Raw genomic sequence first — 57671 nt, 5'->3', positions numbered from 1 at the left:
ATGCAGCGTTGGCGCACGGTTCAGCATGACCGGGTGTTCGCGAATGACATCTTCCAATATATCCCAGACTACTGGGCTTTCATTTTCAACCTCGCGCTTAGCAGCTTTTATAGTGCTTGCAATTCCCATTATCTCCAGTTTATTGAAAATAAATGGTTTAAACAGCTCGAGGGCCATCTTTTTCGGTAATCCGCATTGATGCAGCTTAAGCTGTGGTCCAACCACAATCACTGAACGTCCGGAATAATCCACACGTTTGCCCAACAGATTCTGACGGAAGCGCCCGCCTTTACCCTTGATCATATCGGCCAAGGACTTGAGCGCACGTTTATTCGCACCCGTCATCGCTTTACCGCGGCGGCCATTATCCAGTAACGAATCAACCGCTTCTTGCAGCATCCGCTTTTCGTTACGAACGATAATCTCCGGAGCTTTCAGTTCCAGCAAACGCTTTAAGCGGTTATTACGATTGATGACACGCCGGTACAGATCATTCAAATCAGAGGTTGCAAAACGTCCGCCATCTAACGGCACCAACGGACGAAGATCCGGCGGCAATACCGGTAGCACCGTCAATATCATCCATTGCGGTTTAATACCGGACTTATTGAATGCTTCGAGTAGTTTGAGGCGCTTAGAGATTTTCTTGATTTTTGTTTCGGATCCCGTACTTTCCATTTCACGCCGCAGAATTTCTATCTCTGCGGTGATGTCCAGGTTACCCAATAAATCGCGAATACCTTCCGCACCCATACTGGCACTAAAATCATCGCCATACTCTTCTGTTTTGATTAAATAATCATCTTCAGTCAACAGCTGGCAACGCGTTAGTGGCGTCATCCCGGGATCGGTAACCACGTAAGCTTCAAAATAAAGCACCCGCTCAATATCACGTAAGGTCATGTCCAGTACCATGCCCAGACGAGACGGTAGCGATTTGAGAAACCAGATATGCGAAACTGGAGAAGCAAGTTCGATATGCCCCATCCTTTCACGACGCACTTTGGATAAAGTAACTTCAACACCACACTTTTCACAAATAACGCCACGGTGCTTCAGACGTTTGTACTTGCCGCACAAGCACTCGTAATCCTTTACTGGCCCAAAAATTTTAGCGCAGAACAAACCGTCTCTTTCTGGTTTGAAAGTACGGTAATTAATCGTTTCCGGTTTTTTTACTTCACCATACGACCATGAGCGTATTTTCTCAGGAGATGCAAGGCCAATCTTGATGGCATCGAACTCTTCTTTATGAGTAACTTGTTTAAATAAATCTAGCAGTGCTTTCATTTGTCACTCCTGTCAATCAGGGGGCAATAAAAAATTGTATAAATCTAAAGTATGAATGGCAGAATAGAATCGCGTTCTATCATTCAAGCCCATGAATATCAATTTTGTTCTAAATCGATATCCATTCCCAATGAACGTATTTCTTTTACCAGTACATTAAATGATTCCGGCATGCCAGCATCAATCTTATGATCACCCTTCACAATACTTTCATATACTTTAGTACGCCCGGTCACGTCATCGGATTTCACAGTCAACATTTCCTGTAAGGTGTAGGCTGCGCCATACGCCTCCAGCGCCCAGACCTCCATCTCACCAAAACGTTGTCCGCCAAATTGCGCTTTACCGCCCAATGGTTGCTGTGTCACCAAACTATAAGGACCAGTTGAACGTGCATGCATCTTATCATCCACCAAGTGATGCAGTTTCAGAACATGCATATAGCCAACCGTGACTGGCCGGTCGAAAGCTTCTCCCGTCCGTCCATCGTATAAGGTAATTTGTCCTGATTGCGGTAAACCAGCAAGTTCTAGCATATCTTTAATTTCATGCTCGGTTGCTCCGTCAAATACTGGCGTTGCAAATGGAACCCCTTCGATTAAATTTTCGGCTAACGATAAGATTTCACTTTCCGATAACGAAGCAATATCTTCTTTTTTACCGCTTCCGTTGTAAATCTTATTCAGAAACTCCCTGATCTCATTCGCATTCTGTTGAGCTTGCAACATCTCGTCGATTTTTCTGCCAAGTCCTTTTGCTGCCCAACCCAAATGAACTTCAAGAATCTGCCCCACGTTCATCCGGGAAGGCACACCTAACGGATTCAATACGACGTCGACTGGCGTTCCATCCGCCATATAAGGCATGTCTTCCAACGGTACTATTTTCGAAATCACGCCTTTATTACCATGCCGCCCTGCCATCTTATCGCCTGGTTGCAATCGCCGTTTAATCGCGATATAAATCTTAACCATTTTTTGCACACCGGGGGCCAGTTCATCTCCCTGTGTGAGTTTTTTCTTTTTCTCATCGAATGCCGCATCGAACGCTTTGCGCTTTTGCGCCATACTTTCGCGCACTTGCTCCAGCTGTATGCTCGCATCTTCATCGGCCAGACGGATATCAAACCAATAATGCGGATCAAAGCTATGCAAATATTCAGCCGTGATCTCTTTCCCTTTGACCAGCTTATGAGGACCGCCAGTTGCGATCTTACCAATCAACAAGCGTTCAATACGTTGAAATGCATCTTCTTCCACGATACGCAACTGATCGGCCAGATCTTTTTTATAACGGTCCAACTCATCATCAATAATTTTTTGCGCGCGTTTGTCACGTTCAATTCCTTCTCGCGTAAACACTTGCACGTCGATGACGGTTCCGGATATACCCGATGGCACCCGCAACGAAGTATCTTTTACGTCTGATGCTTTTTCACCGAATATTGCACGCAATAATTTTTCTTCCGGTGTCAGCTGCGTTTCACCTTTAGGTGTAACTTTCCCAACCAATACATCACCGGCTTCTACTTCTGCGCCAATATAAACAATGCCCGATTCATCGAGACGGCCCAGTTGGTGCTCCGATAAATTGGGAATATCAGCCGTTATCTCTTCCGTACCCAGCTTGGTGTCCCGGCTCACAACGGAAAGTTCTTCAATGTGTATCGAGGTAAAACGATCTTCCGCAACGATCCGTTCGGATATCAGAATGGAGTCTTCAAAGTTATAACCATTCCATGGCATAAAAGCGACCAGCATATTCTGTCCGAGCGCGAGCTCTCCCATATCGGTCGAAGCGCCGTCGGCAATCACGTCGTCTTTACTGATATTGTCCCCAACTTTAACCAGAGGCCTCTGATTAATGTTGGTATTTTGGTTTGAACGGGTGTATTTGATCAGATTATAAATATCCACACCCACTTCACCCATACGCGTTTCCGCGTCATGCACCCGTACGACTATCCGGCTGGCATCAACATAATCTACAATACCGCCGCGCTTGGCTCTCACAGTAGTTCCTGAATGCACAGCCACGACGCGTTCAATACCTGTACCGACAAATGGTTTTTCAGCTCGTAAGCATGGAACGGCTTGACGCTGCATGTTCGATCCCATCAACGCACGGTTCGCATCATCATGCTCTAAAAATGGTATGAGCGAAGCAGCCACGGAAACAATCTGCGCCGGCGCCACATCCACGTATTCAATACGTTCCGGTGACGATAATGCAAACTCATTTTTGTAGCGACAGGAAACGATATCGCTGATCAGCTGATGATTTTCATCAAGCTCAGCATTTGCCTGCGCAATCATATAATTACCTTCTTCAATTGCGGACAGGTAATCTATCTCTTCCGTCACCCGGCAATCTTTCACTTTGCTATAGGGTGTTTCGATAAAACCATACTCATTGGTGCGCGCGTACAATGCCAGCGAATTGATCAGGCCGATATTCGGACCTTCCGGTGTTTCAATCGGGCATACCCGGCCATAATGCGTCGGATGCACGTCACGCACTTCGAAACCCGCTCTTTCCCGCGTTAATCCACCTGGCCCCAAAGCCGAGATACGACGTTTATGGGTAATTTCAGATAGCGGATTGGTTTGATCCATGAACTGCGATAATTGGCTGGAGCCAAAGAACTCACGAGCCGCAGCTGAAACCGGTTTCGCATTAATCAAATCGTGCGGCATCAAGTTCTCTGATTCTGCCTGACTCAAACGCTCTTTCACCGCACGTTCAACACGCACCAATCCCGACCGGAATTGATTTTCCGCCAGTTCACCGACCGCACGTACACGGCGATTACCAAGATGATCGATATCATCGATCTCGCCGCGGCCATTGCGCAGCTCGACCAGAATTTTAATAACCGCGATAATATCTTCATTCGATAGTGTCTGCGCACCGGTCAACTCGGTTCTGCCCACTCTGCGATTAAATTTCATTCGACCGACAACGGATAAATCATAGCGTTCGGGCGAATAGAATAAACCGGCGAATAATGCCTTAACAGCTTCCTCGGTCGGCGGCTCACCCGGGCGCATCATGCGGTAGATCGCAACCTGCGCATTCATTTCATCGGTCGTTTCATCGATCTTCAGCGTTTGTGAGATATAAGCGCCATAATTAAGATCGTTTACATACAGTGTGTGAATTTTTTTGATGTTGGCTTTACGAATTTTAGCCAATGTATCTTCGGTAATCTCGTCGTTGGCAAGGACGACAACCTCGCCTGTTTCCTTATCAACAATATTCTGCGCCAGTATCCGTCCCAGCAAGAAATCTTCCGGCACATCCAATTGATCGATTTTGGCCTCATGCATTTCGCGTATGTGTTTAGCGGTAATGCGCTTATCCTTTTGAACAATGACTTTTTTGCCTTTAGTCGTAATATCGAAACTCGCTACCTCGCCACGCATGCGTTCCGGCACGAGTTCAAATTGAATACCTTTATCTGAGAAATGAAAGCAATCAAAAATGAAAAACTCTTGCAGTATCTGTTCGGAAGTGCAACCGATTGCCTTTAACAAAGTTGTCACAGGCATCTTGCGGCGGCGATCAATCCTGAAAAACAGACAATCCTTCGGATCAAACTCAAAATCCAGCCACGATCCGCGATAAGGAATAATTCGTGCAGAAAATAATAATTTTCCTGAAGAATGGGTTTTGCCGCGATCATGCTCGAAAAACACGCCAGGTGAACGATGCAGCTGTGACACAATCACCCGCTCAGTGCCATTGATGACAAAAGAACCGGTATCGGTCATTAGGGGTATTTCACCCATATAGACTTCTTGTTCCTTCACTTCCTTGACAGTCGGTTTGGATATTTCCTTATCCATAATCGTCAGTCTTACTCTGGCACGTAGTGGCGATGCATAGGTTAGCCCGCGTTGCTGACACTCCTTAACATCGAATACCGGCGCTCCGAGTTCATAGCTGATAAAATCAAGACGCGCATTTTTAGTATGACTCTCGATTGGGAATATTGAATTAAAGGCAGCTTGTAATCCCTGGTTTTGACGCTTATTAGGCGCGACATTTTCCTGTAAAAAAGCTGCGTATGATTCGAGCTGAGTAGCAAGAAGAAACGGTATAGGCAATACGCTCGCACGTTTGGCAAAACTTTTGCGGATACGTTTTTTCTCTGTGAACGAATAGCTCATGAATTTTCTCCGAGAGAAGAAGACAGAGGATTGAAGGACTGAGGCCAGATAACTATCAATTGTTCAGATGCCCAAAATGACACATCAAATGGTCAAAATATCAAAGGCTGGCGGCTACAATAGCCTACCAGCCTGGAAAATTTATAATTTTTATTACTTAACTTCGCATGTAGCGCCAGCTTCTACCAGCTGTTTCTGAATTGCAGCAGCATCTTCTTTGGATACACCTTCTTTAACTGGTTTTGGTGCACCATCAACCAAGTCTTTTGCTTCTTTCAAACCGAGTCCGGTTACTGCTCTTACCACTTTGATCACATTGACTTTGCTTTCGCCAGCAGATGAGAGAATAACGGTGAACTCAGTTTGCTCCGCAGCAGCAGGAGCAGCACCTCCACCACCCGGTGCGGCAACAGCAACAGCAGCGGTTGCAACTGCAGATACGCCGAATTTTTCTTCCATTTCTTTAATCAATTGCGATAATTCTAGTACGGTCATGCTCGCAATTGCTTCTAATATTTCATCTTTTGTTACAGCCATTATTTTCTCCTGGTTATTTTCTGTTTACGTATTAAGGAAGCTTGAAGAACGCTATTTGCTATCTCGTACCATGGCTAAGCCACGTACAAAACGAGCAGGTACTTCATTCAATGTTTGTACAAACTTGGCAATAGGTGCCTGCATTGTTCCCAACAATTTTGCCAGCAATTCATCACGACTTGGCAATACTGCGAGTGCAGTAATCTCATCACGCGATATCACTTGTGAGCCGATTGCACCAACTTTGATTACGAATTTTTCATTGTCTCTAGAAAACTCATGCAGCACTTTCGCGGCTGCTACCGGATCGGTACTGATGCCATAAGCAAGCGGACCAACCATATGCTTGGCTAACTCTGCATAAGGCGTATCTACGACAGCACGGCGAACCAATGAATTTTTTATGACATGAAAATAAACTCCTGACTCGCGAGTTTTCGCTCTCAGTTGCGTCATTTGACCAACTTCCATCCCTCGATACTCTGCAATAATAATCGCTTGAGCGTTAGCTACTTGAGCGCTCACTTCAGCTACTATTGCTTTTTTCTCATCAAGATTAAGACTCAAGGTTCACTCTCCATCAGTTAAAAATAGCATTCGACTCATGAATAAATTTCCCATCATCGAACACTACACACTGGTGACCTTAAACCAGGAAAAAAAACTCCTGTCTGGGTTCACCATCTACGCTGGGTTCTCAAGATATCGCAGAAAAGAAACTAAAAATTTCAATAATCTTTCTTCTGCATAGTCGAGTGTTTAAGTGTTATCCAGTCAGTATTTCACTCACTTTCAGCACACCCCAACGGTCTTTGATAATCCTCAAATACAAATTGTATTCGATGGCCCAAAGTTCTTTTGTTACGTTATGCTTGTTTGATCTACCCGTATACCAATGCCCATAGTACTTGAAACGGACACTTTTCTCAGATAAATGCCTTTTGACGAAGCCGGTTTGGATTTATTCAGCGCTTCAATCAATGCTTTCAAATTTTGTTTTAATGCATCCACACCAAACGACGCACGGCCAATTGTGCAATGAATGATGCCTGTTTTGTCTGCTCTAAATTGTACTTGCCCAGCTTTCGCATTCTTAACCGCACCGGCAATATCCGCAGTCACAGTACCTACCTTTGGATTTGGCATTAAACTGCGTGGCCCCAGAATTTGACCCAATTGACCCACGACGCGCATCGCATCCGGACTTGCAATAGCAACATCAAAGTTGATATTTCCAGCTTTAATTTCAGCAGCCAAGTCATCAAAACCAACAATGTCTGCTCCTGCTTCTTGCGCTTCTTTTGCTTTATCGCCTTGCGCAAATACAGCAACGCGCACTGTTTTTCCTGTACCTGCGGGCAAAACTACCGAGCCGCGCACAGCTTGATCGGATTTCTTCGCATCAATACCCAAGTTCACTGCAATATCAATAGATTCATCAAATTTTGCTGTTGCAGCTTCTTTAACGAGCCCCAACGCTTCGTCAATTTGATATGTCTTATTTCGATCTACTTTACCTGCAATAGCATTGTAGCGCTTCGATGAACGTGCCATCTTATATACCCTCCACTTCTATGCCCATACTTCTTGCACTTCCAGCAATCGTACGTACAGCAGCATCCAAATCTGCCGCTGTCAAATCCGGCATTTTTGTTTTGGCAATCTCTTCGGCTTGACTACGGCTTAATTTCCCTACTTTGTCTAAATGCGGCCTAGGACTTCCTTTTCCAACACCTGCAGCCTTTTTGATTAAGACCGATGCAGGAGTTGTTTTCATTACAAACGTAAAACTTTTATCAGCATACGCAGTAATAATTACGGGAACAGGCAAACCCGGCTCCAATTTCTGGGTAGCCGCGTTAAACGCTTTACAGAACTCCATAATATTTAACTGCCGCTGACCGAGCGCCGGTCCAATAGGTGGGCTTGGATTAGCTTTTCCGGCAGGCACCTGCAACTTAATATAGCCAATAATCTTCTTTGCCACTACATTCTCCTGATGGGTACGTTCGAACGACTATGCGTTCTCCCCGTTTATAAACAATAAAAACAACTAAAAAACTTTAATTAACTATCCTACTAGGATTTCTCTACTTGATTGAAGTCCAACTCAACTGGTGTTGGACGTCCGAATATGGAAACCGAGACTCTGAGTTTACTTTTGTCATAATTGACATCTTCCACATTGCCATGGAAATCTGTAAACGGTCCTTCCTTAACGCGGACTGCTTCACCAATTTCAAATAGAATTTTTGGTTTTGGCTTCTCAACACCCTCTTGAATTTGATGGAGTATATTATCGACTTCCTTCTGACTTATCGGTGTAGGCTTCATAGCGGAACCACCGACAAAACCCGTCACTTTCTCGGTATTCTTAACCAGATGCCATGAATCATCAGACATCTCCATTTCTACGAGCACATAGCCCGGAAAAAATTTACGCTCACTGATATTTTTTTGGCCGCTTTTCATTTCTATCACCTCTTCAACCGGCACTAGAATTTGACCAAATTTATCTTGCATGCCAGCTCGCTCAATACGATCCTTTAATGCGCGCTGTACACTTTTCTCATAACCCGAATAAGCGTGAACCACATACCATTTCATACCCATTCTTTCCTCTGAGAGATGTGATCAAGCATCCGGATTCATCATAACTTTTACAAGTGACATCAACCCAGCATCAATCAACCATAAAAACAGTGCCATGGCAATGACAAAAGCAAACACCACACCGGATGTTTGCAGTGTTTCCTTGCGGCTAGGCCAAACTACTTTCTTCGCTTCTTCAGAAGATTCTCTGCAAAACACATAAAATTCCTGACCTTGAGTTGTAAATCTTGCAGTGACCGCCGCTAGCAAAAATCCTGCCAGGATAGACAATATGCGCACAACCATGGCGCTCTCACTTAAATAAATGAAACCTGCCACACCAGCAATAACAAATACAAATACAAGTCCAAGCTTCAATTTATTCACGTCTATTGAATCCTTTTATTCCTTTGCGATTGTGTAAAAACATTCGATTGCACTATAAAGCTGAATTAGCTCATTTTATTGCCACAATCAAAACCGCTATTTACTAGCTAAAAGTCTCTTAATTATTATCAAAGCAATCCAGTTAATGGCAGGCCAGGAGGGCATCGAACCCCCAACCTTCGGTTTTGGAGACCGACGCTCTGCCAATTGAGCTACTGGCCTTTTAACTGAAATAATCTGAAGCTAAAACCACAAAAAAAAAACAATTACTATTCTGCTTTTATTATCACAACAATCTACTCAATAATTTTTGCGACGACGCCTGCGCCAACCGTACGCCCGCCTTCCCGTATCGCAAATCGCAATCCATCTTCCATCGCAATCGGTGCTATCAGATTGACCGTTACCGATACGTTATCCCCGGGCATTACCATTTCCGTACCCGCCGGTAATTCAATCGCCCCCGTAACATCCGTCGTTCTGAAATAAAACTGTGGGCGATAACCAGGGAAAAATGGGGTATGTCTTCCGCCCTCTTCCTTGCTTAATACATATATTTCCGCTGTAAATTTGGTATGCGGCGATATGCTGCCCGGTTTTGCCAGCACTTGTCCGCGTTCTACTTCTTCACGTTTCGTGCCACGTAGCAGTATTCCCACATTATCACCGGCTTGACCTTGATCCAATAGTTTACGGAACATTTCAACGCCCGTGCATACTGTCTTCAGTGTGGGTTTAAGACCTACGATCTCTATCTCTTCACCTACTTTGATGATGCCTCTTTCAACCCGTCCCGTTACAACCGTTCCACGGCCCGAAATCGAGAAAACATCTTCTACCGGCATGATAAATGCGCCGTCGATTGCGCGTTCCGGTTGTGGTATGTAACTATCCAGCGCTTCCGCCAATTTTAATATAGAAGGCTCTCCGATATCGCTTTGATCGCCTTCCAGCGCTTTCAGCGCCGAGCCTACAATAATCGGAGTGTCATCACCCGGAAAGTCATATTTGGATAATAGTTCGCGTATTTCCATTTCCACCAGCTCTATGAGCTCGGCGTCATCCACCATATCTGCTTTATTCATATACACAATGATGTAAGGAACGCCTACTTGGCGCGCCAGCAGGATATGTTCTCGTGTTTGCGGCATTGGACCATCGGCAGCCGACACTACCAATATGGCTCCATCCATTTGTGCCGCACCCGTGATCATGTTTTTCACATAATCCGCGTGCCCAGGACAGTCCACATGCGCATAATGACGATTCGACGTTTCGTATTCCACGTGTGCCGTATTAATGGTAATCCCACGCGCACGCTCTTCGGGTGCTGAGTCAATCTGATCGTAGCTCTTCGCTTCTCCGCCAAATTTCTTCGTCAATATCGTCGTAATCGCCGCCGTCAGCGTCGTCTTACCATGATCCACGTGCCCTATCGTACCAACATTTACGTGTGGCTTCGACCGCTCAAATTTACTCTTTGCCATGTCTTGTTTCCCCTTTGCGTGCTTTAACCATACAATTTTACATACAACCTATGGAGCCCATGGCCAGGATTGAACTGGCGACCTCTCCCTTACCAAGGGAGTGCTCTACCACTGAGCTACATGGGCAAGCATAAACAACTCTACTTTACCGTTTTACTTGCTAATTCCCATTTGGAGCGGGTGAAGGGAATCGAACCCTCATCGTAAGCTTGGAAGGCTTCTGCTCTACCATTGAGCTACACCCGCACTAGTTCGCTACTTGCAAGAAGCACAACTTAAACCCATATTAGCAGGAGCTATCGCCCTGCTCTTCTACTGCATTTCCAAAATTGGTGGAGGGGGAAGGATTCGAACCTTCGAAGGCAGAGCCGTCAGATTTACAGTCTGATCCCTTTGACCGCTCGGGAACCCCTCCGAACGAAACTGGCGATTATGAATATATTGCACGCATAAGTCAATCTAGTTTTAACGGGCAATTGTAGATAGATAGGGATTAATACCATCCACAGTTTTTGACAAGAACACATTACAGAGGTTAGTGCATGTTTCGATGCCACAAAACTTCATAATTTGAAAACAAATAGTGAATTTCATTCTTAACTCATTAGGCCAAGCGAATTCTTGGATCGACCAATGTGTACGATATATCAGTCAGAACCAAACCTACGATATATAAAAGAGAACCTAGAAAAACCATTGCCCTTACAATCGCAAAATCCTGCGAATTAATCGCATCAATGGTGTAGCTGCCCAATCCAGGGATACCAAAAAACGATTCAACCAGCAGACTGCCGAGAAATAATAAAGGCACCACAACAACCGCACCGGTTAAAATTGGAATCAACGCATTCCCAAGCACATGCCGGAATAGCACAATGCGTTCGGATAGTCCCTTGGCTCTGGCTGTACGCACATATTCTTTGTTCATCTCTTCCAGAAATATAGTGCGATACCAGCGTATATTGGATCCCGCGCTACTGATCACGCCAATGATAACCGGTAAAAATAAAAATTTCGCAGCATCCAGTCCGGTTTCGTAACCGGATATTGGCACCCAATGCCAAAGTTTACTGATCAAGAATTGTCCGACGATGATATAAAATAAGCTGGAAATTGACATCAATGCCACGCATAAAACCACACCCAGGAAATCGATGTAAGTGGCACGAAAAAAAACCATCAGCAACGCAAAAGTAATATACACAAGCAAACCCAACACAAAAACCGGCAAAGCAATTGCCAGACTTGGCAGCATGCGCGACTTGATTTCCTGAGCAATATCCCGGCCATCATCCGCTTTGCCGAAATCAAAAATAAACATGGATGCCGATTTCTCAAAAAAAACCGTATTGGTCAATTTATTCAGATTTTCCGCTTCTTGATTGAATAACAGCGGCTTATCATAACCTCGCTCCGCCTTCCATTTTTCAATCGCTTCAGGTGTTACATACTTAATGCCAAGCTGCATCCGCGCCATGTCATCGGGTGTATTCACGACAAAGAACAACACGAATGTAATGAGATTAACTCCGATCAAGATCGGAATCGCATAAAAAATGCGCCTGATGATATAACTCAGCATTTAACTTATCCTGTAACGTCAGAAGAAGCTGCACGCACTGCGGTACTGCTCTCGTGACGGCGAAAAGCATTCACAGCGGGAACAAAGCTGACTGCCAGCACAGCCAAAATCAACACGACAGGCCATATAACCGGTTCATTCCATTCAGCGCGCTTGCTCGTTCTCAAAGCAGTATCGATTTTGAAATATTTCAGATTATTATTTGATATCCGGTTGGATTTTACATTCTGATACCAATCGTGGTACAAGCCATAATCCTTCGGATGATACCCCCATAACCACGGCGCATCGAAGCGTAGAATCTCAACCATGCGGTCAATAATCAGTTGCCGCTGCGGCCCATCCTCCATATTTTTCATGTGCTCAAATAGGCGATCATATTCCGCGTTGTGATAATTTGCTGCATTCTCGCCACTATTTCCTACTTTACGTTGCGGGCCATACAATAAGAATAAAAAATTTTCCGCATCCGGATAGTCGGCATTCCAGCCCCATTCAAAAATCTGTGCATTCCCTTTGCGGATCTTGTCTTGAAAGCGATTGTAATCAGTACTTCTCACGACCAGCTGGATATTTAATTTCTGAAATTGCTTACGCATCCAATCCAATCTGGATCTATCTTCAGCGCTACGCGCAGTGACATCAAAATATAAAATGAGCGGCGCGCCGGTTCGTTGATCTATTCCATCCGGATAACCCGCCTCAGCCAGCAATGCTTTTGCAGCTTGAATTGACTTACGCTGCGGCTCACCGTTTACCCAATCGTACACCACCGGATTGATGCCTTCCTCACCCTCTCGGTAACCTGCAATGCCTGGCGAAATAGGGCTTTGGGCCGGCATTCCACGGCCATTGGCAAAAATCGAAATAAACTCTTCGTAATCCACGGCGATCGAAATCGCTTGGCGCAGCTTTCTGGCCGATTCGCGCTCTCGTGCATTTCTGCCACCGACGACCGGATCGAGCATATTAAATCCCATGTAGTATGTCGATGCCGCCACCGCCGTCTCCAACCGTATCCCCTGTTCAGCCATCGCCTCGGTCACCGTCGCCTCACCCTGCCCTACCAGCTGCACAGCTTGATCAAAACTATCCGAGCCAATACCACTAGCATCGTAATAACCTTGCAGGAATTTATTCCATCTCGGAATACTTTCCTTTTCCCGGGTGAAAATAATTTTATCAATGAACGGTAATTTCTTTCCGGCATCCATGAGAAGTCCATTTTCCTCATCTCCCGGCATACCTTGTTCTGGATAGTATTCATCATGAAAATTGGGATTCTTTTCCAATACCATTCGTGAATTTGGATTGTTCTCGGTCAGCATATAGGGGCCAGTGCCAACTGGATACCAATCCAATGTAATGTTTTTTTGTTTTAATCCTGGCTGCGAATAAAAACGATCAGCCTCCCACGGAATCGGAGCAAAAAAAGGCATCGCCAGCCAATACACAAATTGCGGATACTTGCCTTTTATTGTGATACGGTAAGTATATCTATCTACAACTTGCACGCCTTCCAATTGATAATCTCTTAAATCCAGGAATGTTTTTTCTTCCGGCCGATCCTTATCGGCTTGCTTTAATACATCGGCATATTCCCTGAGTCCGGCAATATAATCAGCCATCAGTCCGTAAATCGGCGAATGCAATTTTGGATGTGCTAAACGCTTGATCTGATATACATAATCTTCCGCCACCAATTCCCTGGTACCGGTTTGCGAAAAATCCGCAAGTTTCCGCACGGACGCCATTTCCTGCCGGTTTAGATCATGATACAACCAGTGACTTTGCGCATCGCGGGCAAATGCCGGGTGTGGTTGAAAATGTATTCCCGCTTTGATTGTAATTTCATACACGCTATAGGCAATATCATCCGGTAGCGCATCACCCGGCAGTTGATTACCATGAACATCCCAATACTGCACCACGGGCATTTCTTCCGCTGTTGCTGGAATCAACACGAATGGCCGTTTTAAATAATGATATTGCAGTGGAGGCTCATAGATTTGCGCAGTGAATTGAATTTCGTTTGAACTATAGGATTGCACCGGATCCAGATGTTTAGGCCGTTCTGTGAATACTGTATAGAGAATGTTTTTTCCCGCATCCTCCGCTGCATAGGGATTATTCCATTGATGCCCGCTGCATGCGGTAAGCCAAGCCAAAAGTATCAGCAATCCAGGTAAGAGAATCCGTTTATCCATTGCAATTTTGATTCGATGGAATCCATGTTTTAAGTAAAAATGACGCAACCATCTTATATATCTTCCTTCACACAATTCCATCTTATGCCACCCATCGGCTATAATTTGACAATTGACTCAATTCTACAAGGAAATTATATGGGGTTTCTGGCAAATAAACGCATTCTCATCACCGGGCTGCTCAGCAACCGCTCCATTGCTTACGGTATTGCAAAAGCTATGAAACGAGAAGGCGCGTCACTGGCTTTCACTTATCAGGGCGAAGAAGTTCGTGGCCGGGTGGAAAAGCTGGCGGCAGAATTTGATAGTAATCTGTTATTTCCTTGCGATGTCGCCAATGACAATGAAATCGCTGCATGTTTCGAGAACTTACAGAAGCACTGGGATTCACTCGATTGTATTGTGCATTCCATTGCTTTCGCGCCGCGCGAAGCATTAACCGGCGATTACCTGGACAGCGTCAATCGGGAGGCTTTCCGTATCGCGCATGACATCAGCGCCTATAGTTTTTCTGCACTTGCCAAAGCCGCACTACCGTTAATGCAAAACCGCAACGGCGCTTTTCTGACATTGAGTTACTTGGGTGCTGTCCGGGTCATGCCGAACTATAACGTCATGGGCCTGGCTAAAGCCAGTCTTGAAGCAAATGTCCGTTTTATGGCTTCCAGCCTGGGCCCGAAAGGTATCCGCGTCAACGCTATCTCCGCCGGTCCAATCAAGACATTAGCCGCAGCAGGTATTGGAAATTTTGGAAAGTTGTTAGGTTATACTGAGAAGGTCTCACCATTACGCCGCAATGTAACCACGGATGAGGTCGGCAACGTTGCCGCTTTCTTATGCAGCGATCTTGCTAGTGGCGTTACCGGGGAAATAACTTATGTCGATGCAGGATTCAACACCGTTGCGTTTAATCTCAACGATTAGCTATTAAACACAGGAGGGGGCAACAAATTCAGGAAACTAGAAGCTGTCTTGTTTAACTTTTACATCGTAGCGCTGCCTGAGTGCAGCTAAGTATGACGAGACTTCTTCTTGTGTGATCATTTGCTGGAGTTGTTTGGTAAAGCCATCCAGTTTAGTCTTATCGGCAGATTCGGATTCAACGATCTTATTGATTCGCACTAAATTAAATCCGCCTTTTGGATTGACTGCTCCCGTATACACTGGCAGAGCACTAGTCTTCGCTCTAAAAACAACTCTTAATGTTTCATGATCCAGTCCTTGCGGCTGCATATAAGAGATCTGCTTGGCTTCGTCCCAGATGACATCACTTACCTCTTCTCCAGCTTGTAAGCGCACGAGCTTTGCTTGTCCTTCTTCCACCGCTTTCGCTTCAGCCATTTGCTTTCTAAGCCTTCCCACGATCTGCTCTCTAACAACCTCAAGCGATTGCGTCGTGGCTGGCTTATGCTCAAGAATGCGGGCTGACACAAATGTGTCGGGTTTCACTTCAATTGCTTCAGTATTACGGTGGTTTGAAATCACATCCGCTGAGAAAATTGCTGACAACAGTTTCTCATTTGCAAGAATGGATGGCTCTGCCTTATCTCTTGTTATCCAATCACTCTCTTGTGTGGATAGTTCAAACTTTTCTGCCGCAGCTTGCAGACTATCGCCTTGTTCATAAACGATATTACTGAAGTCTTCAGCAATTTCCCCAAAAATACTGCTCACCATCTCTAATTTAAGCTTATTTGCAATCTGCTCCCGCACTTCTTCCAGATCAGGACGTTTCTCTTCCTTGATAGCGGTTAACTTGATTACATGGAAGCCAAAATTCGTTTCCACGATATCGCTCACTTCGTCCAGTTGCATTGAAAAAATTTTATCTTCAAAGGCTTTAACCATGACACCACGACCAAAAAAACCGAGGTCTCCACCACGCATTGCCGAACCTGGATCATCTGAATCTTGCTTGGCAATTTCTGCGAACTGCTCCGGATTTTGCTTAATTTTCTCCAGAATGCTTTCAGCTTTTTCTTTTGCTGCGCGTTTCTCGTCATCTGTGGCATCAGCCGCAATACTGATCAAAACATGACTGGCTTTGCGTTCTTCGGCTTTACCAAACTCATTATGATGCTCGGAAAAATAAGTATGAATCGCTTCGTCACTCACTGTTTCATTTTTTGCTACTGCATCCAGCGATAACACCAAATATTCAACTCGCGCACGTTCCGGCAAATCAAAGTCAGCTCTATGCTTGTCATAATAACTGGTAATGTCGGATTCTTCCGGTGTCACTTGCGATAGGAATTGTTCAGGAGCGATCTGCGATTGACTGATCTCGCGCTTAACTTCAGTGAGGTAGTGCACTTTCTCAGCAACTGCTTTGGGAGCAAATGCATTATCGCTGTAACCGTCCAACAATTGCTGAAGCAGAAGCTCCTGACGCACACGCGACTCAAATACTGCCGGAGTTAGCCCTTGATTGCGCAGCAATTCTTCGTATTGCTGCTTGGAAAAATTACCATCTTTTTGAAATGCGGGGGCTTCCCGGAGAGTTTTGATTAGCTGTGAATCGAGTACGGTAAAACCATTGCTAACAGCTTCCCGATGTAATAGTCTCTGCTGAATGAGTTTTTCCAGCACCGAGTTTCTTACCTCAAAAGTATCCAGCATCGCACTATCGAAATTTGCACCCAACATCGCGCGCATTCTTTCATGATGATCACGTAATGCTTGCTCATATTCACGCCGTGGAATTTCTTCACCATCCACTACCGCAACATAACCTTCGCCACCCATCGTACGATACGATTCAACACCCCAAAATAAGAAAGGTAATATTAACAAGCCCATAAAGACTTGCACGACACGTTTTTTACGGTTGACGAAATCAAACACAATTAGAACCTGAGAATGCTAGAAAGTGAAATGACGATCAAATAACTTTTTACTTATCGTAAGCTGATAAACCTAATTTGGCGGAGTGGACGGGACTCGAACCCGCGACCCCCGGCGTGACAGGCCGGTATTCTAACCAACTGAACTACCACTCCTAGAACTAGCAAATTTGACTGGTGGGTGCTGACGGGATCGAACCGCCGACATTCGCCTTGTAAGGGCGACGCTCTACCAGCTGAGCTAAGCACCCGGTCAAGAAAGTGCGCTAGTTTACTGCATCTTTAAGCGCTTTACCAGCACTGAATTTAGGAACCTTCGCTGCTTTGATTTTAATTGCAGCACCCGTACGGGGATTACGGCCTGTACGCGCAGCCCTTGTGCCTACTTTAAAAGTCCCAAATCCGACCAAAGTAACACTTTCATTTTTTTTGAGTGCCCCTTTTATTGCTGCTAATGCGCCATCCAATGCGCTGCCCGCAGAAGCTTTAGAAATTTTAGCCGATTTTGCGATAGCTTCGATGAGTTCGGATTTGTTCATATAATTCCCCTTCTTGGTTAATGGTAATTAAATCACAAGCAAGTACTGCAGACGCTCTTATATCAAGCTGTTAACGGCTGGTCAAGCGAATTAGCGTGCTCTCACCACACCATTTATCAAGCAAATCAACCGTTTCAGAGGAGGGTGACCAACTGCATCAGTTATAAAATTTCATAAAAACAAATAACTAGTCACCAGAAGCAGAATCAACTTGAAGTTCTCTGGATAAATTCTACGCTAATAAATTTCCGACTTCTGTTCGCGATTTAACAACACTTCGACTGCTTTCTTGGCGGATACTACGCCATGCAGAATATCGCAAACCGCTTGAGTAATGGGCATCTCAATCTTCAATTGCCTGCCTAATTGCAAAACCGATTTCGCCGTGTGCACACCTTCGGCGACATGCCCTAATGCATTTAAAATATCCGCCAGCGATTTTCCTTCAGCCAGCATCAATCCGACTTGTCTGTTTCTGGATAAATCTCCCGTACTAGTCAGAATCAAGTCACCAACTCCAGCCAGTCCCATGAAGGTTTTCATATCCCCTCCCAAGCCAAGCCCCAATCGCATAGTTTCTGACAATCCTCGTGTAATCAGTGCTGCCCTAGCATTATGTCCAAAACCGATGCCATCAGAAATGCCTGCTGCGATGGTGATCACATTTTTTACCGCCCCCCCGGTTTCCACTCCGACAACATCCTCACTGGTATAAATACGCAGCCTTGCACTGTGCAACTCAGCGGCCATTTTACTGGCGAAATCAATATCATCAGATGCCAGTGTCAAAGCTGTTGGGAGACCTTGAGCCACTTCTTCCGCGAAACTTGGTCCGGATAATACACCGCAAGGCGGTAATCGACCGGAAAATTCTTCAGTAGCAATTTGATGCGGCAGATAAGTAGTTTCCGATTCAAACCCTTTGCATCCCCAAATGACCGGTACCTTGATCTTACTGGCAACGATGGCCCGCAATGTGTCACGCAAACCGGCAACAGGCACAACTATTAGCGCCAGATTGGCACCTTCCAACGCCTCATCCAGCGTTGCAGTAATCTTCAGGGATTCAGGCAATGAGTGACCCGGTAGGAAAGCTTGATTAATTCGTTGACGATCCATCTCAGTTGCATGATCCGGATCCTTTGTCCATAGATGAATCTGATGGCGCGTTGATAGGTTAATCGCTAAGGCGGATCCCCATGCACCCGCGCCCAGTACCGCAATTTTCATGACCCCCAGACCTGATTGACTTTGACATAGCCCGTCTGACCGCCAGAGTGCCGCACTTTGACCCAGCCTTTGCTATCGGAGTCCAACCATTCCAAGACAAGATTCTCCTCAGCCTGAAACACTAGTTCCGAGTTTGCATCGGCTGATTTGTGGATACTGGCTAACGGCACCGTCACCACCACAAAGCGCTGCTGACTCAGCGCTTTCTTTTCAACCCAAGCAAGACTTCCACTACTGTCGCGAACTTTTGCCCAGCCATCGACATCCACCACGACTTCAACGGGAAGATGACGATCCGCCACGAACAGTTTATCGGCTCTCAGCGATGGCGCGTCATACATGACAACGGCACTGTCGGCGATTGAAAAAAATTCCATTTCAGCGACTGCATAACCGGGAGACTGCAAAAAAATACCGGTCAGAAAAATTCCTACTTTATTTTTTAACCAGCATGAATCAATCAGTGAGCTTTTTTTCATGCGATTTTCATCTCCATGCACGCGGTTACTTTTAATTCAGTTTTGTTTCCGCGTTTTTCTGCTGATAAATGGCCTCAAAATTAACCGGATTGAGAATTACCGGTGGAAATCCGGCGCGCGTCACAACGTCCGACACCACTTCCCGCAAATAAGGAAAGAGAATATTGGGACAACCAATTCCCAACACCGGATCTATTTCTCCAGCCGGTATATTCCGGATACGGAAAATTCCCGCTTGCTGGGCTTCCACCAAAAACATGTTCTTGTCTTTTATCTTAGCCGTCACCGTTGCAGTTAATAATACTTCATATAATCCTTCACCGATTCCTTGACTCTTGGTTCCCAGCTGCAAGTTAATTTCCGGCGTATCTCTTTCCAGAAAGATATTCGGTGCATTGGGAATTTCCAGGGATAAATCCTTCACATAGATTTTTTCTATGGCAAAAACCGGTTGCTGTTGCTCGCTCATATTGATCTTGTCCAATATAGTGAATTAATAAAATAAACCTAAAATACAAATTGCTATCGCGTCAATCAACGCGGCTGAAATCAACTCGCCAGCAGAGCCGACAGCTCACCCGCGCGATCCAATTGCGCCAAGTCATCATATCCACCCACATGCTTTTCACCAATGTAGATTTGCGGGACCGTGCGACGCCCTGTTTTTCCCATCATTTCGATACGTTGCTCTGGCTCCAGATCAACGCGGATTTTCTCAATTTCCTGAACTCCTTTTGCGCGCAACAAGCTTTCCGCCATCTTGCAATAGGGGCAAAAACCAGTGGTATACATGATAACCCGGGGCATTTACGTTCACTTCCTTTATCGTTTAACCATGGGTAAACCGGCGCGCTTCCAAGAATCAATCCCCCCCATCAGATTAACTACTTGGGAAAAACCGTTTTTCTTCAAAACAAGACTGGCATTATTGGATCGAATACCACCCCGGTATACCACCACAACGGGCTTTTCCTTGAATTTTTGTAATTCCGTCCAACGTTCCTCAATTTTCTCCGCCGGAATATGCTTGGCATTCGGCAAATGCCCTGCGGCAAATTCGCTATCATCACGCACATCCAATACCAACGCATCCTGGTAATTGATGAACTGTACCGCAGTGCGTGTATCGATTTCTTTGATGCCGCCTTGCGTTACCATCGACCATACCAATAATGAACCGCTGATAACCGCGGTGATAACGAACAATAAATTCTCTAACCTGAGAAGAAAATGATCTTGTAATAATGACAATTCCATATAAGCTTTATTTTATTAGATTTTTTAAACTCTGAATTTTATCAGAAACTGAAAAGTTAAGGGATTCTCTGCTGCCAGACATTTGACTTCGCACATCATAGCATCATGCTCACCGACTTATCGCATTCAAATCCACGAATACTTCACCTATTCCATCTTTAATTAACTTAACAAGAAATACAAAAATCTGTCATCATTTTTCATGAAAAAAAAGCATTCTTATTTTTTTCATGCCAAAGAATCAGTCTAATGCTGTGTTTACAATAAAAAGTATAATAAAATAGCTGCGTTTTTTAATCTGCTTGACGATACTCATTTCCTTTTTATCAAAAGGCCAATATGAAGAAAATTGTTCTCCTGCGGCATGGAGAAAGTACCTGGAATCAAGAAAATCGATTTACTGGCTGGACAGATGTTGATTTAACGCCTCAAGGCATACAGGAAGCTCAAAGTGCCGGCAGGTTATTACGCGAACACGGGTTTGCATTTGATATTGCTTATACATCCGTCCTCAAACGGGCTATCCGCACTTTATGGATCGTACTGGATGAAATGGATCAAATGTGGATTCCTATCCAACACACCTGGCGCCTGAATGAACGGCACTATGGCGCACTACAAGGACTGAACAAAGCGGAAACTGCGGCGCAATATGGTGACGAACAAGTCCTCATTTGGCGGCGCAGCTATGATGTCAGACCGCCCGCATTAACCGTTGATGATATCCGCTATGGAGGTAACGATCCGCGTTATAAAAATCTGGCGCGGAACGATATCCCTGTAACAGAATGCCTTAAAGATACGGTTGCTCGATTCCTGCCTTACTGGAACGCAACCATCGCACCGCAAGTTCAAGCGGGTCAGAGCGTCATCATAGCCGCACACGGTAACTCCTTGCGTGCACTTGTTAAATATCTGGATAACATTTCCGACGAAGCTATTCTAAACTGCAATATACCGACCGGCGTTCCATTAGTTTACGAATTAGACGATAATCTGAAACCGATTAAAAATTATTATCTTGGTAACTTAGCTGAAATCCAGGAAGCAATGCAAACCGTCGCTAACCAAGGTAAATCGAGTGCTTAAAACATAATCCATTCTTTAGTGTAACCGGGCGCGCGATTCGAATAAATCTTATCAATCTGGAAATCATACGTTTAATTCAATTCACACAAAACATTACCGGTCAATCCTGGCGATTTGGGCGCTTATCTTATTTTGCCCGTCATCCGCATTCTCAAGCAATCAGGAAAATCTAAAACTGTTGCGTGAACGCATCCAATCATTACAAAAAGATTTAGCCAACAAAGAAGCGCTAAAACAGAGCGCAGCGGATGCATTACAAGGAACTGAGCGGGCAATCAGTGCCATCACGCAAAAAATGACCAAACTGATTGAGCACGACCGGCAAGCCATAGAAGAATACAAGCAGCTGCAAGCACAGCACAAAAAACTCAGCGATGAAATCGGCATCGTACGAAATCAACTGGAAAAATTGCTTTATCAACAATATATCGGGGGACAACAAGATTATTTGCGGTTGGTGTTGAATCAGCAAAATCCGCATCAGATCGCGCGCGATATTTATTATTACCGGCAACTCTCACTCGCCCGTTCGGATAGCATCAAGAATCTCCAGTACAATCAACATGAAATCGAGACTCTGACACAAACCAGCCGTCAAAAGAAAGACGAAATTGCCGCTATCCAAGCGGAATATTTCGATCAACGAAAAAAACTTCAACAAGAAAAAACCAAGCAGCAAACATTGCTTACGCAAGTATCCAGTCAAATTTCTCAGCAGCAACAGGAAATCAGTAAACTCGAACAGGATGAAAAACGCTTAACGAATCTAGTGAACGAAATTAATCAATTGCTTGCGCAAGAAAAATCCAACACGACAATAATTAACAACAAACTTCCGGATGCTTCGACTACGAGCGCGGCATTCTCAACGTTAAAGGGTAAATTAAATTTGCCGGTGCGCGGGAAACTTGTAAACACTTTTGGTGGTCAACGTTCAGGTAAACATGTGACATGGAAAGGTTTATTCATACAATCACCTGATGGCAGTGAAGTCAAAGCAATCTCCGCAGGCCGGGTCGTATTTGCGGATTGGTTAAGAGGTTTTGGTAATTTGATAATTTTGGATCACGGAAACAACTACATGAGCTTATATGGCAATAATGCAACACTTCACAAACAAGTTGGCGAGCCGGCTCGCGGCGGCGAAACGATTGCAACCGTTGGAAATAGCGGCGGTAATGCCGATTCAGGTTTATATTTCGAGCTTCGTCACGGAGGAAAGCCGTTTGACCCGTTGACGTGGATAAAAATAGAATGAACGCAACAGCCATTTACATAAATTTGATCAGTGCGGAGATAGCTTAAATGAGTAACGTAATCAAAAAAACAGGTTTAATTCTGATTGGCGCAATTGCTGGAATGATGCTCAGTTTGAATTTCTCTGCTATTGCCAAAAAAGAAAGTATCGAGGCGATTCATCCGCTGCCGATCGAAGAATTGCGAACCTTTGCCCAAGTGTTCGGCCGGATCAAAAGCGATTATGTTGAGTCTGTGGAAGACAAGAAACTGATTACCGAGGCGATCAATGGCATGCTGATCGGACTGGATCCGCACTCGTCATACCTCGATAAAGACGAATACAAAGAGCTGCAAATCGGCACACAAGGCGAATTCGGCGGTTTGGGAATTCAGGTTACGATGGAAGACGGTGTCGTAAAAGTCATATCGCCAATTGAAGACACACCGGCGTTTCGCGCTGGCATTAAAACCGGCGATCTTATCGTCAAATTGGATGATACCGTCGTCAAGGGTATGACACTGAATGATGCGATCAAGCTGATGCGCGGCAAGCCCAACACTTCGATCAAGATCACGATTGTGCGGGAAGGAGAAACCGAACCGCTGGTCTTTAATCTGGTGCGCGATATCATCAAAATCCAAAGCGTTAAATCGAAAATGATCGAACCGGGTTATGCGTATATCCGTATCACGCAGTTCCAAGAACAAACCGGTGAAAATCTGGCGCAAGCTATCAAAACGCTTTTTGCCGAAAACAGCGGCGCAATGAAAGGATTAATCCTGGACTTACGCAATGATCCGGGTGGATTACTCAATGGCGCTGTCGCCGTATCGGCTGCCTTTCTGCCAGAAAATGCTCTAGTCGTTTATACCGAAGGCCGTAGTCCGGATGCAAAAATGAAATTGCACGCCAACCCGGAATACTATCTGCGCGGGCCGGATGAAGATTATTTGAAAGGATTGCCATCCGCGGTTAAAACGGTACCAATGATCACCCTGGTTAATGGCGGTTCCGCTTCCGCATCGGAAATTGTTGCGGGAGCGTTGCAAGACCATAAACGCTCCATCGTGATGGGATCGCAAACGTTTGGTAAAGGATCGGTGCAAACAATTCTGCCGTTAGGTAACAATACCGCGATCAAACTGACTACCGCGCGCTATTACACACCGAATGGCCAATCTATTCAGGCGCAAGGAATCACACCCGATGTACTGGATGAAACCGACAGCGGCGATGAGCAACGTTTGCGGGAAGCGGACCTAAACCGGCATTTGTCCAATGGCAAAAAAACGGAGAAAAAAGCTGCTTCCGAAGCTGAAAAAGCCGCTTTGAAACCCGCTAGCGACAAAAAAGAGAAGAAAGAAAAGAAAAACAAAGACAAAAATAAAGCCCCTATGGAATTCGGCTCCGAGGAAGATCTCCTGTTGAAACAAGCTATGAATTACTTCAAGGGCATTACCCCATCACCCGAGAAAAAAAGCGACGAAACCAAGAGCTGATCTCAGGAATCGTGGATGACCAGCAGTTACTTCGCTACAGCCGTCATATCCTGCTCCCGCAAATCGACATTGCGGGGCAGGAAAAACTCAATCAATCGCATGTATTAATTATCGGTGCAGGCGGCCTGGGTTCTCCCGCCGCCTTGTATCTCGCCGCCAGCGGAATTGGCCATCTGACCATTTGTGATGGCGATCAAGTTGATTTAACCAATTTGCAGCGTCAGATCATCCATGATAGCGGCGCCATCGGTTTAGCCAAAACACAGTCGGCAAAACAAACGCTGCACAGAATCAATCCCGCAACCCATATCACTACAATTCAAGCGCATGTCGATGCAGAAGAATTGTCGCAGCTGGTCCCGCAAGCCGATGCGGTCATTGACGCCAGTGATAACTTCAGTACCCGCCATCATGTGAACCGGGCCTGTGTCACTCATAAGAAACCGCTAATTTCCGGTGCCGCGGTGCAATTCTCCGGTCAAATCAGTGTGTTCGATTTACGCCATGACAGCAGTCCTTGCTATCATTGTTTATATCCGCTTGCTGGAGACCAGGAGGATATGCCGTGCGCAATTATGGGTGTATTCTCGCCTGTGGTTGGTATCATCGGCAGCATGCAAGCCGCGGAAACGCTAAAAATTCTATTGAATATCGGCCAGAGTCTGAACGGCCGTCTGCTGCTACTGGATGGTCTCGCAATGAACTGGCGCTCGGTCAGATTAAATAAGGACCCGCTCTGCCCGGTATGCCGGCGCAATGACCGGTAAAAAATAATGCATCAGAAACTGATGGTTATTGCACTTTAAAGTAGTTCCTTCGGCAACAAAATCAATCGTTGCGTTTCCCAATTGGCCAGCGGATCACGCCTGAATCCGCTGTTAACAAACTGATACCAGCGGCCAATCACGAAGCACATGAATAAATTGGCTTGCGCTGCAATATCCACGTCCGCTTTCAGCCGTTGCTCGCTAACGGCGAACCGTAATGCCTGTTTTAAAGTCGTTTCCAGCCGGTCGTGCAGCTGATGAATGCGCAATTGCAAATGATCGTTCTCATTGACCAGCGCATCGCCAATCAGAATCCGCGTCATGCCCGGATTTTTTTGTGAAAAACCTAGCAGTAGCAGTAACAAGTTTTCAATCTGCTTGGCATTCGGCTGTTCTTCTTGCAGAATTTTATTGATCAGCACAAATAATGTTTTCTCAATGAATTCAATTAAAGCCGCAAACATGTGCGATTTATTGGAAAAACAGCGATAGATCGCCGATTCCGAAATGCCCGATTGCTTAGCCAACGCAGCCGTGGTGATCTTAACTCGCTGCGGATACTCCAGCATCCCAGCCAGCGCTTGCAGGATCCGGTCTTCTCTTTCGCTTGATTTGATTGAATGATTTGAATGCTTCAATTATTTGGCCGCAACATAACAAAAACGATTGCAGGAATATAACCAAATTAATAAATCAACGCGAGTATTAATCTATCCTACCGTCAATTTTCCCTGCTTCGCTCCTTCCAGTAAGTATCTATAATTATTTGAGTTCAATATGCGCGGCAGCGCAGTGCAAGCTAGACCTGTTCACCTTAAACACGCTAGAATTGCTAATTTTTTGGGTTCGAGCGCATGCATACATGGCGAAAAGTGCCATCCGGTGCCAAAACACCGGTTGCACTGACCATAGGCAATTTCGACGGGGTCCATTTAGGCCACCAGGCCATGCTTTCCCGGTTGAAAGACACCGCCAGCCGGCTAGGGCTTCCGGCCTGTGTCATGACTTTTGAACCGCATCCGCGTGAATTTTTCGCGCCGGATCAAGCACCTGTCCGGCTCTCCAGTTTACGGGAAAAATTAACCTGCTTGATTCAGACAGAAGTCGACTGTATCCACATTTGCCGTTTCAATTACGATTTTGCCAGAATCGGCGCGGAACAATTTATCGCGGACATCCTGAATAAAGAACTTGCAGTGCGCTGGCTGCTGGTCGGCGATGATTTCCGTTTTGGCGCGCGGCGCACCGGTGACTTCGCCATGTTGCAAGCATTGTCAGCAGAAAATAACTTTTCTGTCGAAGCCATGCCCAGTGTTACCATCGACGGGCAGCGCGTTTCTAGTACCGCAACCCGGCAGGCGCTTGCCAACGGCGATCTCGACACCGCCAGGAAATTGCTCGGCAGACCTTACAGCATCAGCGGACGGGTCGTAGATGGGGATAAATTAGGCAAGCAACTTGGATTTCCCACCGCGAACATTCAATTGCAGCATAACCGCCCGCCGCTTTCGGGTATTTTTGTCGTATCCGTGTACGGTGCCATACCATCCTCACCCGCTACTCCGCTGCGAGGTGTTGCCAGTCTGGGTGTGCGGCCGACGACCCATGATAATGGCAGGCCTGTGCTGGAGGTTCATTTGTTCGATTTTCATCAGAAAATTTACGGACAGCAATTACAGGTTAACTTCTTGCACAAATTACGCGACGAAGAAAAATATGTGGATATCAACACACTCATCCGGCAAATCGAGAAAGATGTCGCGCAAGCCAAAAGCTTTTTTATGACTACCCCGATTCATTCCAATAGCATGCGCAACGCCCTTTAACCCATCCATTGAACTTTCATGACTGATTATAAGAAAACGCTCAATTTACTCGACACACCGTTTCCGATGCGCGGCAATCTGGCCAGCCGAGAACCGGGTATGCTGAAAGCCTGGCAAGACAAAAACCTGTATCAAAAAATCCGCGCCGTCAGCAAAGGACGTCCCAAATTCATTCTGCATGACGGCCCGCCTTATGCCAACGGTGACATTCACATCGGTCATGCCGTCAACAAAATCCTCAAGGACATCATCATCAAGAGCAAGACACTATCCGGTTTTGATGCGCCGTACGTTCCCGGCTGGGATTGCCATGGCTTGCCGATTGAGCATCAGATCGAAAAGAAACACGGCAAACATTTGCCTGCCGACAAAGTACGAGAACTCTGCCGCGCCTTTGCGCAAGAGCAAGTGGAGCGTCAAAAAGCCGATTTCATTCGCCTGGGTGTCCTAGGTGACTGGGATAATCCATATCTCACGATGAATTTCAAAACCGAAGCCGGTATTATCCGCGCACTGGGAAAAATTTATCAAAGCGGCTATCTGTATCAGGGACAAAAACCGGTCAATTGGTGTATCGATTGTGGCTCTGCCTTGGCTGAAGCGGAAGTAGAATACGAAGACAAAACTTCACCGGCGATTGATGTGGGATTTGCCGTTCAGTCCGCGCGCTCATCGCTGAGCAGCATCTTCGGCGTCGTCATTCCTGAAAATGCGCAAGCTTACGCCATCATCTGGACCACCACACCGTGGACATTACCGGCTAACCAAGCGGTCAGCGTGCATCCCGATTTCGACTACGCGCTGGTGCAAACTGCACGCGGTCTGGTGATTCTTGCCAATGAATTACAGCAAGCTTGTCTAGCACGCTATGATTTAACCGGTGAAACGCTCGGCACCTGCAAAGGCCAGGCATTAGAACATCTGGCCCTGCAACATCCATTTGAGCCGCGCACGGTAAAAATCATTTGTGGCAAGCATGTCACCCTGGAAGCTGGTACCGGACTGGTGCACACCGCGCCCGCGCACGGTTTGGATGACTATTTTGCCGGTCAGAATTACGGCCTGCCGAGTGACAGCCCGGTGGATGGCAACGGCAAGTTTATTGCCAGTACACCTTTGGTGGGCGGGCTTTCGGTATGGAAAGCCAACGATATTGTCATCGATACGCTCAAAACCAGCGGGCATCTGTTTTGCCTGAAAAAAATCGACCACAGCTACCCGCACTGCTGGCGGCACAAAACCCCCATCATTTTCCGCGCAACCCCGCAATGGTTCATCGGTATGAATCTGCACAGCACAACTGCGAGTGCTGGAGATAAAACATTACGCGATCTGGCCATGCAAGCCGTCGATTCCACCGCATTCTATCCGGCATGGGGCAGAGCGCGCCTGGAAGCGATGATCAAAAACCGCCCGGACTGGTGTGTATCCCGCCAGCGTAATTGGGGCGTGCCGATGACCTTCTTTGTGCATAAAGATACCCATACATTGCATCCACGCTCACTTGAGCTGCTTGAGCAAGTCGCGCAAAAAGTCGAGCAACAAGGTATCGAAGCCTGGTTTGCCCTCGATGCCGCCGAATTGCTCGGCGGCGAAGCGCAAACGTATAAAAAGCTGACCGACACGCTGGACGTCTGGTTCGATTCCGGCACCACGCATGACACCGTTGTCAAAGCGGATGCGCAACTCAAATTCCCGGTGGATCTGTATCTGGAAGGCTCGGATCAGCATCGCGGCTGGTTTCAGTCTTCATTGCTGACCGGTTGCGCCATTGATGGCCGTGCACCCTATGATGCATTGCTCACGCATGGATTTGTGGTCGATGGCAGCGGTCACAAAATGAGTAAATCCAAGGGTAATGTCATCGCCCCGCAAAAAGTGATGGATACTTCCGGCGCCGATATTTTACGGTTGTGGGTCGCTTCCACCGATTACTCAGGCGAACTTTCCATTTCCGAGGAAATTCTGAAACGGGTGGTGGAAAGCTACCGGCGGATCCGCAATACGCTACGCTTCTTACTGGCAAATTTGATGGACTTTAATCCACAGACAGACACCGTTGCCGTGGCAGATTGTCTGGAAATCGACCGCTATATGCTGGCATTGACCCAAGCCTTTCAGGAAGATTTAACGCGCAGCTATCAACGCTATGAATTCCATCAGGTTGTGCATAAACTGCACAATTTCTGCTCTGAAGACCTGGGAGGATTTTATCTGGACATCCTCAAGGATCGCCTGTACACGGCAGCAGCCAAAGGTCTTCCGCGCCGTTCGGCACAAACTGCGCTACACCATATCGCGCATAGTTTGGTGCGGCTGTTTGCGCCGATTTTGAGTTTTACCTCGGAGGAGGTCTGGGAGCATTTGACGGGCGATACTCAGGATAGTGTGTTGTTTCATACGTGGCACGACCTCCCAGCACAACCGGATACCGAATCATTGCAGCAACGGTGGGCAAAAATCCGTTTGCTGCGTTCGCACGTGCTGAAAAAACTGGAAGATTCCCGCACACAAGGAGAAATCGGTTCCTCATTAGCAGCTGCGGTAGAAATACGCGCCAATCAGGAAGATTTCGCCTTACTAAGTGCACTGGGCGACGACTTGCGTTTCGTATTGATCGTCTCCGAAGTCCGCCTGATTCCAGTCAATGACCCGCAGCAGGAAGGCATGACCGTGACATCCAGTGCGCATACGAAATGCGAGCGGTGCTGGCACTATCGCCAGGATACCGGCCAGCATGCGGAACATTCAACGCTGTGCAAACGTTGCGTCAGCAATCTTTATGGTCGTGGCGAAGAGCGGCACTATGCGTAACGCTCAGTTTATGCTCTATAAATGAGCATTTTTAGCCTGTATTTAACACCACAGCGGCAACGCAGATAGTTTTTCAGCGGCTGTTAGATCTTATCGGCAAATACTGGATGAATACCAATTAAGGTTGAATTGGGCCGCGTTACCATTCTCATTAATGGGACAGCAGTCGCCTGATTCAGTGATTTTTTAGCAGGTAGCGATGTCGTATTCATTTGCATGAATCGTCCATTTACTCTAAACTGAATTTACTCTAAACTGCATGAATATTAACAGTTAGATAGATTATTCTTGTAACCTAGAATGAGACACTTCGGATTGATGTACATCCAGCATACTCACGACACTCGATCAAATTCCAACACTGACAAAGAGCCTACTCATGCGATTTAACACGATCTCCGCTGCAATCACCGTCTGCTTGTTTTTCAGCGCTTGCTCTACCAACTCAGCGCGTACTGAAACCCCTAGTCCACAGGAACTCGCGCCTGCCGCGTCGACCAGCGGCGAAACCCGCACGGTGAAGTCGCGCGATGGTTCGTACACCGGCGAAATCATTGGCACCCCTGCAGCGGGTAGCAAATTCTCTCAATTGCAAATCGGCATGCAGGCGATGGAAATCCAGAAGATGATTGGTTTTCCTGATAAATCTCATAGCTACGAATCTGGCAAGCGCTGGATTCCCTTCTACTTTGGCAACGACGCTAGACGCATGCAGGTTCTCTACAAGGACGAGGGCTGCCTAATCTTCACCGATGGCGGTCACTTCAATTCTGGTGGCGACCTCATTCAGATTCAAGTCGACCCATCGGGAGCTTGTTACGAACCGTAATCCAGGCAGGGCCGCGCGCTGGATCACGACCTAATAATTCCTGCAAGTGAAGCAGAGTGGATTGGCTTTCGACCAGCCATTTAAGTCGAATGCTGAGTGATAATTTGCGTTTTATGCTGATTGTTTCAGCCGTCAATCTGACCCAAGTTAACGATCCGCGGCAGGAAGGTATTCTTGTAACATCCAATACACACGTGGAACATTCGACGTTGTGCCAACGCTGCATCAGCAATCTTTATGGTCAGCGACATTATGCGTAAAGCCTAGCTATTATTTACCGGAAACTTGTTACGATGAAGCTTTACATCAGCCTAAGCATTGCTTTAATTTTTTTGATATTAGATCTTGCCAGCAAATACTGGGTCGAATCCACGCTGGAATTCGGTGAGCGCATTCCGCTCACCGGTTTTTTCAACTTGGTGTTGACCTACAATCCCGGTGCTGCCTTTAGTTTCCTCAGCGACCAACCCGGCTGGCAACGCTGGTTCCTGAGCGGAATCGCGGGCAGCGCGGCCTTAGTGATTATCTTTCTGCTCAATAAATACCGGCAGGAGAAATTATTTTGTTTATCGCTGAGTTTGATTCTGGGCGGTGCGCTGGGAAATTTGTACGATCGCATTACGCTGGGTCATGTCGTCGATTTCCTGGATTTTTATATTGGAAATTACCACTGGCCGGCGTTTAACATCGCCGATTCCGCTATTTTTATCGGCGCCGCGTTGATGATTTATGACAGTTTCCGGAAAAAAGAAAATCCGGAAGACTCTGCAAAAGCAACGAAATAAACCAATCTCATTTGTTAGATCTTTTTTCCTTCGTAATCGGGTTTTGCAGGGTATAACCGTTTTCCTTCATTTTATACCCCCCGTAAGCCCCCGCCCCGGCAGCCACTAACGTCCAGCAGCCGGATAACAACGGTATCACCGGCAAGAAAGCAATCAGAGTTAATAGTTGTTTTTTCTTCATTATTGATTCCGGTAAAAATAAAACTTCAATTATTCCAGCAGACTGGCGCACTGGCTATAGATTACAGATTATCCAACGCGCTTACAACCACTCCGCACACGCCGGAAAAACACTTCTCAACATTCGCGGCTGCTAGAGCTCCCTGGATACTTTCCAGTTGCACCAGCTGGCGCATTGCTATAGGAACCACACCATTATCCTATCCCCGCCGCAACGAAAGCGATATCCCTAGCTGCCATGAATATACCGCACGGCTTCTTGTGAGGTCATGCAATGGTCGTTTCTTTGTGTCTGATAGTTTGCAAAGAGTTTACATTCTCTCAACAATTCAGCAAGTCCTCGCAGGTATAGTTCATTCCAACGCAGCAACGTGTTTTTAATCAAAGAACCATCCAATTGATTAAGAGTATGAATCAGATTTTATTACAGCGAGTGGAGGAATCAATGTCATTGCAAGAACTGAAAGCAAATAGCGTAACCGGAGTGCCGGCGATGGCAGTCGATCTGGTTACGAATGAGTTTCTGACGTTTCGTTTGGGAAGCGAGGAATATGGGATTGAGATTCTGAAAGTACAAGAAATCCGAGGTTACGATTCCATCACGCATATTGCCAATTCGCCAGACTATATCAAGGGTGTGATTAATCTGCGCGGCATCATCGTTCCGATCATCGACATGCGAATAAAGTTTGATCTGGGTCAGGCAACATATGATCAATTCACGGTGGTCATCATACTCACTGTAGCAGGCCGAGTGATGGGAATTGTGGTTGATGGGGTATCAGACGTGATTACGCTAACAGATGAGCAAATGCGTCAAGCACCGGGTTTAGGTTCGGTAATCGACACGGAATATATCATGGGCTTAGGTACGGTGGATGAGCGGATGCTGATATTGATCGACATCGAAAAGCTAATGAGCCGAAGCGACATGGGCTTTATTACACATAACATTAATTAATCTACAAATTTCATAAAATACTCTTGAAGGAGAAACATAATGTTTAAAAACATGACCATTAAATCTCGATTGATCGTTGTCATTGGATTTCTTTCTGCGCTGCTAGTTAGCATTGGTGGTATGGGAATTTACGGTATGAACCAAATGAATAGCGCATTCAAAGGTGTTTATGACGATCGTGTTTTGCCTTTGGGCGACCTAGGAGTGGTGTTGGATCGCATTCAACGTATCCGTTTTAATACTGTAATTTCAAGTTATTCTGAGAACCCGGCCATTGTGTCTGAAAGAAAATCACTAAGTGATCAGAGAGCTGAAGAAATAGCCACACTATGGCCGAAATATATGGCAACGAAGTTAACTACTGAAGAAGCCGCATTAGCCAAGGATTTCGAGCAACAATGGAGAAGTCTGTCACAATCTGTCGATCATTCGATGAGCCTGGCGCTGAACAAAGAATTTAAGGCGGCACAACAAAATCTGCATGATGATATGTTTGCCAAATTTGATGCGGCGCATACCACCATGTTCAAATTGCTCGATATGCAGCGGGTACTGGGATCCAATGAATACAAAGCAGCACATCAAGCATACCAGGGATTACTGACGATTAGTAATAGCATGATTGTACTTGGCCTAATTCTGGCTGTAATCGCAGGACTCTTACTGATACGTGCCATCATCAGACCGCTGAATGAGGCCGTTGCTATTGCAAATGCCGTGGCTTCGGGTGACTTGACTACTCGAATCGAAGTGAATTCAACCAATGAAACAGGACGTTTACTGCAAGCACTGAAAACAATGAACGACAATTTGCTGGATTTGGTTGGCAAGGTACGCAACAGCACGGAATCGATCGCAACCGCATCCAGTGAAATTGCGTCAGGTAACTCGGATTTAAGCCACCGCACCGAAGAACAGGCTTCGAGTCTGGAGGAAACAGCGTCTTCGATGGAAGAACTGACGTCAACTGTGAAACAGAATGCGGATAATGCGCGTCAAGCGAATCAACTGGCCGTAGGTGCATCTGAAGTGGCCATGAAAGGTGGTGCTGTAGTTGGACAAGTGGTGCAAACGATGAGCTCGATCAATGACAGTTCGAAAAAAGTGGTTGAGATTATCAGCGTCATCGATGGTATTGCATTCCAAACCAATATACTGGCATTGAATGCCGCAGTGGAAGCAGCCCGCGCTGGAGAACAAGGAAGAGGCTTCGCAGTGGTGGCGACAGAAGTCCGGACACTGGCGCAACGATCAGCAGCGGCAGCCAAAGAGATCAAAGAATTGATCAATGATTCCGTGACAAAAGTGGATGAAGGCACCAAACTGGTGGATGAAGCGGGATCAACCATGGACGAGATCGTTACCGCTGTAAAACGTGTAACCGATATCATGAGTGAAATCTCGGCCGCATCGCAGGAGCAAAGCTCCGGGATAGAGCAAATCAACCAGGCAGTAACGCAAATGGATGAGGTGACGCAACAAAATGCGGCCTTGGTAGAAGAAGCTTCCGCCGCTGCTGAATCAATGAAGGACCAATCCAAAGTATTAATTCAAGCAGTGAGTGTGTTCAAATTCGCGAACCATGGTGAACAAACGGCAGTCGTACCGGCAACAAAAAACCCTGGTGTAGTGACACGGCTGCCTAATCGTGGATCAGCAACCAGGAAAGCTGCGGTTAATACCAAGGCTGAAACAGCACCCGAGAAATTAGCGATGCCAACTCGCAAGGTTGCATCAGGTGGTAAAGAAGATTGGGAAGAATTTTAACAATAAACGTTGATTGAAATAAGGCGATACCTGGGGTAACTCAGGTATCGCCTTAATGATGTGTAAGTCTGCTTACTCTTGATCAGAGCGCTTGCGGAGTCAAAAACTCAGGAAGGTTGCGGAGGAACTTTGATCCATTGGCCTGAGCATTGCTTCACATAGGGATAGTATCCTTCGGGCTTGCGGCAGTAATACCAATAGTTTCTTTGCTGCACAGGCGCGGGTCCGGAAACTTCATTACGTTGAACATAGGTAGGTGCTCTGGCCGGAGCGAATGCCATGGGTGACGAAAACACCGGCGAGCCAGCCAGATATCCGCCCAAGGGATAATACGGTTCAAAATAACGGTAAGGGCCAAAACCTGCATAGCTATTATAGAATCCAACGCCAATACCCCGTCCGCCGTAAAAACCAAAGCTGCTGAATGGCCCGCCGAAGCCATAATAACCAAAGGGAACAAACGGACTGTAATAACCAAATGGTCCAAACCCGAATCCTAATCCCACTCCCAGACCTAAGCCGAATCCCAAACCAAAGTTATCGTGATGATGATGCCCTCCCCCGTGATGATGGTCATAATCATTCCCTGTAGTATTTTGATTTACATTCGTATTATTTTGAATATTCACATTTTGCGTGGAGGAACCGTCTTGAACGGCAGTACTGCCATTCTGGGCGGATTGGTCACCCGCATTAGAAGCAGTTTCGGCAGATCCAGCAGAATCCGTTGTTCCTGCAGATTGAGTTGGATCGGTAGCTTCCGCATTCGGACTCGAATCATTGTGCTGACCCTGAGCGTCCGCTTGAGCACCTTGGCTTGGATCGGAAGCAGCATCAACAGATTGATCCGTTAGCTCCTTTTTCAAGGGTTCATCCGCCGGACCATCACTACCGGATGCCGTATCAGTGCTGTTATCCGGCGTATTTTCCGTAGTAAAGTCATCTGGTTGACTCACTGCATCGGTTTGCTCTAAATCATTTCCCTGGAACGCATCATCGGCCGACCCAAAATCTTCCGGCTGGTTAAACTCATCGTTCTGGTCGAAAGCATCGTTTTGGTCAAAACCACCCTGATCGGAGTAATCCGAATATCCACCCGAATCGAAATCACCGCCATAATCACCACCGTAGTCACTACCAAAATCGCCACCATAGTCACCGCCGAAATCACCGCCATCGAACCCGCCGCCATCTCCCTCAGCGCTTGCTGGAGTCACTAAAAATATTCCGCAGAGGGCGATAGCCAAGCACGCTAATTTATATTTATTCATATCAACCTCAATCAGAATTCACTACAACTTTTATCCGTTAATCAAATCTCTAAACAACACCTCAGGCTTCCTCAGTCATCAACCCACCTCACCTGCTATTTGACACCATCATAACGAGGTAAATCTGAATGCATACTGAATAAAAATCTGAACAAAATGTGATGAATATCAGCCTCGATTTAAGGTGTTGATTACGCTTTCTCGTTAACGAATTCGTTAAGCAGCTGTTTGATGCGCATAGTGTGACTCCCCTGCCAGTAGATCCGATCGCATTCCGGGCAGATCAGAAATTTATCGTAATACCGCTTTGTCAACGGCTCCAAACGATGTTCAATAGGTTTCTTGCCGGTTTCTGTCAATATTCCATTGCACTGGGTACAACGCGTTAACGGTCTGATCAGGGAATATAACGCAAATCTTTTCAGAACTTCCCGGGTTTGAATTTTCGGTCTATCCGCACGCACAAAATACCCGTGCGTAATGATCCTGCGTTTTAATAACGAACGATCCCTGGTAAGCACGACGCGCCGTTGCTCACTGGCTATTCTTACCACCGCGCCATCGTCGTAATCATTACGATAAAGGCAGTCGAATCCAAGCAACCTCAAATAGCGCGCCAATCTTCCAAGATTGCTATCGACCACGAACAGGGGTGGGTGCAATAACTCCGCCCTCAGTCGCTGTGCCGGTATACCGTTAAAATCCTCACTCTGCGGAAAAACCTCGATATGATCGCCATCCCGCACAGTATAGTTAAAATCTACTGCAATACCATTCACCGAAATTCGTTCAACTTCCGGGTGCGGCACATTGAACGATTCGATCATGTCCTTAATCGAAGCTTTCCGCTCAAAGTTGTGAATAATCTCCGTATCGCCCTGCCCGGGTGCAAGAAAATCATTCAACGATTGATAAAAGCGTATTCCGATCTGCGCCACTGATTACATTTCCAGCATGAGTTATTGTTTAGATTCGGATTGCCTGCAGGTGTTTGATGTCAAGGTGAATTTAATTTGATCAAGATCAATATTTCGCGTAACTGTAAACGGTATTCTGCGAATCAGCGTCATACAAAATCAATTAACAAATAACATTCAGAAGGTTCTATATGAGAATTACACAATTTTTAGCAGTATCGGCGGTTTTAGTTCTAGTTGCCTGCGGTGGAAAGCCAACAGCGCCGGAATCACCTGATCCGGATGCTTACGGTAAAACCATTCAGCCTTTCCATCAAATACCATCGGGCGATCAGGAAGGTGGCGGAAAAGCCAGATCGACTGAAGAAAAATCGAATTACTAAAGTTTGCTAGAGGGTGGACAGTGCTCTATGGTTGAAAATCACAAGCAACTGAGGCTGTAGAGCACTGTCTTTTTATCACACAAGAAGAAATTACTTACACACAGTACAGAGAAAACACCGACCGGGCGCCTTAGCCAAGTTATCCGCCTGTTCCGCACACTTTAACGGCCGCCACAAAACCAGCAACCTACCCTGTTCTACGCTGTTGCCCAGGAAAGGTCGTATGCTTCGGGGAACGGTCCGGATTTGTAGTCTATATCACCTTTCGGTTCCACATCTTTCTTCAGCAATACTTGCCGGACCATTTCAGGAATCATCACCATACCCACGTAACGCCCCAGGCATTCATGGTTGCCGAATCCAAAGTGGAAATAGTTATACCAGTTACGTTGCGGGATAAATTCGTCCGGCGACTCAAATGCCCGTTCATCGAACGTCGCGGATAACGTCACCGGCAGAACATAAGTACCGGCACGCAAAACTGTTTCGTGGTCTGTTCCTTTCGCCGCCGTATAATCGCTCACCGTAGTGCGGAATAAATACGATGTGATCGGAACAAAACGCAATGCTTCCCATACGATACCGTCGAACTCGGTTGTATCTTCCTTCTGTGCAGCCGCTTTTGCCGCCGCCAGCCATTGCGAATGCTGGAACAAATATTGCAGCACTTGCGCTACAGCTTGCGCAGTGGTCTCGATCGCACCGATCAACAAGCCGCCGGCATTCACACCCAGCCGTTTGATATCAAAATCCAGTTCTTTAGCAAAACTGGTGCGTAGCATCCGGGTGACGATATCATCATCCAATCGGACGATTGTTGAAAACGTCAATTTCTCCAGTTTCACCGCCAGTAACCGCTTCGCAATCAGCATCGTGATGTAGTCTCCCAGTTTTTTGGAAGTTTCATTATGACGATCGATAATGCGTTTTGACAGTTCCGGAGGCAGTAAATCGAATGGCTGATTATGGAACGTATCGTATTGATTCCAGTAAGACCATTCGATCAAGTCTTCCCTGTTAGCGCCCGTCAGTCCAAAATACTTTTGCACCAATGTCGCGGGAACCATCCGGCAAAATTTATTCACAACTTCGATCTGCCCACTGGCGTTACCGAGAATGCCACCGGCGATATCCGCAACCATATTGCGCACTCTGGGCAAATCATCACGATTCAACATAAATTGCATCAGCGATTTCTCACGGGTATGCAGTGCATCGTCATCGTGCGCCATTAGGTAATTGTCCATTTTGGGAACGTACGGCTTGACGGTAAATACTTTGTACATCAGCAGTATTTCCCTGACATCGTCAAACCGGGTCACCAAGGTGCAATCCGGCGTCACCAGGATTGGACGCTTAGCGCGCAATTCCTTAAAAAAAGGTAAAGGTTCCGTATCCATCCAGCGGCGCACCAATGGAAATTTTTCCGCATCGGGAGTCGCATCATACCGTTCAAGATAGCTTGTACTCATTTCAATACTCCTTGTTCAATAAGCATCCCCGCAGCAAGACCACGGGGAATCGCAGGTTAAGAATGATTCCAGATTACAGAGTTTTAAGATATTCCAGCACGTCGAGTTTTTCATCCTTGTTCAGCGGTCTTAAAGTTACACCATTCGGTTGCGCTGTTTTACCGGATGCATATTCGTGTCCGGCGTTACTATTGCCAGGAAAACTGGTATCAAAAGTGAAGCTTTTATACCCGCTACTTTTTAATCCCACTTTGACCGGATCAAATTCGCGTGAACCCACTTCAAATTGATCAGGACGGTATTCCCCATCTTCCGGATCACCTTCACGCTTTTTGGGTAATAACAAATCATACAATGATGGAACAGAACCATTGTGCAAATACGGCGCGGTTGCCCAGATTCCATTCAAAGGCCGTCCCTTGTAGGCATTGAGTGAGGCCAATGGATTGACTGTAGTATCCGGGTCATAGTTACCATTTTTGATTGAGGATTTAATCTCATTTTCCGCATAGGCTGTTACAAGATTGGCTGCCCAATCCGTCCAACGCTGGAAAAACCACTTATCAGGATCAGGAGTAGCCACTACATTTTTTGTTGCTTGAGTCAGCAAGGCTGCAACGGGCGCTTCCTTATCCAGCAAAATATTACCCACTTCCAATCCTACATACTGGTTGCGCAAAATGCCGGAATACCCCTGATATTTGAAGCTATTCTCTGCCATCGTGGAATCCGTTCCTATCGCGCTGACTTTCGTCATATGAGCAACGACGCGCCGGTTTGGATCGTCACGATCAATTCTGGCATGGCAGGCCGCACAATATTCATCGAATAATAGTTTGCCTTTTGCAGCTTGCTCCTCATTGATTTTTCCTAGAATTTCTTGCGGCCATACCGGAGAATTCAATTTCTTCAAGTGCGATTCAATTCTGTGCAAGTTTTGCACATCAACGGAAGAATCAAATTTGACGCGCGTATTGCCAGAACCTTGGAAGAGAATCGATGTCAATGACGTCCCTTTCTCTTCTTTCCAGTCAAGCGTGCCAAATACGCCAATCACTTCACCGGTATTCCGGCCAATCGGCCCCAGCCCGGCATTGTCAGCGATCCCATTCCATTGCACATAATCGTGTTGCGCAATATCCCACAAGAAAGGATAGCTAACGGGCGCATCAGGCCGATTGAAAATCTCATTATTCAACAGCGCTATTTGCTCAAATGTCAGATACTTACTCAGACGTTCCATCAAATGATCACGCTGCTCTCCCGTTATCACATTATCAATTTTTGCCAGGATTTCATCGATTTGCTCCTTCGTCATCACTTTATCATCCATTATCTTCCGGTCGCTCAGTATCTCTCTCAGCTCTCTTGCGTTAATGGTATGTTCAAGCACACGGTTATATATGCGTCCGAAGGCATCCAGCCGTGCATAGCCATAAGAAGTTTGACTGGCATTGATATAGGTATAACTGTATATGCGCTGTTCATATTTACTTAAATCAGCGAGCACATCAGCTTCCGACTTGTAATTCCCCCTGGCCAATACATTTTTGACAAACCGCTGTTTGGCTTCCGCATCTTCGCGCGTATGTTTCAAGGCTTTTGCCAGATCGATCATGATGTTTTCCATATCCGCGCTAGCCGGACCACCATCAATGCGGATACCCACACCGTTATAGTTTATCTGCCCGGTGTGGCAAGCCGCGCAAGTTAAACCGACATATTCCTTGCCTTTGTACTTATCTTTAACCCAACCGACCGGCAATGCATCCGGGTTTGCCGATGAAGCCTTCTGAGGTAAATACCGGTAAAAATTCATATTCTCATCGGAACGGAAAAGCTGGGACTGTCCCGGCTTCTCCAACGCCAGAAAGAAATCATAGGGCATCAAGTTTGATCCCTGTGTAGTGTAGTAAAACCACAAACTGTCGACAGAATTCCAACCCTGATCAAGGTATTGCACCTTTGTATAGCTATCGCCAAGATGATCTTTCTCAACAGTAACCGCGTGGCGATCATCAGGTTCGTTTCCCGGGATAAGGGTGCAGGCGGATAGTATGCCGATGGAAAGCATCGAAGCTACATAAGAAAATAAAGATCGTTTTTCTGACGAAATGAAATATTGTTTCACGATAAATCCCCTTTCATTTGAATTTGTTTAATCAGCATTGTTAAGGACAATGTGCATTACTAATACCCGTAAACTCCTGCTCCTTACATTACCTGACTTTGGATTATTTCTTCTCGAGGCCCGTGCTTGACGCTAACGCTCAATCTTGGCGGATTGTATTTTTCTTATTGGCAGTTCCCGATTATATTCACAATCCTTTGCTGATCATAGCAATACTCGCACATCTCAGAAACATATTTGATACAAACAGCAACTTTACGGTATAACCTTAAGGAATCGCATTAGCTTTCTCACTGCACCGGCTTGAAACCGTTTGTCAGCAACCCAAGAGCCCGGACGGGAAAGCAAATTGGCAACAACGGGTTTCCCGCTATGGGCCATACATTGGCATTGAGCGGCACCTTAAATACAACCACCATCAAAATACAGGGCGTTATCATGAAAAATCCATTCGCCGTTTTACTTTCGATCGTTTTTGTTTTCGCACTGACTGCCTGCGCCACAGCGCCCACCGCACCCGCCGGTGATGACCGCATTCACGTGACCATTCTGCACTTTAACGATATTTACGAAATCACCCCGGTCAGCGGCGGTAAGGAAGGCGGCATTGCACGGGTCGCCACCTTGCGCAAGCAATTGCTGGCGCGCAACCCCAATACCATCACCACACTCGGCGGCGATCTGTTCAGCCCATCCGCAATCGGCACCGCCCAGTATGAAGGCGACCGGCTGGCCGGACGGCAGATGGTCGATGTGCTGAATCACTTTGCACTCGACTATGCCACCTTCGGCAACCATGAATTCGATGTCAAAGAAAGTCAATTCAACCAGCGCATGAAAGAAGCGAAATTCACCTGGGTATCGAGCAATGTTTTTGCCGCTGATGGTCAGCCTTATGCCGGCGTCAAACAGAATCTGGTGATTCCCATTGCGGATAAAAAAAGCGGAAAAACCTTCAGAATCGGTATGTTTGGCTTAACACTGGCCGCAAACAACCCCGGCTACGTGCGCTACTCCGACCCCATCGCAGCCACCGCCGAGCAAATCAAACAACTCAATGGGCAAACCGATTTCATGATCGCCCTGACGCATCAAGCCATTGATGACGACATCGAACTGCTGCAAAAATTTCCGCAAATCGGCCTACTGCTGGGCGGGCATGAACATGTCAACTATCAAAACTGGCGCGGCAATTTCACTCCCTTGCTGAAAGGCGACGCCAATGTACGCTCGGTGTACGTAGTCGATCTTTATTTCGATCCGCAAACCGGCAAAACCGAAGTCAAACCCACGTTTGTGCCGATCAACGGCACTCTGGCCGAAGATCCCGCCGTCAAAACCGTGGTCGACAAATGGATGAACATCGCTTTCGATGCCTTCCGGCAGCAAGGATTTGAACCCGAAGCCGTGGTCACGACCACCACGGAAGCATTGGACGGGCTCGAATCGAATGTGCGCACCCGCAAAACCAACCTGACCGAACTGATCGCCCAAAGCCTGCTGCGCCCCTACCCGGAAGCCGAACTCTCGCTCTACAACAGCGGTTCGATCCGCATCGACGATGTGCTGCCCGCAGGTCAAATCACCGTCTATGATGTTATACGGGTACTGCCGTTCGGCGGCAAAGTGCAACTGGCCGCGATCAAAGGCAGTTTGCTGTTAAAGGCGCTGAATCAAGGGATAGCAAATGCCGGTGCAGGCGGCTTTCTGCAATCCGCGAACACGCAACAGGTCAACGGCGCCTGGAAAATTAACGGCAAACCACTGGATACCAAAAAAATTTACAAACTCGCGATCAACGACTTTCTCGCTTCCGGCAAAGATCGCGGTTTGGATTATCTGAAACCGGGCAGCCCAGATTTTGTCATTGTTAATCCAGGAGATAATTATGATATCCGCCAAGTGGTGATTGATCAGCTGAAGAATAATTGAGAAGTCCGGCAATATCGATAATTGAAATATTTTTCGGGATCGGTTGTGAGCTCTACATTTCAAACACAATAACGGCTTTCCTAAACAACTCCAATTGAAAATGCAGTATAAACTTGTCCGGATTGATTGAATAATCGATCCGTCCGGCTACGTTTTATTCCGAAGCGAATCGTTTCGCGCAGCATGCCAACTTTGAGTTGTTTTGACTAAACATCAGGAACAACAATATGAATTACCACATGAACACGATCAGCACAGTACTCGGAATAGTTTTATCGGCAATCATCACGCTTGACCAAGCTCATGCCAACAGCTTACCGGAACTCTATAAACGCAGCGGCTTGCAAATTGGCGGCTGGATCAATGGCGGCGCAACCTACAATGCTAATAATCCGTCGGATGGTTTCAACGGCGCGGTTACCTTCGCCGATCGCGCCAACCGGTTTCAATTGAATCAGCTAAATCTCTTTATCGAACGCAGCGTCGAAACGGATGCTTCCAATTGGAGTCTTGGCGGGCGCTTCGATTTCCTGTTCGGAACCGATGCCATTTACACTCAGGCCTTCGGTATTTCCGCGTTCGACGAAAATACCGGCGAACCATCGGAGCGAGGCAACTGGGATTTGAATCTCTGCTGCAAGTCGACGCGCACCTATGGCATCGCGCTGCCGCAAGCTTATTTGGAAACGCACGTACCGGTCGGCAACGGCCTGAACATCAAGGCGGGACATTTTTATACGCCGCTGGGTTATGAAAGCGTTCCCGCGCCTGACAATTTTTTTTACACCCGCGCATATATCCTGAACAGCGGCGAGCCGTTCACGCACACCGGTTTTCTAGGCACTTATAACATTGATAAAAACTGGACCATCCAGGGCGCGGCGACCACCGGCAGCGCCACTGGCGGATGGGACGGCGGCTTTGACAAACAGCTCGACAACTGGGGCGGATTGGCCAATCTAACATGGAATAGCGACGATAAAAGAACCAGTATGGCGTTGGGCGGCACCTATGGCCAAACGGCGGTGAATCAACCATGGATGATGTACAGCGTGGTGCTGCAACATTGGCTCACTCCCAGGATGCACGGCGTATTACAGCATACGCATGGCTGGGCGGCCGATATCAGCCTGCCCGGAGGAATCAGCAACGCTGCTTGGTATAGCATTAATACCCACCTGACTTACGATCTGCAAAAAAACCTGTCGATCGGCATTCGCGCCGAACGGTTTCACGACCGCAATGGCTGGCGGGTGTTTTCCCCTTATCGTATTCTGTCGGCAATGAACAATAAGGGCGTCAGCTATGCCGGGAATATTCCTTTCGCCAGCGCGCCTGCGGATTATTACGCCGTTACCCTGGGTATGAACTGGAAACCGGCGATGCACTGGAACAAAGGCTGGAAGCCGGTGCGCAATCTCAATATCCGCAAGAATATCCGCTACGACCGGGTAGATGGCATCAACACGGCTTTCCACCCGTTCGACGGCAAAAAGGATCAGTTTTTATTCTCGCTGGATGCGATGATTCCTTTTTAAAAATAGACGTCAACCCAAGGAAACCCGGAAAACAAAAACGAGCAATTACCAGAAGACGATCATCGGGTTATCAGCACAGCAGTTTCTCAAGTTTCCTTTCAAACGCCCTAACCGGAATCGATCAGGTAGAATACCGCCATTATGTTTTTCAAAGCGGCCCCAAAAATGATGTTACGTAAAATCTTCATTGCCAATCGCGGCGAGATTGCGGTGCGCATCATTCGAGCGTGTGCCGAGATGGGCATCCGCTCGGTGGCGATTTATTCGGAAGCGGATCGTTTCGCGCTGCATGTCAAGAAAGCGGATGAGTCGTATTGCATCGGCAGCGAGCCAATGGCGTGTTATCTGAACATTCACGCGCTGGTCGATCTGGCGCTGGCAACCGGCTGCGATGCGATACATCCGGGTTATGGGTTTCTATCCGAAAACGCGCAATTCGCGCGCGCCTGTAAGGAGCGCGGACTGATTTTCATCGGCCCCGAACCGGATGTGATTCATCGCATGGGCGATAAAACCGAAGCCCGCAAGGCGATGATCGCCGCCGGTATTCCGGTAACACCGGGATCGGATGGTAATTTGCACTCGGTCGACGAAGCGCTCAAAGTTGCCGGACAGATCGGTTATCCGGTCATGCTGAAAGCGACATCCGGCGGTGGCGGGCGCGGTATCCGCCGCTGTGATAATGCCGAGGAATTAAAACGCAATTATGTGCGGGTGATTTCCGAAGCGACCAAAGCATTTGGCAGCGCCGATGTGTTTCTGGAAAAATGCATCGTCAATCCGAAACATATCGAAGTGCAAGTGCTGGCCGATCATCACGGCAATGTCATCCATCTTTACGAGCGCGATTGTTCGATTCAGCGCCGCAATCAAAAGCTCATTGAAATCGCGCCGTCGCCGCAATTGGACGAAGCGCAACGTCAGTATATCGGCGGCCTGGCGGTGATTGCCGCGAAATCGGTCGGTTACACCAACGCGGGCACGGTGGAGTTTCTGCTGGATGACAGCGGGCGTTTTTATTTTATGGAAATGAATACCCGCGTGCAGGTCGAGCACACCATTACCGAAACCATCACCGGCGTCGACATCGTCGAAGAACAAATCCGGGTGGCGGCGGGCTTTCCGTTGCGCTTCAAGCAAGAAGAAATTGTCCGGCGCGGCTATGCGATCCAGTTCCGCATCAACGCCGAAGATCCTAAAAATAACTTCCTGCCCAGTTTCGGCCGCATTTCCCGTTATTACGCGCCGGGCGGCCCGGGCGTGCGCACCGATACGGCCATTTACACCGGTTATGAGATCCCGCCCTTTTACGATTCCATGGTCGCAAAGGTCATCGTCAGCGCGCTGACCTGGGAAGATGTGATCAAGCGCGGACAACGCACTTTACGCGATATGGGAGTGTTCGGCATCAAAACGACGATTCCCTATTATTTGCGGATTCTGAAACACCCACAATTCCGCAGCGGCAAATTCAATACCGGTTTCGTCGAACAAAATCCGAATCTCATCCAATATTCCGACAAACCCCGGCCGGAAGTGCTGGCCAGCGTGATCGCCGCGGTCGTGGCCTCGCATACCGGTCTGTAAATACCGAGCTCATTGGTTAATCAAGGAAAATCCATGCAAAAAGTTCATATCACCGATGTCATTTTGCGCGACGCGCACCAATCCCTGATCGCCACACGGATGCGTACCGAAGACATGCTACCGGCTTGTTCAATGCTCGACAGCATCGGCTACTGGTCGCTGGAATGCTGGGGCGGCGCGACGTTTGACGCCTGTTTGCGGTTTTTGAAGGAAGACCCTTGGGAACGCTTGAGCAAACTGAAAGCCGCGTTGCCAAATACGCCGCTGCAAATGTTGCTGCGCGGACAGAATCTGCTCGGTTACCGGCATTATTCCGACGATGTGGTGCGCGCGTTCGTCAAACGCGCTGCGGCCAACGGCATGGATGTGTTCCGCATTTTCGACGCGCTGAACGACGTACGCAATCTCAAAACCGCCATCGAAGCCGCCAAGGAATCCGGCAAACACGCGCAAGGCACGATCTGCTACACCACCAGCCCGGTGCACGACGTCAAAAGCTTCGTGACACTGGCCAAGGATCTGGCCGCGCTCGGCTGCGATTCGATTGCGATCAAGGATATGGCCGGTCTGTTGACACCGTATGCGACCAGCGAACTGGTCAAGGCGCTGCAAGATACCACCGATCTGCCGATTCATCTGCATTCCCACGCCACTTCCGGCTTGGCCGAAATGTGTCAGCTGAAAGCGATCGAAGCCGGTTGCCGCCATATCGATACGGCGTTATCGTCGTGGTCGGGCGGCACCAGCCATCCGCCGACCGAAAGCCTGGTGATGGCCTTGCAAAGCACGGATCACGACACCGGATTAAATCTGCAAAAACTGCAAGAAGTGAACGATTATTTCGCGCAAATCCGCAAAAAATACCACCGTTTCGAGAGTGAATTCACCGGCGTCGACACCCGCGTGCACGTGTTTCAGGTGCCCGGCGGTATGATTTCGAATCTGGCCAATCAACTGCAGGAGCGTAACGCGCTGGATCGCATCAGCGAGGTTTACGCGGAAATTCCGCGCGTGCGCAAAGATTTAGGTTACCCGCCGCTGGTCACGCCAACGTCGCAAATCGTCGGCACCCAAGCGGTGCTCAACGTCTTGACCGGCAAGCGCTATGACACCATCACCAACGAAGTGAAGCGTTATCTGCAAGGCGGCTACGGCAAAGCACCGGCGCCGATCGACGCCAAACTGCAAAAACGCGCCATCGGCAAAGAAGACATCATCGACTGCCGCCCCGCCGATCTGCTGAAACCGGAATTCGAGCACCTGCGCCGGGAAATCGGCCATCTGGCATCGAGTGACGAAGACGTGCTGAGTTACGCCATGTTCCCGGAAGTCGGCAAGCAATTCCTGGAACTGCGCTCCACCGGCCACCTCGTGCCGGAACCGCTGGAAGTAGCGTCGGCAGCGGGTAACGGCGTGCAAAAAGCACCGACCGAATTCAACGTCGCGCTGCACGGCGAGTCGTACCACGTCAAAGTCACCGGCACCAGCCCGAAAAATCAGTCGCTGCGGCACTTCTACTTCATGGTCGACGGCATGCCGGAAGAAATCGTCGTCGAAACCCTCGATGAAATCGTACTCGACGGCGGCACCCAAGGCGCCGTCAAAAGCGCCATCGCCAGCAAACGCCGCAGCCCCGCAAATGAAGGCGATGTCGTTGTCAGCATGCCGTGCAATATTCTCGACGTGCTCGTCAAAATCGACCAGAAAGTCACCGCCGGGCAGCCGGTATTGATCACCGAAGCCATGAAAATGGAAACCGAAATCACCGCCCCGGTCAGCGGCACCGTCAAAGCCGTTCACGTGATCAAAGGCGAATCGGTGAATCCGAATGAGGTGTTGATTGAGATTGGGGTGGGGTGATACGTCAGAACGTTTTAATACGCGGTTAGTAGGTAAAAATTATCCGCGAGTCCCAAGAGTTGATCCAGACTTTGGGATTAAGCTTGCGAAAGTGGGGCTGATCACTGAAATGGTTTTTTGAATAAGCATTTCATAAGGTAAGGGGAATCATTAAAGCCAAATGATATCTGGTGCAGACATGAAAGAAATTAAACCAAAAGTGCCTTCAATAGCACCTTCGTCTATGCATGTGCATTTTGGTATCCCCATTCCGAAACCAATTCGTGTCAAAAACTTCAGCCCTGATGAATGGGAAAACTTTATCGAAGAATGGGCTACTAGCCTTGAGAGCGCGTATGCCAAAGTTCGCCGTTTCGGCGGAGCGGGGGATTGTGGTGTCGATATCGCCGGATTTTGCACCAATAGAGGTTTTGAAGGTGCGTGGGATAACTACCAATGTAAGCGCTATGCACACACATTGCGGCCAAGTGACATTTGGGTTGAGCTGGGTAAAATTATTTACTACTCTCACATCGGTGAATATACACCACCTCGAAAGCATTATTTTGTGGCATCCCTTGGTGTCGGAACGACGTTGGAAAAACTTCTAAATAAGCCAGCTGAACTTCGCGAAAGATTTAAGGAAAATTGGAATGGATACTGTAAAAGCGAGATTACGACAACTAAACAACTTGAACTCAATGGAGAACTTCTATCCTATATCGACGACTTTGATTTTACGATCTTCACATCAAAATCACACGTTGAGCTAATTGATGCACATAGCCATACAGGTTTTCATGCGGTCCGGTTTGGGGGAGGTCTACCTGCACGCCCCAATCCGGCAATACCTCCCACCTTCCCTACTATCTCCGAAAGTCGATATATCCGACAACTCCTTGATGCCTACGGAGATCATTTAGGAGCACCACTCCGCGATATAAGCGCATTGGCGACCCACGGCGCATTAGAAAGAGATTTCCAGAGACAACGCGAACGTTTCTATCATGCTGAAGCACTGAGAAACTTTGCCAGAGACACAGTTCCTGAAGGAACATTCAATGACCTTCAGGATGAGATCTATCATGGTGTGATTGATGTTACGGATTCAAAGCATCCCAACGGGTACGAGAGGATGAAGGCGACTGTGGCGCAAGCATCAACAGTTGCTTTGACCGCAAATCCACTTGCGTCAGTAACAAAGTCGCAGGATCGCCAGGGTATCTGCCACCAGCTAGCAAATGAAGATCGTCTCAAATGGGTAACGGATGATGAGTAACCGAACACGCCCAACACCATTCAACAGTCCACTGGAAACTGGAATTCGCTCCCTAGCAATTCTGGTAGCTGCACATCCAGCAGCTTTCGATCTGGAAAGACTTATCGAAATGGACTATCTCGTCGTGCATTCAAGTGATGCCAGCGGTCCCCAAAGCCTTCATGCCGCTCTCCCTATGAGAGCAGGAGAATTACTGGTTCGGCGTGGGCTGATTGAGAAAGGTCTTTTATTGATGATGAGTCGGAACCTCATTCAACGGATACCCGCAGAAGATGGTTTCAACTACATCGCTGGAGACGCGGCCGCACCATTTCTCGCTTCGCTTACATCTATTTATTCCCAGAAGCTTAAAGAGCGAGCACAATGGGCGGCCGAACGGTTTACTGATATGACAACATCTGAGATCAGGCAAGTCACGCATCGACTATTTGAAAATTGGTCAACTCAATTTCAGGCCGTTGATAAATCACGGAGTAATCATTGAGCAACGGTTACCTTCAATTGCGGCGCATTGCTTTCTCCGGCCCCAAGAAATTGTCCGAAATGACTTTCTCTAACGGCGTAAATGTGGTTTGCGGTGCGTCAGACACAGGAAAATCGTTTCTGGCCGAAGCGATTGATTTTATGCTTGGAGGGTCAGAACTTAGAGATATTCCAGAAAGAACTCCCTTTGGCGAAATCCAGTTTGACCTTAATGTGACGTCCGGGGAGAAGTGGAGGTTTTTGCGCGCGACCTCTGGTGGAAATTTCAAGGTGAAGAATCTACTCGAGGAGGGGATTGAAAATGAGGTTCTAAGAAAAGATCATACTCACGACAGAACCGACAACATGTCAGGATTCCTTCTCGATAAAATCGGACTTCTCGGAAAACGCATATTAAGAAGCAAGAAGAATGGCACGACGCAGAGCCTCAGTTTTAGAAATCTGGCAAGACTTGTAATTATCCAGGAAGGTGAAATTCAGCAAACTGGCTCGCCTTTCTGGGGTGGACAATACACTTTAAAAACTGCCGAATTGGCGACGATAAAACTTCTTCTAACAGGCATTGATGACTCTAATGTTGTTGAGGCAATTCGGAGCAAAACAGATAAAACGAATCAGATCGAGTTGATTGATGAATTGCTTGCTGAACTCAGTCAGGAAATCACCGATGTTGGCGAAGAAGAGGCAGGACTGAAAGAGCAGATTAATCGGCTAGATAAAACAATCGAACAGCGCAAGGCAAACTTAAATAATGCTCAAGCACAGTTCGATTCCCTTTTGGTTAAACGTCGGGAATTGGTGGATATTCAAACGGTGATTCAGAACAGACTTGACGAGATTACAAATCTGATGACGAGATTTGATTTGCTCCTGCAGCACTATTCTGTTGATATCGAACGCCTAACCGCAATCCAGGAAAGTGGAGCGATGTTTGTTCATGCGGAATCGGTACCTTGCCCTCTCTGCGGAGCACTGCCCGATGCACAACAACATGATGCTACTTGCGATGGGGATGTTGAAGCGATCGTCCAAGCTGCTTCTGCAGAAATCGAGAAAATTAGACGGCTTAGAAACGAGCTCGAAGGTACTGTAGCGGATTTAGAATCTGAGGCAGTTTTACAAAAACAAGAGTTATCAAAGAAAAACGAAGAATATAAAAATATCAATACTCAGATTCAGGAAATCGTTGCACCTACGGTGAGTAATGAAAGAGCCTCTTTCTCGGAGCTTATTGAAAAGCGAATCGAGGTACAGAAAGGACTCGATCTTTATGCACGAATAGCAAGGCTGGAAGAGCGCAAGGAATCTATCGTAAAGGATGAGAGCGAAGAAGGAACGTCTGGAATTATTGCCTCCGGTCTGCCTGACTCAGTTGCACATGACTTCTCACTTAGAGTATCCAAATTGCTGAAAGCTTGGGATTTTCCCGGAGATTGTTTTGTTCATTTTGATAAGGAAGCTACCGATTTTGTCATAGATGGAAAGCTGCGAGGTAGTCGAGGTAAGGGGCTCCGCGCCATTACGCACGCAGCGGTAACGATCGCATTGTTGGAATATTGTCAGGAAAATGATTTGCCGCATCCTGGTTTCATCGTTCTGGATTCCCCGCTTCTGGCTTATTTCAAGCCAGAAGGCGACGATGATCGACAACTACAGGGTACAAATTTAAAAGAAAATTTTTATTCTTATCTTGCCAACCACCATTCTACCGACAGCCAGATAATTATCATTGAAAACCAACATCCTCCCGATTCAGTGTTGGGTGGTTTAAGTATGACCGTGTTCACCGGTAACCCTAATGAAGGACGGCAAGGCTTTCTTTAGTTACTTATTGTGACAGATGAGGATAATGTAGTTACGTTTTCAGTTACATAGCAACCCAAAATAAAGGTCTGAATCCGGTTCATGCTGACGCAGTAGATTAGCTTTACGTCCAGCAGACCCTAGTCAGATAAAAAGGTAATCTTCTTGATAAACGCCTCCGCGCCGCCTTGGGTATTGTTGGTGTTGGCTTGGAAAGCAATTCCTGTAATCGGTGGTGTTTTAGGGTGTTTGAAAGTGGTACGGAATTTTTCATCGACTTCAAAATCGGTGGTAATCACTGTGCCCGGTTGATCGCCGGATGCCACGCAAAAATATCGTCCGCCCTTTTTCCATAGCTTGCCCAGATACATGCGGCCCAGTTCTTCAGCTTTGCCGATAAAGGCGCTCAAAAAATAGGGTGCCGCGTAGATGCCCAGCGGCAAACCGCTTGAATGCTTTTCGGTTCCAAATGACAACATCACGGCGATGGGCACACTGTTAATTCCCGCACTCCAATTTGCACCCTGGGGATACTTGTTCACGCCCCAAACGATTTCCACCCGCTTAACATTGTGAATAAAGTTCTGCTGCTTCAGCTGCAAACCAAACAATCCGGCTATCTCGCCGTCCGCGCTGATCACCAGGGCATCATTTTCAAATCTAGGGTTCAGTTTTTTTGCATCCAGCTGCAACTCGAATCCTCGTTCCTCCAACCAGGAAACGGCACTGCCATTTGAATTACCGGAAAAATCGATGACATGAACAATTTTTTCATTCGCTGCGGCCAACGATGTCCAACACCACAACAATAGAACGCCGATTAAAAATTGCCGACTATTAGGGAAGCGTTGATTCATTGGTCGAACAAGAAGATAAGCATACCAAAAACGTCAGGCCCTACAGTTTACAAGAATTAACAGCAGCAGCTCTACCCGCAACTACGCAGTCTCATCCAACCGGCCTTGAGCAAGAATCGCTTTGTGTGCCTGGCTGTTCAGAAATTCTGAAATGCTGGCGGCAGCGGCGGGTTTACTGAACAGATAGCCTTGCACCATTTCACAGCCAAGGCGCTTGAGAATATCCAGTTGTTCTGACGTTTCCACGCCTTCGGCAATGATGCCGTAGCCGAGTTTTTGTCCCATTTCTATCATGGAGCTGACCAGCGTAAGGGTTTTCTGGTCGGTCAGCATGTCGTCAACAAAGTATTTGTCGATTTTCAGGTAATCCGCCTTCAGGTGTTTAAGCGATGCGAAAGAGGAATAACCGGTGCCGAAATCGTCGATCGATAGTAACACGCCCAGGTCTTTCAAGTCCTGAAAAATGGTGAGATTGCGCGGATCGGTTTGCACGATGCCTTCCGTGACTTCGAGTTCCAATTCGGCTGGTGCAATACCGACCTCATCGATGATACGTTTAACCAGCAACACAAATCCTTTGTCCAGAAAAAGACTGGGGGAAATATTGACGGCCATGCGAAGCGTGCGAAAACCCTCTTGTTTCCAAGCTACCAGTTGGCTGCACGCGGTGCGCATCACCCATTCAGTGAGCGGTTTGATCATGCCGATTCTTTCGGCGATGACGATAAAATCGTTGGGCGGAACTTGCCCCAATTGCGGGTGATACCACCGCGATAGCGCTTCAACACCAAAAATTTCCCCGTTCTTGATATTGATTTGCGGTTGATACACCAGGGACAGTTGCTGTTTTTCGATGGCTTCCCGCAGGTTTTGCTCGATTTGAAAACGATACTCGGCCTTGTGAGTCAGCTCGGCTTTATAAAATGCATACTGATTTTTTCCATTTTCCTTGGCGGTGTACAGCGAGATATCGCCCGCCTTCAACAAAGCGGAAAGATTTGCGCCATCATCGGGATAATAGGCGATGCCGATACTGCAAGCTGGGGCGATTTTTCTGGAATAAATCCCGATCGGTTGAGATATGGCTTCAAGACAGCGTTTTGCCACATTGGCGGCGTAATCCGCTTCGACTTCTTCAATGAGGATACAGAACTCATCGCCGCCCAGCCGGGCAATGAAGTCAATGTCGCGGCAGGTATTGATCAATCGCGCTGCAATGGTTTTGAGCAACAAATCACCGGCGTCATGTCCCAGACTATCGTTAATGTATTTGAAGTTATCCAGATCAATGTACAGCAACCCGAAGCGGCGGCCGTGCCGGCTGGATGATTTGGTGATTTCTTCCATGTGTTGCATGAATGAGGCGCGGCTGGCGAGTCCGGTCAGCTCGTCGGTATATGCCAGCGCGCGGATGCGTTTTTGCGCTTGATCCCGTTCCATGACGATCCCCGTCAGCCGGGCAGCGGATATCAGATCTTTTAACTCTTTCTCGTCCGGCAGTGCGGGGTGATTGTAGTACATGCCGAATGCGCCCAAAACTTTTCCGCTGGAGCTTTTGATCGGCTCGGACCAGCAACACCGCATGCCGTGCGGTAACGCATAGTGTTTGATTTCCGCCCACTTCGGATCGGTTTCGATGTTTTCCACCAGCACCCGCTGCCCGGTAAAAGTGGATGTCCCGCAGGAACCGACACTGGGCCCGTTTTCCAGGCCGTGCACGGCTTCGCAATAAGCTTGCGGCAAACTGGGCGCGCCACCGTGCAGCAGTTTATTACCGCTCAATTCGAGCATCGAGCAGCGCATGCCGGGGTGGCGGGCTTCGTACATGAGCGCAATAGCATTGTAAATATCCGGCGCGGGACACCCTATCGCAATCATCTCCAGTATTTCGGCGTATTGATTGTCAAAGGTTTCGGCTTTTTTGCGTTCGGTGATATCGACATGCGTGCCAATGAGACGTAACGGCTTACTGTCCGACGCGCGCGTGACCAGAAATGCGCGCGATAGCACAAAAACTTCGTGGCCATCTTTATGGCGCATGCGCATTTCGACTTCAAACGAATCCTTGCGGCCATCGAAGTAATCCTGCACTCTCTCCAGCACGACGATTTTGTCATCGGGATGAACCAGGTTCTCCCAGGTGCTGATTTGATTCGCCAGCTCATTCTCCGCATAACCCAGCATGCTTTTCCAGCGCGGCGAGTAATACACTTCATCCGTTTCCAGATTCCAATCCCACAGTCCATCGTTTGCACCGCGCATCGCCAACGAAAACCGCTCCTCACTGACATAAAGCTCATGGGTACGTTTTTCGGTCATCAACTCGACGGCAGCCAATTCGGAATGCAACTGTTGCAGTTCTTCCAATAGCTGAGACTTGGTTTGCTTGGCATTACCCATGGTTACCTCAATGATAAATCAATATGCGAAGATAACCATCTAAATTAGGATTTTGCAAGTGATGATGGATAGACATGATCCCGGCAAGCATCGCATGGCAGCACTCTGCCATTGAGTCCTGTCTGCTCGCCATCATGACCTATGGATTGTTCCGGTTTATTTTGTTTTTCTTAGCTTTTTTCTGGCATCCTTAGCTGCGGCTTTTGTTCCGTCCCGCTGAGCACTACCGATTAATTTTTCCTTACCCAATTTCTGGATGAATTTTTCTTTATCGACCGGCGAGACGATAATGACTTTATCCTCTCCGTAAGTAATTTCCAGGCGATCGAACGACAAAGCCGGGCTTGTCGCCGCGATCTGGGTTTCCTGTAGGGATATGATCGACTGAATGGGAATATTCCATGTAAACGGACCGCTGATGATTTTGAGATCATCACCGCTGACGATGTACCGGGTCGAAACATAGATCCAAACCGGGAAGCCAGCGCCCGCAATCAGTATGATCGCCGCAAACACATAATTGGTTATTCCGCCGATCATCAGCGGAACGGATGCGCCCAGCAGGCAGGCGGAGACGGATAGCAACAAACAAATCAGTACCCAGTTATCGATTTTAGACTTGAAGACATGCATGATTATTCATTCTTATAATATTGATTCGGTGATAGCACACAAAACTTACTTCGTTTTGATCGCAATGAATTGCCGCACTGCGAATCCCGGTTAAAAAAATCAGCAAATTTTGCCCTATTATCGTTTTAAAAACAAAACTTGCACCAGCATTACTTTAAAAGATCCCTGTGACGATTATTGCATTGATGATCCATGCAAACAAACGCAAGGAAACCGGGGCTTACTTTCTCCCTTACTGCATCGAGTGCACAATCCATCCACTCGATTATCGGGAACGCATGGACAACTTTGTCGCATGCAAAACCATGCACATACAAAAACAAACCTTTTTCACGTATAATTCGGTCTTCAATAGCTGGGGTATTTCAATGAATAACTCCGGTCCATTTTCCAGATCTTGTCAGTTTCCAAGGAGTTTTTTGTGTCACAACGACCGCACGCCATCCTCGCACTTGCCGATGGAACAATTTTTCGTGGCGTGTCTATTGGCATTGAAGGCATCAATACCGGGGAAGTGGCGTTCAATACAGCAATGACCGGTTATCAGGAAATCTTGACCGATCCGTCGTATTGCCAGCAAATCATTACCCTGACTTATCCGCATATTGGCAACACCGGCACCAATCCTGAAGATTTTGAATCCGGTAACATCAATAAAGTGTACGCCGCCGGATTAGTGATCCGTGATTTGCCGCTCATGGCCAGCAGTTTTCGTAAAACCCGCACATTACCGGAGTTTCTCCAAGAGCAGAATGTCGTCGCCATCGCTGAAATCGACACGCGCAAACTGACGCGGATTTTGCGCGAAAAAGGCGCGCAAGCCGGTTGCATCATGGCGGGCGATATCGACGAGGAAAAAGCATTGCAAGCTGCCCGGGCATTCCCCGGACTGGCCGGGATGGATCTCGCCAAAGTGGTGAGTTGCCGCCAGCCGTATACATGGACAGAAGGTGAATGGTCGCTCGAATCCGGTTTCCGGACTCAGGACAATCCCAGATTTCACGTTGCCGCTTTCGATTTCGGTATCAAACGCACGATTTTGCGCAAACTGGCGCAGCGCGGCTGTAAAGTGACGGTATTCCCGGCGCAAACCCCGGCTGAGGAAATTCTGAAAACACACCCTGACGGTATCTTTCTGTCCAATGGTCCCGGTGACCCGGAACCGTGCGATTACGCCATCTCCGCCACGCAAACCTTGCTGGAAAAGAATATCCCGCTGTTCGGCATCTGCCTGGGCCATCAATTGCTTGGGTTAGCTACCGGCGCGCGCACGATTAAAATGAAATTCGGCCATCACGGCGCCAACCATCCGGTGCAGGATGTAGCCAATGGCAAGGTAATTATTACCAGCCAGAATCACGGTTTCGCCGTCGATATCGATACGTTGCCCGCAACCGCGCGGATCACCCATGTTTCGCTCTTTGACGGCAGTCTGCAGGGATTTGAGTTAACCGATAAACCGGCCTTCTGTTTTCAGGGTCACCCGGAAGCCAGCCCAGGGCCGCATGAAGCGGATTATTTGTTTGATAAATTCATCGCCATGATGCAGCGCTATAAAAGCCAGCATTCCCAATAATTACGCCATGTTCATCCGCTAGAGAGTATGCCTAAACGTACCGACATTCAGTCCATTCTCATCATCGGTGCCGGCCCGATCATTATCGGCCAAGCCTGTGAGTTTGATTATTCCGGCGTGCAAGCCTGCAAAGCCTTACGTGAAGAAGGCTATCGCATCGTTTTGGTGAACTCGAATCCCGCCACCATCATGACCGATCCGGAAATGGCCGACGCGACGTATATCGAGCCGATCACCTGGACCATGATTGAGAAAATCATCGCGATCGAACGGCCGCAAGCGCTACTGCCCACGATGGGCGGACAAACGGCGTTGAACTGCGCGCTCGATCTGGTTAAACATGGCGTGCTGGAAAAATACGGTGTCGAGCTCATCGGTGCTTCGCGCGAAGCCATCGATATGGCGGAAGACCGGGAAAAATTCAAACAGGCGATGACTCGTATCGGCTTAGGCTCGGCACGCTCCGCCGTGGCGCACAGTCTGGAAGAAGCCATGCAGGTTCAAGCCATGCTGGGTTATCCGGCCATTATCCGCCCTTCGTTCACGATGGGTGGCAGCGGTGGCGGCATTGCTTATAATCGCGAAGAATTTCTCGACATTTGCGAACGTGGATTGAAAATCTCTCCCACCAAGGAATTGCTGATCGAAGAATCCGTGATCGGCTGGAAAGAGTTCGAAATGGAAGTGGTGCGGGATAAAAACGACAACTGCATCATTGTCTGTTCGATCGAAAACCTCGACCCAATGGGCGTGCATACCGGTGATTCGATCACCGTTGCACCGGCGCAAACGCTCACCGACAAAGAATATCAATTGATGCGTAATGCATCGATCGCCGTGTTGCGGGAAATCGGTGTGGAAACCGGCGGCTCCAATGTGCAGTTCGCGATCAATCCGGATAATGGCCGCATGCTGGTGATCGAGATGAATCCGCGCGTGTCGCGCTCTTCCGCACTGGCGTCGAAAGCAACCGGCTTTCCCATCGCAAAAATCGCCGCCAAACTGGCCGTCGGTTACACGCTGAACGAGCTGGGTAACGATATTACCGGCGGCATCACCCCGGCCTCTTTTGAGCCCACCATTGATTATGTCGTCACCAAAGTGCCGCGCTTTGCTTTTGAAAAGTTTCCGCAAACCAATGATCGCCTGACCACGCAAATGAAATCGGTCGGTGAAGTGATGGCAATCGGCCGCACGTTTCAGGAATCGCT

Annotated in this window: 50 protein-coding genes and 6 tRNA genes (2 of these 56 cut by a window edge); 22 read left to right on the top strand and 34 right to left on the bottom strand. The window is 47.4% G+C overall.

What is annotated here, in order from left to right; genetic code table 11:
* From rpoC to R2083_RS02625, 15 genes are all read right to left on the bottom strand, one after another.
* Positions 1–1290 carry the 5' end (the start) of a DNA-directed RNA polymerase subunit beta' gene (gene rpoC / locus R2083_RS02695; RefSeq protein ID WP_317537409.1) on the bottom strand. The gene continues 2913 nt to the left of window position 1, outside the view, so 1290 of the gene's 4203 nt are visible here — the first part of the coding sequence; the start codon lies at positions 1288–1290; its stop codon lies off the left edge, out of view.
* Positions 1291–1388: 98 nt separating this feature from the next.
* Positions 1389–5462: a DNA-directed RNA polymerase subunit beta gene (rpoB, locus tag R2083_RS02690; protein ID WP_317537408.1), complete on the bottom strand. Its 4074-nt coding sequence runs from the start codon at positions 5460–5462 to the stop codon at positions 1389–1391.
* Between the two features lie 153 nt (positions 5463–5615).
* The gene (gene rplL, locus R2083_RS02685; RefSeq protein WP_317529990.1) at positions 5616–5999 is read right to left on the bottom strand and encodes a 50S ribosomal protein L7/L12; all 384 of its coding nucleotides are present in this window, start codon (positions 5997–5999) and stop codon (positions 5616–5618) included.
* Between the two features lie 51 nt (positions 6000–6050).
* Positions 6051–6566 carry a 50S ribosomal protein L10 gene (gene rplJ / locus R2083_RS02680; RefSeq protein WP_317529989.1) on the bottom strand — a complete coding sequence of 172 codons (516 nt, stop codon included), beginning with the start codon at positions 6564–6566 and terminating at the stop codon, positions 6051–6053.
* 294 nt (positions 6567–6860) lie between these two features.
* Positions 6861–7553 (bottom strand): 50S ribosomal protein L1, encoded by a 693-nt coding sequence (gene rplA, locus R2083_RS02675; RefSeq protein ID WP_317529988.1) that lies wholly within the window; start codon positions 7551–7553, stop codon positions 6861–6863.
* 1 nt (position 7554) lies between these two features.
* Complete coding sequence (gene rplK / locus R2083_RS02670; protein ID WP_132429245.1) at positions 7555–7986, bottom strand: 50S ribosomal protein L11; 432 nt, start codon at positions 7984–7986, stop codon at positions 7555–7557.
* 92 nt (positions 7987–8078) lie between these two features.
* A complete protein-coding gene (nusG, locus tag R2083_RS02665; RefSeq protein WP_090322718.1) occupies positions 8079–8612 on the bottom strand; it encodes a transcription termination/antitermination protein NusG in 534 nt (177 codons plus the stop codon).
* Positions 8613–8633: 21 nt separating this feature from the next.
* A complete protein-coding gene (gene secE, locus R2083_RS02660) occupies positions 8634–8978 on the bottom strand; it encodes a preprotein translocase subunit SecE (RefSeq protein ID WP_317529987.1) in 345 nt (114 codons plus the stop codon).
* 146 nt (positions 8979–9124) lie between these two features.
* Positions 9125–9200: transfer RNA gene (locus R2083_RS02655), tRNA-Trp, on the bottom strand.
* Between the two features lie 74 nt (positions 9201–9274).
* A complete protein-coding gene (tuf, locus tag R2083_RS02650; RefSeq protein ID WP_317529986.1) occupies positions 9275–10465 on the bottom strand; it encodes an elongation factor Tu in 1191 nt (396 codons plus the stop codon).
* A gap of 51 nt (positions 10466–10516) precedes the next feature.
* Positions 10517–10591 (bottom strand) — tRNA-Thr (locus tag R2083_RS02645).
* A gap of 46 nt (positions 10592–10637) precedes the next feature.
* A tRNA-Gly gene (locus tag R2083_RS02640) sits at positions 10638–10711 on the bottom strand.
* A gap of 84 nt (positions 10712–10795) precedes the next feature.
* Positions 10796–10880 (bottom strand) — tRNA-Tyr (locus R2083_RS02635).
* A 189-nt stretch (positions 10881–11069) separates the two neighbouring features.
* Positions 11070–12047, bottom strand: a complete 978-nt coding sequence (locus R2083_RS02630; protein ID WP_317537407.1) for an ABC transporter permease — start codon at positions 12045–12047, stop codon at positions 11070–11072.
* Between the two features lie 5 nt (positions 12048–12052).
* Positions 12053–14254 carry an ABC transporter substrate-binding protein gene (locus R2083_RS02625; protein WP_317537406.1) on the bottom strand — a complete coding sequence of 734 codons (2202 nt, stop codon included), beginning with the start codon at positions 14252–14254 and terminating at the stop codon, positions 12053–12055.
* A gap of 138 nt (positions 14255–14392) precedes the next feature.
* Between R2083_RS02625 and fabI the strand changes: the two genes are divergently transcribed.
* Complete coding sequence (gene fabI, locus R2083_RS02620) at positions 14393–15178, top strand: enoyl-ACP reductase FabI (protein WP_317537405.1); 786 nt, start codon at positions 14393–14395, stop codon at positions 15176–15178.
* Positions 15179–15214: 36 nt separating this feature from the next.
* Here the strand turns inward: fabI and R2083_RS02615 are convergent, their stop codons facing one another.
* From R2083_RS02615 to R2083_RS02575, 9 genes are all read right to left on the bottom strand, one after another.
* A complete protein-coding gene (locus R2083_RS02615; RefSeq protein ID WP_317537404.1) occupies positions 15215–17098 on the bottom strand; it encodes a SurA N-terminal domain-containing protein in 1884 nt (627 codons plus the stop codon).
* A gap of 78 nt (positions 17099–17176) precedes the next feature.
* Positions 17177–17253 (bottom strand) — tRNA-Asp (locus R2083_RS02610).
* Positions 17254–17272: 19 nt separating this feature from the next.
* A tRNA-Val gene (locus R2083_RS02605) sits at positions 17273–17348 on the bottom strand.
* A 15-nt stretch (positions 17349–17363) separates the two neighbouring features.
* On the bottom strand, positions 17364–17636 hold the full coding sequence (locus R2083_RS02600; RefSeq protein ID WP_090315671.1) for an HU family DNA-binding protein: 273 nt from the start codon (positions 17634–17636) through the stop codon (positions 17364–17366).
* A gap of 237 nt (positions 17637–17873) precedes the next feature.
* Positions 17874–18866, bottom strand: coding sequence for an NAD(P)H-dependent glycerol-3-phosphate dehydrogenase (locus tag R2083_RS02595; protein ID WP_317537403.1), 993 nt, complete (start codon positions 18864–18866; stop codon positions 17874–17876).
* Complete coding sequence (locus tag R2083_RS02590; RefSeq protein WP_317529981.1) at positions 18863–19345, bottom strand: SH3 domain-containing protein; 483 nt, start codon at positions 19343–19345, stop codon at positions 18863–18865. Before R2083_RS02590 ends, R2083_RS02595 begins: the two co-directional genes overlap by 4 nt.
* A gap of 31 nt (positions 19346–19376) precedes the next feature.
* Complete coding sequence (gene secB / locus R2083_RS02585) at positions 19377–19814, bottom strand: protein-export chaperone SecB (protein ID WP_317537402.1); 438 nt, start codon at positions 19812–19814, stop codon at positions 19377–19379.
* A gap of 80 nt (positions 19815–19894) precedes the next feature.
* A complete protein-coding gene (gene grxC / locus R2083_RS02580; protein WP_317537401.1) occupies positions 19895–20152 on the bottom strand; it encodes a glutaredoxin 3 in 258 nt (85 codons plus the stop codon).
* A 15-nt stretch (positions 20153–20167) separates the two neighbouring features.
* The gene (locus tag R2083_RS02575) at positions 20168–20551 is read right to left on the bottom strand and encodes a rhodanese-like domain-containing protein (RefSeq protein WP_308811223.1); all 384 of its coding nucleotides are present in this window, start codon (positions 20549–20551) and stop codon (positions 20168–20170) included.
* A 390-nt stretch (positions 20552–20941) separates the two neighbouring features.
* Between R2083_RS02575 and gpmA the strand changes: the two genes are divergently transcribed.
* From gpmA to R2083_RS02555, 4 genes are all read left to right on the top strand, one after another.
* A complete protein-coding gene (gene gpmA / locus R2083_RS02570) occupies positions 20942–21691 on the top strand; it encodes a 2,3-diphosphoglycerate-dependent phosphoglycerate mutase (RefSeq protein WP_317537400.1) in 750 nt (249 codons plus the stop codon).
* A 178-nt stretch (positions 21692–21869) separates the two neighbouring features.
* Positions 21870–22949 (top strand): murein hydrolase activator EnvC family protein, encoded by a 1080-nt coding sequence (locus R2083_RS02565; RefSeq protein ID WP_317529977.1) that lies wholly within the window; start codon positions 21870–21872, stop codon positions 22947–22949.
* Between the two features lie 47 nt (positions 22950–22996).
* The gene (locus R2083_RS02560) at positions 22997–24430 is read left to right on the top strand and encodes a S41 family peptidase (RefSeq protein WP_317529976.1); all 1434 of its coding nucleotides are present in this window, start codon (positions 22997–22999) and stop codon (positions 24428–24430) included.
* A gap of 11 nt (positions 24431–24441) precedes the next feature.
* Positions 24442–25197, top strand: coding sequence for a molybdopterin-synthase adenylyltransferase MoeB (locus R2083_RS02555; protein ID WP_317537399.1), 756 nt, complete (start codon positions 24442–24444; stop codon positions 25195–25197).
* 35 nt (positions 25198–25232) lie between these two features.
* On the opposite strand, the gene slmA is transcribed toward R2083_RS02555, so the two are convergent.
* A complete protein-coding gene (slmA, locus tag R2083_RS02550) occupies positions 25233–25835 on the bottom strand; it encodes a nucleoid occlusion factor SlmA (protein WP_317537398.1) in 603 nt (200 codons plus the stop codon).
* Between the two features lie 216 nt (positions 25836–26051).
* Between slmA and R2083_RS02545 the strand changes: the two genes are divergently transcribed.
* From R2083_RS02545 to lspA, 5 genes are all read left to right on the top strand, one after another.
* Positions 26052–27023, top strand: a complete 972-nt coding sequence (locus tag R2083_RS02545) for a bifunctional riboflavin kinase/FAD synthetase (RefSeq protein ID WP_317529973.1) — start codon at positions 26052–26054, stop codon at positions 27021–27023.
* An 18-nt stretch (positions 27024–27041) separates the two neighbouring features.
* Positions 27042–29837, top strand: a complete 2796-nt coding sequence (ileS, locus tag R2083_RS02540; protein WP_317537397.1) for an isoleucine--tRNA ligase — start codon at positions 27042–27044, stop codon at positions 29835–29837.
* Between the two features lie 379 nt (positions 29838–30216).
* Positions 30217–30666, top strand: a complete 450-nt coding sequence (locus R2083_RS02535) for a hypothetical protein (RefSeq protein WP_317537396.1) — start codon at positions 30217–30219, stop codon at positions 30664–30666.
* Positions 30667–30755: 89 nt separating this feature from the next.
* The gene (locus R2083_RS02530) at positions 30756–30926 is read left to right on the top strand and encodes a hypothetical protein (RefSeq protein WP_317537395.1); all 171 of its coding nucleotides are present in this window, start codon (positions 30756–30758) and stop codon (positions 30924–30926) included.
* A 33-nt stretch (positions 30927–30959) separates the two neighbouring features.
* The gene (gene lspA / locus R2083_RS02525; RefSeq protein ID WP_317537394.1) at positions 30960–31451 is read left to right on the top strand and encodes a signal peptidase II; all 492 of its coding nucleotides are present in this window, start codon (positions 30960–30962) and stop codon (positions 31449–31451) included.
* Between the two features lie 7 nt (positions 31452–31458).
* Here the strand turns inward: lspA and R2083_RS02520 are convergent, their stop codons facing one another.
* The gene (locus tag R2083_RS02520) at positions 31459–31632 is read right to left on the bottom strand and encodes a hypothetical protein (RefSeq protein ID WP_317537393.1); all 174 of its coding nucleotides are present in this window, start codon (positions 31630–31632) and stop codon (positions 31459–31461) included.
* A 444-nt stretch (positions 31633–32076) separates the two neighbouring features.
* On the opposite strand from R2083_RS02520, the gene R2083_RS02515 reads away from it, so the two are divergent.
* Both R2083_RS02515 and R2083_RS02510 read left to right on the top strand, forming a co-directional pair.
* The gene (locus R2083_RS02515; RefSeq protein ID WP_411172405.1) at positions 32077–32592 is read left to right on the top strand and encodes a chemotaxis protein CheW; all 516 of its coding nucleotides are present in this window, start codon (positions 32077–32079) and stop codon (positions 32590–32592) included.
* A 39-nt stretch (positions 32593–32631) separates the two neighbouring features.
* Complete coding sequence (locus R2083_RS02510; RefSeq protein WP_317537392.1) at positions 32632–34359, top strand: methyl-accepting chemotaxis protein; 1728 nt, start codon at positions 32632–32634, stop codon at positions 34357–34359.
* Positions 34360–34466: 107 nt separating this feature from the next.
* Here R2083_RS02510 and R2083_RS02505 read toward each other — a convergent pair whose 3' ends face one another.
* Positions 34467–35630, bottom strand: coding sequence for a hypothetical protein (locus R2083_RS02505; protein WP_317537391.1), 1164 nt, complete (start codon positions 35628–35630; stop codon positions 34467–34469).
* Positions 35631–35821: 191 nt separating this feature from the next.
* Positions 35822–36568, bottom strand: coding sequence for a Mut7-C RNAse domain-containing protein (locus R2083_RS02500; protein WP_317529967.1), 747 nt, complete (start codon positions 36566–36568; stop codon positions 35822–35824).
* Positions 36569–36738: 170 nt separating this feature from the next.
* Here R2083_RS02500 and R2083_RS02495 point away from each other — a divergent pair, with 170 nt between their 5' ends.
* Positions 36739–36930, top strand: a complete 192-nt coding sequence (locus R2083_RS02495) for a hypothetical protein (protein WP_132424773.1) — start codon at positions 36739–36741, stop codon at positions 36928–36930.
* A gap of 197 nt (positions 36931–37127) precedes the next feature.
* Here R2083_RS02495 and R2083_RS02490 read toward each other — a convergent pair whose 3' ends face one another.
* The 3 genes from R2083_RS02490 to R2083_RS02480 all read right to left on the bottom strand — a co-directional run bounded on the left by R2083_RS02490 (position 37128) and on the right by R2083_RS02480 (position 40973).
* Entirely contained in the window at positions 37128–38402 is a 1275-nt protein-coding gene (locus R2083_RS02490; protein ID WP_317537390.1) for a cytochrome P450, read from the bottom strand.
* Between the two features lie 73 nt (positions 38403–38475).
* Positions 38476–40533, bottom strand: coding sequence for a di-heme-cytochrome C peroxidase (locus tag R2083_RS02485; protein WP_317537389.1), 2058 nt, complete (start codon positions 40531–40533; stop codon positions 38476–38478).
* Positions 40534–40823: 290 nt separating this feature from the next.
* Positions 40824–40973 (bottom strand): hypothetical protein, encoded by a 150-nt coding sequence (locus tag R2083_RS02480; protein WP_317529964.1) that lies wholly within the window; start codon positions 40971–40973, stop codon positions 40824–40826.
* Between R2083_RS02480 and R2083_RS02475 the strand changes: the two genes are divergently transcribed.
* The 7 genes from R2083_RS02475 (at position 40972) to R2083_RS02445 (ending at position 51015) form a co-directional block, all read left to right on the top strand.
* A complete protein-coding gene (locus R2083_RS02475; RefSeq protein WP_317529963.1) occupies positions 40972–42465 on the top strand; it encodes a bifunctional metallophosphatase/5'-nucleotidase in 1494 nt (497 codons plus the stop codon). The two genes, R2083_RS02480 and R2083_RS02475, sit on opposite strands and share 2 nt — an antisense overlap.
* Positions 42466–42692: 227 nt before the next feature.
* The gene (locus tag R2083_RS02470) at positions 42693–44003 is read left to right on the top strand and encodes a porin (protein ID WP_132424761.1); all 1311 of its coding nucleotides are present in this window, start codon (positions 42693–42695) and stop codon (positions 44001–44003) included.
* Positions 44004–44171: 168 nt separating this feature from the next.
* A complete protein-coding gene (locus tag R2083_RS02465) occupies positions 44172–45590 on the top strand; it encodes an acetyl-CoA carboxylase biotin carboxylase subunit (RefSeq protein ID WP_317538963.1) in 1419 nt (472 codons plus the stop codon).
* 33 nt (positions 45591–45623) lie between these two features.
* On the top strand, positions 45624–47450 hold the full coding sequence (gene oadA, locus R2083_RS02460; protein ID WP_317537388.1) for a sodium-extruding oxaloacetate decarboxylase subunit alpha: 1827 nt from the start codon (positions 45624–45626) through the stop codon (positions 47448–47450).
* A gap of 178 nt (positions 47451–47628) precedes the next feature.
* On the top strand, positions 47629–48708 hold the full coding sequence (locus R2083_RS02455; protein ID WP_317537387.1) for an ABC-three component system protein: 1080 nt from the start codon (positions 47629–47631) through the stop codon (positions 48706–48708).
* Positions 48701–49192, top strand: coding sequence for an ABC-three component system middle component 2 (locus tag R2083_RS02450; protein ID WP_317537386.1), 492 nt, complete (start codon positions 48701–48703; stop codon positions 49190–49192). Before R2083_RS02455 ends, R2083_RS02450 begins: the two co-directional genes overlap by 8 nt.
* Positions 49189–51015: a hypothetical protein gene (locus R2083_RS02445; protein ID WP_317537385.1), complete on the top strand. Its 1827-nt coding sequence runs from the start codon at positions 49189–49191 to the stop codon at positions 51013–51015. Before R2083_RS02450 ends, R2083_RS02445 begins: the two co-directional genes overlap by 4 nt.
* Positions 51016–51134: 119 nt before the next feature.
* On the opposite strand, the gene R2083_RS02440 is transcribed toward R2083_RS02445, so the two are convergent.
* The 3 genes from R2083_RS02440 to R2083_RS02430 all read right to left on the bottom strand — a co-directional run bounded on the left by R2083_RS02440 (position 51135) and on the right by R2083_RS02430 (position 54884).
* Positions 51135–51851: a hypothetical protein gene (locus R2083_RS02440; protein WP_317537384.1), complete on the bottom strand. Its 717-nt coding sequence runs from the start codon at positions 51849–51851 to the stop codon at positions 51135–51137.
* A gap of 81 nt (positions 51852–51932) precedes the next feature.
* A complete protein-coding gene (locus tag R2083_RS02435) occupies positions 51933–54251 on the bottom strand; it encodes an EAL domain-containing protein (protein ID WP_317537383.1) in 2319 nt (772 codons plus the stop codon).
* A 156-nt stretch (positions 54252–54407) separates the two neighbouring features.
* The gene (locus tag R2083_RS02430) at positions 54408–54884 is read right to left on the bottom strand and encodes a PH domain-containing protein (protein WP_317529956.1); all 477 of its coding nucleotides are present in this window, start codon (positions 54882–54884) and stop codon (positions 54408–54410) included.
* Between the two features lie 421 nt (positions 54885–55305).
* Between R2083_RS02430 and carA the strand changes: the two genes are divergently transcribed.
* Complete coding sequence (gene carA / locus R2083_RS02425) at positions 55306–56460, top strand: glutamine-hydrolyzing carbamoyl-phosphate synthase small subunit (RefSeq protein ID WP_317537382.1); 1155 nt, start codon at positions 55306–55308, stop codon at positions 56458–56460.
* A gap of 27 nt (positions 56461–56487) precedes the next feature.
* Positions 56488–57671 carry the beginning of a carbamoyl-phosphate synthase large subunit gene (carB, locus tag R2083_RS02420; protein ID WP_317529954.1) on the top strand. 2026 nt of this gene lie beyond the right edge of the window, so only the first 1184 of its 3210 coding nucleotides appear in the window; it begins with the start codon at positions 56488–56490; its stop codon lies beyond the right edge, outside the window.

This window comes from Nitrosomonas sp. Is35 (assembly GCF_033063295.1).
GTDB lineage: Bacteria > Pseudomonadota > Gammaproteobacteria > Burkholderiales > Nitrosomonadaceae > Nitrosomonas.
This window is presented reverse-complemented; position numbering and strand designations above follow the sequence as displayed.

Coding starts and splice junctions, on each gene's coding strand:
- rpoB (WP_317537408.1), bottom strand. CDS start 5,462: ATGAGCTATTCGTTCACAGAGAAAAAACGTATCCGCAAAAGTTTTGCC.
- rplL (WP_317529990.1), bottom strand. CDS start 5,999: ATGGCTGTAACAAAAGATGAAATATTAGAAGCAATTGCGAGCATGACC.
- rplA (WP_317529988.1), bottom strand. CDS start 7,553: ATGGCACGTTCATCGAAGCGCTACAATGCTATTGCAGGTAAAGTAGAT.
- nusG (WP_090322718.1), bottom strand. CDS start 8,612: ATGGGTATGAAATGGTATGTGGTTCACGCTTATTCGGGTTATGAGAAA.
- tuf (WP_317529986.1), bottom strand. CDS start 10,465: ATGGCAAAGAGTAAATTTGAGCGGTCGAAGCCACACGTAAATGTTGGT.
- R2083_RS02630 (WP_317537407.1), bottom strand. CDS start 12,047: ATGCTGAGTTATATCATCAGGCGCATTTTTTATGCGATTCCGATCTTG.
- R2083_RS02625 (WP_317537406.1), bottom strand. CDS start 14,254: ATGGATAAACGGATTCTCTTACCTGGATTGCTGATACTTTTGGCTTGG.
- fabI (WP_317537405.1), top strand. CDS start 14,393: ATGGGGTTTCTGGCAAATAAACGCATTCTCATCACCGGGCTGCTCAGC.
- R2083_RS02600 (WP_090315671.1), bottom strand. CDS start 17,636: ATGAACAAATCCGAACTCATCGAAGCTATCGCAAAATCGGCTAAAATT.
- R2083_RS02595 (WP_317537403.1), bottom strand. CDS start 18,866: ATGAAAATTGCGGTACTGGGCGCGGGTGCATGGGGATCCGCCTTAGCG.
- R2083_RS02590 (WP_317529981.1), bottom strand. CDS start 19,345: ATGAAAAAAAGCTCACTGATTGATTCATGCTGGTTAAAAAATAAAGTA.
- secB (WP_317537402.1), bottom strand. CDS start 19,814: ATGAGCGAGCAACAGCAACCGGTTTTTGCCATAGAAAAAATCTATGTG.
- grxC (WP_317537401.1), bottom strand. CDS start 20,152: ATGCCCCGGGTTATCATGTATACCACTGGTTTTTGCCCCTATTGCAAG.
- gpmA (WP_317537400.1), top strand. CDS start 20,942: ATGAAGAAAATTGTTCTCCTGCGGCATGGAGAAAGTACCTGGAATCAA.
- R2083_RS02560 (WP_317529976.1), top strand. CDS start 22,997: ATGAGTAACGTAATCAAAAAAACAGGTTTAATTCTGATTGGCGCAATT.
- R2083_RS02545 (WP_317529973.1), top strand. CDS start 26,052: ATGCATACATGGCGAAAAGTGCCATCCGGTGCCAAAACACCGGTTGCA.
- ileS (WP_317537397.1), top strand. CDS start 27,042: ATGACTGATTATAAGAAAACGCTCAATTTACTCGACACACCGTTTCCG.
- R2083_RS02535 (WP_317537396.1), top strand. CDS start 30,217: ATGCGATTTAACACGATCTCCGCTGCAATCACCGTCTGCTTGTTTTTC.
- R2083_RS02530 (WP_317537395.1), top strand. CDS start 30,756: ATGCTGAGTGATAATTTGCGTTTTATGCTGATTGTTTCAGCCGTCAAT.
- lspA (WP_317537394.1), top strand. CDS start 30,960: ATGAAGCTTTACATCAGCCTAAGCATTGCTTTAATTTTTTTGATATTA.
- R2083_RS02520 (WP_317537393.1), bottom strand. CDS start 31,632: ATGAAGAAAAAACAACTATTAACTCTGATTGCTTTCTTGCCGGTGATA.
- R2083_RS02515 (WP_411172405.1), top strand. CDS start 32,077: ATGTCATTGCAAGAACTGAAAGCAAATAGCGTAACCGGAGTGCCGGCG.
- R2083_RS02510 (WP_317537392.1), top strand. CDS start 32,632: ATGTTTAAAAACATGACCATTAAATCTCGATTGATCGTTGTCATTGGA.
- R2083_RS02505 (WP_317537391.1), bottom strand. CDS start 35,630: ATGAATAAATATAAATTAGCGTGCTTGGCTATCGCCCTCTGCGGAATA.
- R2083_RS02495 (WP_132424773.1), top strand. CDS start 36,739: ATGAGAATTACACAATTTTTAGCAGTATCGGCGGTTTTAGTTCTAGTT.
- R2083_RS02490 (WP_317537390.1), bottom strand. CDS start 38,402: ATGAGTACAAGCTATCTTGAACGGTATGATGCGACTCCCGATGCGGAA.
- R2083_RS02475 (WP_317529963.1), top strand. CDS start 40,972: ATGAAAAATCCATTCGCCGTTTTACTTTCGATCGTTTTTGTTTTCGCA.
- R2083_RS02480 (WP_317529964.1), bottom strand. CDS start 40,973: ATGATAACGCCCTGTATTTTGATGGTGGTTGTATTTAAGGTGCCGCTC.
- R2083_RS02470 (WP_132424761.1), top strand. CDS start 42,693: ATGAATTACCACATGAACACGATCAGCACAGTACTCGGAATAGTTTTA.
- R2083_RS02465 (WP_317538963.1), top strand. CDS start 44,172: ATGTTACGTAAAATCTTCATTGCCAATCGCGGCGAGATTGCGGTGCGC.
- oadA (WP_317537388.1), top strand. CDS start 45,624: ATGCAAAAAGTTCATATCACCGATGTCATTTTGCGCGACGCGCACCAA.
- R2083_RS02455 (WP_317537387.1), top strand. CDS start 47,629: ATGAAAGAAATTAAACCAAAAGTGCCTTCAATAGCACCTTCGTCTATG.
- R2083_RS02450 (WP_317537386.1), top strand. CDS start 48,701: ATGAGTAACCGAACACGCCCAACACCATTCAACAGTCCACTGGAAACT.
- R2083_RS02440 (WP_317537384.1), bottom strand. CDS start 51,851: ATGAATCAACGCTTCCCTAATAGTCGGCAATTTTTAATCGGCGTTCTA.
- R2083_RS02435 (WP_317537383.1), bottom strand. CDS start 54,251: ATGGGTAATGCCAAGCAAACCAAGTCTCAGCTATTGGAAGAACTGCAA.
- R2083_RS02430 (WP_317529956.1), bottom strand. CDS start 54,884: ATGCATGTCTTCAAGTCTAAAATCGATAACTGGGTACTGATTTGTTTG.